Origin of the sequence: Dyadobacter sp. CY261, assembly GCF_021440085.1 — a bacterium.
Lineage (GTDB): Bacteria > Bacteroidota > Bacteroidia > Cytophagales > Spirosomataceae > Dyadobacter.
The window spans coordinates 519,043-575,508 of the sequence record NZ_JAKCPW010000001.1; the positions used below are offsets into that span (position 1 = coordinate 519,043).

57 protein-coding genes and 1 tRNA gene (2 of these 58 cut by a window edge) are annotated in these 56,466 nt (G+C 48.9%); 31 read left to right on the plus strand and 27 right to left on the minus strand.

All coding sequences use genetic code 11. The features are described 5' to 3' along the window. Positions 1-42 carry the 3' portion of a gliding motility protein GldC gene (gene gldC / locus LZD49_RS02135; RefSeq protein WP_234665663.1) on the plus strand. 300 nt of this gene lie to the left of the window's left edge, so 42 of the gene's 342 nt are visible here — the last part of the coding sequence; its start codon lies off the left edge, out of view; its stop codon occupies positions 40-42. Between the two features lie 107 nt (positions 43-149). Here the strand turns inward: gldC and LZD49_RS02140 are convergent, their stop codons facing one another. Genes LZD49_RS02140 through ispG form a run of 3 tightly spaced genes read right to left on the minus strand, consistent with a single transcriptional unit; the run spans position 150 to position 2,713 of the window. Further along, complete coding sequence (locus tag LZD49_RS02140; RefSeq protein ID WP_234665664.1) at positions 150-512, minus strand: MmcQ/YjbR family DNA-binding protein; 363 nt, start codon at positions 510-512, stop codon at positions 150-152. After that, the gene (locus LZD49_RS02145; RefSeq protein WP_234665665.1) at positions 509-688 is read right to left on the minus strand and encodes a DUF6728 family protein; all 180 of its coding nucleotides are present in this window, start codon (positions 686-688) and stop codon (positions 509-511) included. The genes LZD49_RS02140 and LZD49_RS02145 overlap by 4 nt, the downstream gene beginning before the upstream one ends. A 9-nt stretch (positions 689-697) precedes the next feature. Next, the gene (ispG, locus tag LZD49_RS02150; RefSeq protein ID WP_234665666.1) at positions 698-2,713 is read right to left on the minus strand and encodes a (E)-4-hydroxy-3-methylbut-2-enyl-diphosphate synthase; all 2,016 of its coding nucleotides are present in this window, start codon (positions 2,711-2,713) and stop codon (positions 698-700) included. Between the two features lie 310 nt (positions 2,714-3,023). On the opposite strand from ispG, the gene LZD49_RS02155 reads away from it, so the two are divergent. From LZD49_RS02155 to LZD49_RS02180, 6 genes are all read left to right on the plus strand, one after another. Continuing rightward, positions 3,024-3,749: a hypothetical protein gene (locus tag LZD49_RS02155; protein WP_234665667.1), complete on the plus strand. Its 726-nt coding sequence runs from the start codon at positions 3,024-3,026 to the stop codon at positions 3,747-3,749. Positions 3,750-3,768: 19 nt separating this feature from the next. Beyond that, positions 3,769-4,173 carry a hypothetical protein gene (locus LZD49_RS02160; RefSeq protein WP_234665668.1) on the plus strand — a complete coding sequence of 135 codons (405 nt, stop codon included), beginning with the start codon at positions 3,769-3,771 and terminating at the stop codon, positions 4,171-4,173. A 4-nt stretch (positions 4,174-4,177) separates the two neighbouring features. Continuing rightward, on the plus strand, positions 4,178-5,254 hold the full coding sequence (locus LZD49_RS02165) for a T9SS type A sorting domain-containing protein (protein ID WP_234665669.1): 1,077 nt from the start codon (positions 4,178-4,180) through the stop codon (positions 5,252-5,254). A 202-nt stretch (positions 5,255-5,456) separates the two neighbouring features. After that, positions 5,457-6,182: a hypothetical protein gene (locus tag LZD49_RS02170; protein WP_234665670.1), complete on the plus strand. Its 726-nt coding sequence runs from the start codon at positions 5,457-5,459 to the stop codon at positions 6,180-6,182. Positions 6,183-6,209: 27 nt separating this feature from the next. Continuing rightward, entirely contained in the window at positions 6,210-6,578 is a 369-nt protein-coding gene (locus tag LZD49_RS02175; RefSeq protein ID WP_234665671.1) for a hypothetical protein, read from the plus strand. Positions 6,579-6,581: 3 nt separating this feature from the next. Then, complete coding sequence (locus LZD49_RS02180) at positions 6,582-7,661, plus strand: T9SS C-terminal target domain-containing protein (RefSeq protein WP_234665672.1); 1,080 nt, start codon at positions 6,582-6,584, stop codon at positions 7,659-7,661. A gap of 29 nt (positions 7,662-7,690) precedes the next feature. Here the strand turns inward: LZD49_RS02180 and LZD49_RS02185 are convergent, their stop codons facing one another. Both LZD49_RS02185 and LZD49_RS02190 read right to left on the minus strand, forming a co-directional pair. Then, positions 7,691-8,773 carry a galactokinase family protein gene (locus LZD49_RS02185; protein WP_234665673.1) on the minus strand — a complete coding sequence of 361 codons (1,083 nt, stop codon included), beginning with the start codon at positions 8,771-8,773 and terminating at the stop codon, positions 7,691-7,693. Between the two features lie 3 nt (positions 8,774-8,776). Beyond that, positions 8,777-10,000 carry a sugar MFS transporter gene (locus tag LZD49_RS02190; RefSeq protein WP_234665674.1) on the minus strand — a complete coding sequence of 408 codons (1,224 nt, stop codon included), beginning with the start codon at positions 9,998-10,000 and terminating at the stop codon, positions 8,777-8,779. 479 nt (positions 10,001-10,479) lie between these two features. Between LZD49_RS02190 and LZD49_RS02195 the strand changes: the two genes are divergently transcribed. Both LZD49_RS02195 and folE read left to right on the plus strand, forming a co-directional pair. Further along, positions 10,480-10,896 (plus strand): 6-carboxytetrahydropterin synthase, encoded by a 417-nt coding sequence (locus LZD49_RS02195; protein ID WP_234665675.1) that lies wholly within the window; start codon positions 10,480-10,482, stop codon positions 10,894-10,896. After that, positions 10,856-11,545, plus strand: coding sequence for a GTP cyclohydrolase I FolE (gene folE / locus LZD49_RS02200; protein WP_234665676.1), 690 nt, complete (start codon positions 10,856-10,858; stop codon positions 11,543-11,545). The genes LZD49_RS02195 and folE overlap by 41 nt, the downstream gene beginning before the upstream one ends. A gap of 188 nt (positions 11,546-11,733) precedes the next feature. Here the strand turns inward: folE and LZD49_RS02205 are convergent, their stop codons facing one another. After that, complete coding sequence (locus LZD49_RS02205) at positions 11,734-12,657, minus strand: sugar phosphate isomerase/epimerase (RefSeq protein WP_234665677.1); 924 nt, start codon at positions 12,655-12,657, stop codon at positions 11,734-11,736. 26 nt (positions 12,658-12,683) lie between these two features. Beyond that, positions 12,684-13,697: a cation diffusion facilitator family transporter gene (locus LZD49_RS02210; protein WP_234665678.1), complete on the minus strand. Its 1,014-nt coding sequence runs from the start codon at positions 13,695-13,697 to the stop codon at positions 12,684-12,686. Positions 13,698-13,735: 38 nt separating this feature from the next. Here LZD49_RS02210 and LZD49_RS02215 point away from each other — a divergent pair, with 38 nt between their 5' ends. Together LZD49_RS02215 and LZD49_RS02220 are read left to right on the plus strand one after the other, a co-directional pair. Continuing rightward, entirely contained in the window at positions 13,736-14,290 is a 555-nt protein-coding gene (locus tag LZD49_RS02215) for an NUDIX hydrolase (RefSeq protein ID WP_234665679.1), read from the plus strand. Between the two features lies 1 nt (position 14,291). Further along, a complete protein-coding gene (locus tag LZD49_RS02220) occupies positions 14,292-14,906 on the plus strand; it encodes a LysE family translocator (protein ID WP_234665680.1) in 615 nt (204 codons plus the stop codon). Between the two features lie 3 nt (positions 14,907-14,909). On the opposite strand, the gene LZD49_RS02225 is transcribed toward LZD49_RS02220, so the two are convergent. Continuing rightward, positions 14,910-16,478 carry a GH3 auxin-responsive promoter family protein gene (locus LZD49_RS02225; protein ID WP_234665681.1) on the minus strand — a complete coding sequence of 523 codons (1,569 nt, stop codon included), beginning with the start codon at positions 16,476-16,478 and terminating at the stop codon, positions 14,910-14,912. Positions 16,479-16,491: 13 nt separating this feature from the next. Next, positions 16,492-17,259, minus strand: a complete 768-nt coding sequence (gene surE / locus LZD49_RS02230) for a 5'/3'-nucleotidase SurE (RefSeq protein WP_234665682.1) — start codon at positions 17,257-17,259, stop codon at positions 16,492-16,494. A gap of 119 nt (positions 17,260-17,378) precedes the next feature. Here surE and LZD49_RS02235 point away from each other — a divergent pair, with 119 nt between their 5' ends. Beyond that, on the plus strand, positions 17,379-17,873 hold the full coding sequence (locus tag LZD49_RS02235; RefSeq protein WP_234665683.1) for a GNAT family N-acetyltransferase: 495 nt from the start codon (positions 17,379-17,381) through the stop codon (positions 17,871-17,873). A 5-nt stretch (positions 17,874-17,878) separates the two neighbouring features. On the opposite strand, the gene LZD49_RS02240 is transcribed toward LZD49_RS02235, so the two are convergent. Further along, positions 17,879-18,865 carry a rhodanese-related sulfurtransferase gene (locus LZD49_RS02240; protein WP_234665684.1) on the minus strand — a complete coding sequence of 329 codons (987 nt, stop codon included), beginning with the start codon at positions 18,863-18,865 and terminating at the stop codon, positions 17,879-17,881. Positions 18,866-19,075: 210 nt separating this feature from the next. Here LZD49_RS02240 and LZD49_RS02245 point away from each other — a divergent pair, with 210 nt between their 5' ends. Continuing rightward, positions 19,076-19,690 (plus strand): deoxynucleoside kinase, encoded by a 615-nt coding sequence (locus tag LZD49_RS02245; protein ID WP_234665685.1) that lies wholly within the window; start codon positions 19,076-19,078, stop codon positions 19,688-19,690. Between the two features lie 11 nt (positions 19,691-19,701). Here the strand turns inward: LZD49_RS02245 and LZD49_RS02250 are convergent, their stop codons facing one another. The 6 genes from LZD49_RS02250 to LZD49_RS35455 all read right to left on the minus strand — a co-directional run bounded on the left by LZD49_RS02250 (position 19,702) and on the right by LZD49_RS35455 (position 24,742). After that, positions 19,702-20,166: a hypothetical protein gene (locus LZD49_RS02250; protein WP_234665686.1), complete on the minus strand. Its 465-nt coding sequence runs from the start codon at positions 20,164-20,166 to the stop codon at positions 19,702-19,704. Between the two features lie 102 nt (positions 20,167-20,268). After that, positions 20,269-20,574 (minus strand): helix-turn-helix domain-containing protein, encoded by a 306-nt coding sequence (locus tag LZD49_RS02255; protein WP_234665687.1) that lies wholly within the window; start codon positions 20,572-20,574, stop codon positions 20,269-20,271. Positions 20,575-20,795: 221 nt separating this feature from the next. Next, positions 20,796-20,877, minus strand: a tRNA-Leu gene (locus LZD49_RS02260). 298 nt (positions 20,878-21,175) lie between these two features. After that, complete coding sequence (locus tag LZD49_RS02265; RefSeq protein ID WP_234665688.1) at positions 21,176-22,849, minus strand: PLP-dependent transferase; 1,674 nt, start codon at positions 22,847-22,849, stop codon at positions 21,176-21,178. A 186-nt stretch (positions 22,850-23,035) separates the two neighbouring features. Continuing rightward, a complete protein-coding gene (locus tag LZD49_RS02270) occupies positions 23,036-24,373 on the minus strand; it encodes an amidohydrolase/deacetylase family metallohydrolase (protein ID WP_234665689.1) in 1,338 nt (445 codons plus the stop codon). Between the two features lie 246 nt (positions 24,374-24,619). After that, positions 24,620-24,742 (minus strand): hypothetical protein, encoded by a 123-nt coding sequence (locus LZD49_RS35455; RefSeq protein WP_255720897.1) that lies wholly within the window; start codon positions 24,740-24,742, stop codon positions 24,620-24,622. Between the two features lie 418 nt (positions 24,743-25,160). Here LZD49_RS35455 and LZD49_RS02275 point away from each other — a divergent pair, with 418 nt between their 5' ends. Together LZD49_RS02275 and LZD49_RS02280 are read left to right on the plus strand one after the other, a co-directional pair. Next, a complete protein-coding gene (locus tag LZD49_RS02275; RefSeq protein ID WP_234665690.1) occupies positions 25,161-26,900 on the plus strand; it encodes a gliding motility-associated C-terminal domain-containing protein in 1,740 nt (579 codons plus the stop codon). A 27-nt stretch (positions 26,901-26,927) separates the two neighbouring features. After that, positions 26,928-27,482 carry a dihydrofolate reductase family protein gene (locus LZD49_RS02280; RefSeq protein ID WP_234665691.1) on the plus strand — a complete coding sequence of 185 codons (555 nt, stop codon included), beginning with the start codon at positions 26,928-26,930 and terminating at the stop codon, positions 27,480-27,482. An 82-nt stretch (positions 27,483-27,564) separates the two neighbouring features. Here the strand turns inward: LZD49_RS02280 and LZD49_RS02285 are convergent, their stop codons facing one another. After that, entirely contained in the window at positions 27,565-27,771 is a 207-nt protein-coding gene (locus LZD49_RS02285) for a hypothetical protein (RefSeq protein ID WP_234665692.1), read from the minus strand. 87 nt (positions 27,772-27,858) lie between these two features. On the opposite strand from LZD49_RS02285, the gene LZD49_RS02290 reads away from it, so the two are divergent. Next, a complete protein-coding gene (locus tag LZD49_RS02290; protein WP_234665693.1) occupies positions 27,859-28,440 on the plus strand; it encodes a Crp/Fnr family transcriptional regulator in 582 nt (193 codons plus the stop codon). 85 nt (positions 28,441-28,525) lie between these two features. After that, a complete protein-coding gene (locus LZD49_RS02295) occupies positions 28,526-29,488 on the plus strand; it encodes a zinc-binding alcohol dehydrogenase family protein (RefSeq protein WP_234665694.1) in 963 nt (320 codons plus the stop codon). A 2-nt stretch (positions 29,489-29,490) separates the two neighbouring features. On the opposite strand, the gene LZD49_RS02300 is transcribed toward LZD49_RS02295, so the two are convergent. After that, positions 29,491-30,837, minus strand: coding sequence for a WG repeat-containing protein (locus LZD49_RS02300; RefSeq protein WP_234665695.1), 1,347 nt, complete (start codon positions 30,835-30,837; stop codon positions 29,491-29,493). 201 nt (positions 30,838-31,038) lie between these two features. On the opposite strand from LZD49_RS02300, the gene LZD49_RS02305 reads away from it, so the two are divergent. Next, positions 31,039-32,199: a DUF3095 domain-containing protein gene (locus LZD49_RS02305; RefSeq protein ID WP_234665696.1), complete on the plus strand. Its 1,161-nt coding sequence runs from the start codon at positions 31,039-31,041 to the stop codon at positions 32,197-32,199. A gap of 38 nt (positions 32,200-32,237) precedes the next feature. Here LZD49_RS02305 and LZD49_RS02310 read toward each other — a convergent pair whose 3' ends face one another. The 5 genes from LZD49_RS02310 to LZD49_RS02330 form a co-directional block, all read right to left on the minus strand. Further along, positions 32,238-33,191 (minus strand): hypothetical protein, encoded by a 954-nt coding sequence (locus LZD49_RS02310; RefSeq protein WP_234665697.1) that lies wholly within the window; start codon positions 33,189-33,191, stop codon positions 32,238-32,240. Positions 33,192-33,262: 71 nt separating this feature from the next. After that, entirely contained in the window at positions 33,263-33,799 is a 537-nt protein-coding gene (locus LZD49_RS02315; RefSeq protein ID WP_234665698.1) for a cupin domain-containing protein, read from the minus strand. 88 nt (positions 33,800-33,887) lie between these two features. Then, positions 33,888-34,457 carry a Crp/Fnr family transcriptional regulator gene (locus LZD49_RS02320; protein WP_234665699.1) on the minus strand — a complete coding sequence of 190 codons (570 nt, stop codon included), beginning with the start codon at positions 34,455-34,457 and terminating at the stop codon, positions 33,888-33,890. 14 nt (positions 34,458-34,471) lie between these two features. After that, positions 34,472-35,296 (minus strand): DUF393 domain-containing protein, encoded by an 825-nt coding sequence (locus LZD49_RS02325; RefSeq protein WP_234665700.1) that lies wholly within the window; start codon positions 35,294-35,296, stop codon positions 34,472-34,474. Positions 35,297-35,349: 53 nt separating this feature from the next. Further along, positions 35,350-35,856 (minus strand): GbsR/MarR family transcriptional regulator, encoded by a 507-nt coding sequence (locus LZD49_RS02330; protein WP_234665701.1) that lies wholly within the window; start codon positions 35,854-35,856, stop codon positions 35,350-35,352. Between the two features lie 158 nt (positions 35,857-36,014). Here LZD49_RS02330 and LZD49_RS02335 point away from each other — a divergent pair, with 158 nt between their 5' ends. Beyond that, a complete protein-coding gene (locus LZD49_RS02335) occupies positions 36,015-37,190 on the plus strand; it encodes a sorbosone dehydrogenase family protein (RefSeq protein WP_234665702.1) in 1,176 nt (391 codons plus the stop codon). A gap of 42 nt (positions 37,191-37,232) precedes the next feature. On the opposite strand, the gene LZD49_RS02340 is transcribed toward LZD49_RS02335, so the two are convergent. Further along, positions 37,233-39,167, minus strand: coding sequence for a pectinesterase family protein (locus LZD49_RS02340; protein ID WP_234665703.1), 1,935 nt, complete (start codon positions 39,165-39,167; stop codon positions 37,233-37,235). 118 nt (positions 39,168-39,285) lie between these two features. Here LZD49_RS02340 and LZD49_RS02345 point away from each other — a divergent pair, with 118 nt between their 5' ends. The 7 genes from LZD49_RS02345 to LZD49_RS02375 all read left to right on the plus strand — a co-directional run bounded on the left by LZD49_RS02345 (position 39,286) and on the right by LZD49_RS02375 (position 47,440). Next, positions 39,286-39,999: a CAP domain-containing protein gene (locus LZD49_RS02345; protein ID WP_234665704.1), complete on the plus strand. Its 714-nt coding sequence runs from the start codon at positions 39,286-39,288 to the stop codon at positions 39,997-39,999. A gap of 223 nt (positions 40,000-40,222) precedes the next feature. Beyond that, entirely contained in the window at positions 40,223-41,425 is a 1,203-nt protein-coding gene (locus tag LZD49_RS02350; RefSeq protein ID WP_255720899.1) for an acyltransferase, read from the plus strand. Beyond that, positions 41,422-42,567, plus strand: a complete 1,146-nt coding sequence (locus tag LZD49_RS02355; RefSeq protein WP_234665706.1) for a serine hydrolase — start codon at positions 41,422-41,424, stop codon at positions 42,565-42,567. The genes LZD49_RS02350 and LZD49_RS02355 overlap by 4 nt, the downstream gene beginning before the upstream one ends. Further along, positions 42,567-43,130: a Crp/Fnr family transcriptional regulator gene (locus LZD49_RS02360; RefSeq protein WP_234665707.1), complete on the plus strand. Its 564-nt coding sequence runs from the start codon at positions 42,567-42,569 to the stop codon at positions 43,128-43,130. Before LZD49_RS02355 ends, LZD49_RS02360 begins: the two co-directional genes overlap by 1 nt. Positions 43,131-43,217: 87 nt before the next feature. Beyond that, complete coding sequence (locus LZD49_RS02365) at positions 43,218-43,982, plus strand: type 1 glutamine amidotransferase domain-containing protein (protein WP_234665708.1); 765 nt, start codon at positions 43,218-43,220, stop codon at positions 43,980-43,982. Positions 43,983-44,152: 170 nt separating this feature from the next. Continuing rightward, a complete protein-coding gene (locus LZD49_RS02370; protein WP_234665709.1) occupies positions 44,153-45,643 on the plus strand; it encodes a sulfatase-like hydrolase/transferase in 1,491 nt (496 codons plus the stop codon). A gap of 15 nt (positions 45,644-45,658) precedes the next feature. Next, a complete protein-coding gene (locus tag LZD49_RS02375) occupies positions 45,659-47,440 on the plus strand; it encodes a sulfatase-like hydrolase/transferase (RefSeq protein WP_234665710.1) in 1,782 nt (593 codons plus the stop codon). Between the two features lie 56 nt (positions 47,441-47,496). On the opposite strand, the gene LZD49_RS02380 is transcribed toward LZD49_RS02375, so the two are convergent. Then, entirely contained in the window at positions 47,497-48,945 is a 1,449-nt protein-coding gene (locus LZD49_RS02380; protein WP_234665711.1) for a sulfatase, read from the minus strand. A gap of 135 nt (positions 48,946-49,080) precedes the next feature. Between LZD49_RS02380 and LZD49_RS02385 the strand changes: the two genes are divergently transcribed. From LZD49_RS02385 to LZD49_RS02405, 5 genes are all read left to right on the plus strand, one after another. Then, positions 49,081-49,407, plus strand: a complete 327-nt coding sequence (locus LZD49_RS02385; RefSeq protein ID WP_234665712.1) for a helix-turn-helix transcriptional regulator — start codon at positions 49,081-49,083, stop codon at positions 49,405-49,407. Position 49,408: 1 nt separating this feature from the next. Continuing rightward, entirely contained in the window at positions 49,409-49,876 is a 468-nt protein-coding gene (locus LZD49_RS02390; RefSeq protein WP_234665713.1) for an SRPBCC domain-containing protein, read from the plus strand. 6 nt (positions 49,877-49,882) lie between these two features. Further along, entirely contained in the window at positions 49,883-50,266 is a 384-nt protein-coding gene (locus LZD49_RS02395) for a DoxX family protein (RefSeq protein ID WP_234665714.1), read from the plus strand. A 12-nt stretch (positions 50,267-50,278) separates the two neighbouring features. After that, on the plus strand, positions 50,279-50,851 hold the full coding sequence (locus LZD49_RS02400) for a YdeI family protein (protein WP_234665715.1): 573 nt from the start codon (positions 50,279-50,281) through the stop codon (positions 50,849-50,851). 61 nt (positions 50,852-50,912) lie between these two features. Next, positions 50,913-51,476 carry a DUF4256 domain-containing protein gene (locus LZD49_RS02405; RefSeq protein ID WP_234665716.1) on the plus strand — a complete coding sequence of 188 codons (564 nt, stop codon included), beginning with the start codon at positions 50,913-50,915 and terminating at the stop codon, positions 51,474-51,476. A 93-nt stretch (positions 51,477-51,569) separates the two neighbouring features. Here the strand turns inward: LZD49_RS02405 and LZD49_RS02410 are convergent, their stop codons facing one another. Then, on the minus strand, positions 51,570-55,826 hold the full coding sequence (locus tag LZD49_RS02410) for a T9SS type A sorting domain-containing protein (RefSeq protein ID WP_234665717.1): 4,257 nt from the start codon (positions 55,824-55,826) through the stop codon (positions 51,570-51,572). A 26-nt stretch (positions 55,827-55,852) separates the two neighbouring features. Continuing rightward, positions 55,853-56,466: the 3' portion of a T9SS type A sorting domain-containing protein gene (locus tag LZD49_RS02415; protein WP_234665718.1), read on the minus strand. The gene runs 3,676 nt beyond the window's last position; the window shows 614 of its 4,290 coding nt (coding positions 3,677-4,290); the start codon falls outside the window, past its right edge — the gene reads right to left on this strand; its stop codon occupies positions 55,853-55,855.

Consider the following 56,466-nt stretch of genomic DNA (forward strand, 5'->3'; position numbering starts at 1 on the left):
CTGAGCAAGCGGCTAGATGAGGAAATGAAGGCGGCGAAATAATTGTCATCCTGAGCGTAGTCGCAGGAGTGCAGTCGAAGCGCTCCTTCGACTGCGCTCAGGAGGACATTCAGACATTCACTCATTCAGACATTCACTCATTCACCCATTCAGTCATTCACAATTCTCAACTCCTCCTGCACTTTCTTCGGCAAACCTGCCACAATGAGATCATAAGAGTCTTTTACCCAGCTGAACAATTCTTCGCTTGGAATGCTCCCCGTCACATATACCGTGTTCCAATGCTTTTTGTTCATGTGATATCCGGGCTTCACGTCGGGATATTTCTCCCTTAACTCTTCCGCCTTTTCAGGATCGCATTTGGCATTAAAGGAATGCTGAGCCGTATCCAGCGGAGTGAGCAGGAAAACTTTCCCCATCACTTTGAAAACCAGTGTATCCGGCCCGAAAGGAAGTTCTTCCGTTACACCGGGCAATTTCAGGCAATAATCCCGCAGCGTTTCGAGGTTCATCGTGTTAAGGCTCTGACGATCATGACAATGACACAAATCAAAAACATGACGATCGAGATGCGATTGATCCCGTGCATCATGCGCAGGTTGAAGGAATCGGGGTTGTTCGGGTCGCGTTTTTTGAAAACGCGAAAGAAGTAGGAAAACACTTCGCCGAGTTGAAAGTATCTTTTCATTGTATTTGTTTAAACCAAAATTTCACGCTCCTCAGGTTCAATCCACCGGCCATCCTCCCGGATCAGTTCGATCAGTTCCTCCACCGCTTTGGACGAATGTACCGACCGCTTGATCACCTCTTGTCCGCGGTACAGCGCTATTTTATCCTTGCCCATACCTACATACCCATAATCGGCATCGGCCATTTCGCCCGGGCCGTTCACAATGCAGCCCATAATGCCTATTTTAACGCCTTTCAAATGCTCAGTATGCTTGCGGATCATCGCCGTGGTTTCCTGCAAATCGAACAGCGTGCGGCCGCAGGAAGGGCAGGATATATATTCCGTTTTGGACATCCGCGTGCGCGCCGCCTGCAATATGCCGAATGCAATGCTGTTATAGGAAGCGGCTGATTTCAGCTTGTCGGCATGTTGTGCGTCGGCCGCAAATGTCGGCGAAAGTAACGTTCCATCGCCAAAACCATCCACCAGCAAACCGCCAATGTCGGTTGCGGAATATAGCGTCAATTTATCTTCGAGATCCGTTCGATATGCGCGTTGAATAATGACTGGCACTTTGATCTGAAGTTCGGTTAGTTTATAAAAGAACCGGCGCATTTCGGGCATTGCGTGCGCATTATCCGTTTGCAGTACGAGTACAATGTTGTTTTTGCCGGAAAGCTGTTCCAGGAATGCTAAGTCGAACGTGTGTATATTGCCTTTGATAAAATTCAGTTGAGGCGAAATTTCAGTTGCTGCATTCCATTCTGCTACATCAAAAAGCGGGAATTTATTGTGTCTTTCAGCGTGCGTTTGCCATTGCTGTTGATCCAAAATCTCACGCAAGCCATTCGGTAACATAAAAGGTGCCGGTTGTTTTCCGGTATAAATAAAATCAGCACCCTGGTCGTTCATCGCCCATTTATCCGGCACGGGCAGGAAGAAGTGACCGATGCTTTTGAGGTCATCCAGTTGCTGAATAGCGATATTCGAATAGTCGGCAATCACACGCGGTACGTTCAGATGGCCGATGTTGTAGACTTCGCGCGTGTCGCGACGGGTGTATTGAAACGGATTAATGGGACAATGGTCGATCGGCTCGATAGGTGCGTGCTGCGTACGTGACGTGTAGCGTTCGATCAGCGCGCGCGCGACCGGTGCTTCTTTCTCCGGCGCCTCAGTCAGCGAAACACGGACGGTATCGCCCAAGCCATCTTCCAGCAATGTACCGATCCCGACCGCCGATTTGATCCGGCCATCTTCCGCCTCACCAGCCTCGGTCACACCCAAATGTAATGGGTAAGGTTTCAAACCTTCCTCATCCAGCCGTTGCACAAGCAAACGATAAGCTTCCACCATCACCTGTGTGTTGCTGGATTTCATCGACAATGCGATGTTGTAATAGTTGAATTCTTCGCAAATCCGCAGGAATTCCAGCGCCGACTCCACCATACCCAGCGGTGTATCACCGTAACGGCTCAAAATGCGGTCGGAAAGCGAACCGTGGTTCGTTCCAATGCGCATCGCAGTGCCATATTCCTTACAGATTCTGACCAACGGGATGAATTTGTCCCTGATCCTTTCTAGCTCGGCGGCGTAGGAGGCATCGGTGTAATCGATCACTTCAAAACGCTTGCGGTCGGCATAATTACCCGGATTAATGCGTACCTTTTCGACGATGCGCGCAGCCAGTTCGGCTGCATTGGGTGTAAAGTGGATATCGGCGATCAGCGGCACCTGAATGCCCAGCTTCCGTAATCCATTACGGATATTTTCAAGATTTTGAGCTTCCTTCACACTCGGTGCGGTAATGCGCACATACTCGCAGCCCGATTCTACCATCCGGATTACCTCATCGATCGAGCCCTGCGTATCCATCGTATCCACGGTCGTCATGGACTGCACGCGGATCGGGTAATCGGAGCCCATCGGCAGATCCCCGATGTTGATAGTGATCGTCCGACGCCGTTCATAGGCGGTCAGCGAGGGGCAGTATATATTGGTCTTTTGTTCAGAAGGTGTGATCACGGTCATTGAATGGGTCATATCGACAAAGGTCTTAAAACTAAAACACAATTGGAATCCCAATGGTGCATTTTTACCAATTTACGTCTGAGGCTTTGTAACCGACGCTTATTGAAGTGTAAATCCGTTGCATAATTGCCGTTCGTCGCTCTATTCCAGCCGCAGGATCATATCAAGCCGGAATGGTGATGTTTTGTATTTGAAAAGTTAAATATTTGTGACGCCCGCTGCTATCCGGCAACGGCCATCAATAGCTCAATGTTCCGGTTTCCCAATCGCCCAGTCGGGTGAGATGATGCATGTATTTGTCTACCATGTAAACCAGAGCTATATGAAGAAAACCGGTCTATGTTTAATCATCACATTATTTTCATTCGGCGCGCCAGGGCAAACCTTGCGATGGAATTATCCCTGCAAACCAGGCACCGAATGCTGGAATGCACTTACGTCCGTGGAAGAGCGGCAGAACGCCTGCCAGATCACGGGAATTGAACTCAACACTTTGAGTACAGAGGAATTGCTGTTGATCACGATGGAGCATCCGTTTTTTCGGAGTTACATCGCACATGACAGTCCGCTCGAAGGATTGGGCTTTGCATTAGAGGATTTCAATGGATATCTGGAATTCAAACGACGTCCTGACGCCATGAAAGCACTGCGCGAAGTCTATTTCAGGGAAGATTTCAGCAAACTCCAATCCATGCCAGACAGCGCTGAAATGGGGGCATACTCGCTCAAATGGATCGGCTTGGAGCTGATCATGAGTGACGAGGCACTTTTGACTCAGATGTCGTCACACGAGAAAATCGATTTCTTAAAACGTTGGCATCGGCAGTTACTCGTTAAACAGAATTATCGGGATGTGTTTGGAGGCATTTCGGACGCAACCAGCGCTTACATCTTTTACCAGTTGATGCGATCATTAGGTTTCGGAATATTAGAGAGCTATTTCAAACCGGAGAGCATTAAGCCGTTTCAAGACAGATTAGTAATGACGGATATAAGACAGGTTGAAATGCTGCTGGATAAGTTTGCAGAATACGTACGTAATCATTAAGGTGTATTAAACCAGAATCATGAAAACATCTACCCAAACAAACGGACGTCAAACCGTTCCTGTCAACAAGCTGCTGTCAATTCTGATAATAGCGGTCTTATTTTTTGGCGCGTCTTGCACGCAGACTGAAATAAAGGAGAATGAAGCCAGCGAACCTTGTTTCACCAAAGAATCTCTTCAAACTGTTCCGTGGATTAAAGATCAGTTGGCTTGGTTTCAGGTGCCAAAGGAGGGTGCATTACGCGTAGCTGTATATCGTTATCGCGGTCAGGATTTTCTTGCTTTTGAGAATCCATCATTGTCTTCACCCATGTCATATATATTTAACTGTGCTGGAAAGAAAATAGGCGAACTGGATATCAATTACAACGAGTTTTACGATCATGTGGAGTTAACCGCAATATTATTGGAAGGTAAATACTGACCCTATGAAACAGTTTATTGTGTATCTCTCGCTTATCGCGATGATGAATCAAGGTGCGTACGGGCAGGTCAACACGCCAAATGGCGTTGCGGTACCGGTTTCCGCTTTGTTTGTTTATCCCAATGCAGGTTCTACTTCGAATCCGCAACTGCAATCGCTGCAAAACGATATTCAGAATGGATTTTACGGCGCGAGTTGTGTGATTTTGGCAAATTATTCGAGACAGTATAATTGTCATGGCTATGCTTGGCATGTTTCAACCGGAGGTAATCAAATTTGTATAGATCAACCAATGCACAGTGGTGTGACGCCATATATTGCAGGAGTAAATCCAAGCTATTTTCAGACGAATTACAATGGCACGCAAGGCAAGCTTAGAGTTCGATATTCAGGAGATCACTCTGCGGTCACCACATATGAAGCAGGTAAGTATATTTCAAAGTTTGGCCCTGGACCGCTAGTAAAACATAATGCTAATGACGTTATACCTGGTTATGGCACCCCAGCTAGCTACTGGGCCTGCAACTATGCCCCGCCACTGACCAGTGTCTACCTGGATGGCAAGCTAATCTCCGGCAGCTTCCAAACTACAACATGGGGTGCGCACAATATGCAGATCTTCGCGGGGCTGGATCCGGATTCCGGGCCTGTTTTTAGTTCAACGGCAGGTAGTACCATCATTAATAATCAAGGTCTAGGCGTTGTAAACTTCACCTTTTCGGGTCCTTCGAACAATGGCGGTCTTTCGATTGCGTATTGCGGAGCGCCAAGGTATTCGTTCACATTCTTTAAGCTGAATGGTGCTAAAATGCAGGTTTATCCAAATCCTGTTCAAGATGAAGGTGTCATTTCCGTATCCGCTGAGGTTGATATCCGCGCGGTTAATCTGGATAATGCTGCCAATAAAATGGTCAAGTTGAACCTGCTTGACGAGCAGCAGCGGATTGTGGAGAATTATTTACCTGACGCTGAGGGAAATATGACAGCAATCAAGTTGAAAGCGGGTTTAAAAGGGACGTATTTTTTGAAAGCTACTTTCGCAGACGGTACGGTGGAAACAAAACGGGTGCTGGTTGAGTGACGAGGTGACTTCCAGCCTAAGGATCGGCATTCAATATGGTATTTTCAAGCCGGAATGGTGATGTTTTGTATTTGAAAAGTTAAATATTTGCAATGCCCGATGCTACTAAGTGTCGGCAATTCAATAGCTCAATGTTCCGGTTTACCAATCGCCCAGTCGGGTGAGATTCTGCATGATTATCAACCATGTAAACCAGAGCTATATGACGAAAGCCAGTCTTTGTTTAATCATCACTTTACTTTCATTCGGCGCAGCAGGGCAGACCTTGCGGTGGAACTATCCCTGCAAGCCGGGCACCGAATGCTGGAGTGCACTTACGTCCGTGGAAGAGCGGCAGAACGCCTGCCAGATCACGGGAATTGACCTCAACACTTTGAGTACGGAGGAATTGCTGCTGATCACGATGGAGCATCCGTTTTTTCGGAGTTATGTGCTTCACGACAGCCCGATTGACGGGATGGGTTTTTCGCTCGAGGGGTTCAACGGTTATGAAGCATTTGTTGCCCGAAAAGACGCTGTGGAAACGCTTGCCGAGGTTTATACCCGCGAAGATTTTACGAAAGTCAAACAGATGAGAGATTCCGTTCAAATAGGAAATTATACGCTAAAATGGACTGGACTGGAATTGCTGATGACGGATCAGAAACTTCTGAGCAAAATATCGGGAGAAGAGGGCACGATCTATTTGAAGCAAATCCATGACAAACTGCTGGTAAAAACACGTTTGACTGGCTTTTTCGGCGGCACCAGCTTTGCGACATCTGCACTCGTTTTTTATCGTTTGGCCAAGAACCTCGGCTATGAAATCCCACAAGATATCCTGAGCAAAGAAGGCATTGACCTCTTTGAAAAAAAGCTGATTGTGACTAATAGCAGCATTGTTACGTCGCTGCTGGCTCATTTCGATCGGTTCGTAGAAAGGCATTGACAAACTTTTACTAAAACTTAAATAGTCATGAATAGAAGGAAAATTCAGAGGACGCTTGGTATTACAACCTTGTTTGTTTTAAGCGTAATGGCTGCGTGCGTCGAAGATGGCGGCCTTGAAAATATTGATCAGCCTTGTTTTACTAAGGAATCATTGGAGACCGTCCCGTGGATCGTGGACGAACTTAAACTACATCAGGACCCGATGGGACATTATGTTGCTGTTTATATCTACGACGGCCAACAATTTCTGGGCATTTCACATCCAACGGACTGTACGCCCATCGGCCATGTCTTTAATTGCATGGGAGTTCCATTTGACTCATTGGGAATAGATTATAGGGATTTTCAGGATAACAGAAAGCTCGCCGCCGTATTGGCAACTCTCAAATATTAAACTATGAAACAGATTTTTACGATAATACTTGTGTGTTGTTTTTGGAATGGTGTTTCGGAAGCGCAAGTCTTCACACCAAATGGCGTCCAACTTCCTCCGGCCGCGGTGACCGTGTATCCTAATGCTTCACCGAATACCAATGTAGAATTACAAGCAGCACAAATCTCTGTTATGAACGGCTTGTATGGCCCAAGTTGCGAAGTTATCGGAAATTATTCGAGGCAATATAATTGCCATGGTTATGCCTGGCATGTCTCAACCGGTGGTAACCAGGTCGTAATTCTTGCGCCGGATGGTGGTGTTACCCCGTACGTGGGAGGTGGGAATCCTAGCTATGTGCAGGGAAATTACAGTGGATCTCAGGGGAAAATGCGAGTCCGGTATACGGGCGATCATTCGGCGGTGACAACCTACCAGGCAGGTAAATTTATTTCAAAATTTGGCCCGGGACCGTTGGTGAAGCATAATCCCGGCGACGTCCCACCTGGCTACGGACTTCCTTCCACTTACTGGACCTGTAACTACGCACCACCGCTGACAAGCGTTTATCTGGATGGCAAGCTGATCTCCGGCAGCTTTCAAACGACAACCTGGGGTGCGCATAATATGCAAATTTTCTGGGGACTCGACCCGGATACCGGCCCAACTTTCAGCCCCACAGCAGGAAGTACCATCATTAATAATCAGAATTCAGGAGTGGTGAATTTTACATTCAATGGCCCTACTAACAATGGAGGTCTTTCCATCAGTCTCTGTGGAACACCACGGTATTCGTTCACATTCTTTAAGCTAAATGGTGCCAAAATGCAGGTGTATCCAAATCCCGTTCGGGATGAAGGCGTCATTTCCATATCCGCTGAAGTTGGGGGTGATATCCGCGCGGTTAATCTGGATAATGCTGCCAACAAAATGGTCAAGTTGAACCTGCTTGACGAGCGGCAGCGGATTGTGGAGAATTATTTGCCTGACGCTGAGGGAAATATGACAGCAATTAAGTTGAAAGCGGGTTTAAAAGGGACGTATTTATTGAAAGCTACTTTCGCAGACGGTACGGTGGAAACGAAACGGGTGCTGGTTGAGTGACAAGGTGATAAAGCACCCGGATCGATCTATTATCCTTCGATCCGGGTGCCTTCGTCTACTGTAATGATATAACTCTTTCCACCTTCTCGCTCGATGGCTTCGGCCACTTCCTCCGCATGCGTAGGAGCATAGACGAACATGCAACCGCCTCCGCCCGAGCCGTTGATTTTCCCGCCCAATGCACCCGCATTTAGCGCTGCATTCATCATACGTTCGATTTTGGGGGTGGAAGTGCGCTTATGGTCGCGAAGGTTTTCGTAGTGTTTATAGAGCAGGCTTCCGAAATGTTTGTCGAAGTTCTGACTGATGTGGTTTTCCGCGCTGGCGATCAAAAGTGCTTTGCCCTCGACGAGAATGTCCCGGTCTTCGATATTTGCTTTGAGCAGGCCTAGCTGGTCAGTCGACAGAAACGACTTGTAGTCGGTCAATTTTTCGACCGGTGTCGTGAAAATGGAAAACGAAGGATCGCGATCTGTGACGATTTTGATGACCTCTTCCATTCCATAACGGCAACGGGCTATAATGCCCAACGTATCCTTCGGTTCCAGCGAATCGCCGAGAACGAATGTTCCCAGCTTGGGCGTCAACGCCTCCACTTTAATGACGGGCGTCGATTCGAGGTAGATGACATTTCCGATCGCGGTAGAATAGTTGTCCATCATCCCGCCCGGCTCGCCGAATTCGAGCACTTCGGCCGCGTTGGCGATTTCTCCTAGTTCTTTTTTGGAAAAATTGAGCGGATTATCGCTCAGCTTGTCCAGGAAATGTGCCCAGGAAACGATCAGCGCCGAGGAGCTGGATGTTCCCGAATTGATCGGAATATTGCCGTGGATCGTTACCTCGAAGCCTTTTGAGAATGTTAATCCCTTTCTTTTGACAACATTGATCGTGCTCCGGAAATAGTCGCGCTGCTTGACGTATGGGAAAGTTGTATCGAGCGAAAATTCTTCTTTCGAGCCCAGATCGGGGAGGTTTAGGTTTATTTTATTGTCATCACGATGAGCGCCTTCGACGCTAATCCTTCGTGATATGGCCGCCGCGATAACGGGGAGCCCCAGGTAATCCTGGTGTTCCCCGAAAAGGCAAATGCGGCCGGGAGTCGAAATCCTCATGAACTACCAGCTTTTCTTTTTGTGGCCTGCAAAGCCGAAATACAGCATGTAAATGTAAAGTGGAACCAAAATCCAGTAAGCTTTCTGCGTACTTCCGATCGAGTCGGCGATGCTTCCATATATCAAAGGTAGTACGGCGCCACCGGAAATACCCATTACAAGCAGTGCTGAGGCAATTTTTGTGAATTTACCCAAGCCGCTCAGAGCCAAAGGCCACAATGCAGGCCAGATCACCGCGTTGGCAAAACCAAGGATCGCGATACAAATGACGGAGGTGAAACCGGTAGAGTTGATAGCGACAACCGTCACAATCAGACCGAGAATGGCAGAGAATTTGAGATATGCCTGTTGTGATACATATTTGGGAATCAATACGATACCGAGCAAATAGCCAGTCATCATACCATATAGCGTGTAGGTACCGAAAAGCCTTGCTTCTTCCTCGGGAAAGCCCAGCGAAATGCCGTAGCTGATAATCGTATCACCCGCAATCACTTCCGCACCAACGTAGCAGAACAACGCCAGCACCCCGAGAACAAGGTTGGGGAATTGTAAAACGCTGGTTTTTTGAACGATCACCTGATTTGCAACAGAAGGCGCTTCTTCTTCTTCCTCGCTCACTTCTACCAAACCTTTCGACATCCTGATAACAAGTGCCAATACCACCAGCACCGCTGTCAGCACCAGGTATGGCATAGCCACTTTGTCGAGCTCCGACTTCGGATCGCCAGTAGATGCACCTGCAAGAAGCAGTTTACCAAAAATAATCTGGCTGAAAATACCGGCCGATTTGTTGGCGATACCCATGATACTGATCCGTTGCGCGGCACTTTCGCGCGGGCCGAGGATGGTAGCATAAGGATTGGAAGCCGTTTGGAGTACGGTAAGACCGATACCGATCGTGAACAAGCCTACCAGAAACAACGGATAAGAAGCCATTTCCGCTGCCGGGATGAATATCAGAGTTCCTATTGCCATCACGCCGAGAGCGAGCGACATACCATTTTTAAAACCTGTCTTTTTCAGAACCATCGAGCAAGGGATGGCCATGACCGTGTAGGAGATGAAAAAAGCGAAGGTTACCAGGTAAGAACTGGTGTTATCGAGTGAAAATGCTTTTTTGAAGAAGGTGATCAGTGTTCCGTTGACCCATGTGACGAAACCCATCACAAAGAAAAGAATGCCGATAATGAAGAGGGGACCCAGGTAATTGTTCTTTTTGCTCATTTAAGTCGAATTGGATTAGGTTGTCGGGTTATGGTGTTGGTTATATTTGGTTGTTATAATACTCAATATTCATCATTCAGGCCAGAGCCTCATAGATTTGTCTGCGATTTCCGCACATATTGTCTGGAACCTCATGGGAAAGTCATTGCAGATCGAATCTTTTCACAGAACCCAATTTCGGAATCTGATAAAACTCATCAAGTCAGAATGTAGAAGATTATTTGGTCTTCGGGACTTCCGGGTTGCAATTTACACGCAAAAGCCAGATTTTTAAATTTTTTTATTAATTAAAAATGACAGAACGAGTGCTTTGAAGAAACATGAAATAGCATCCTGTTGAACAATTTGCTAGCTTCCAGCGTTTACCCAAAGCAAGAGACTCCTGAGAGCGATTCACAGCAAGCTCGAACCGTTAGGTGTGTTGGACACAAACTTTGTAACGACACCTGAGGCAAATTAAAATTTAAGTGGTTTAAAATATGGTGCAAAAGGTGGCAGTGTTCCGTAAGGAGCACTTTAATGCGGCCCATCGTCTTCACAATCCGGAATGGTCGGAGGAAAGGAACGAGGAGGTTTTTGGGAAATGCAACAATCCCAGCTTTCACGGACATAATTACGAGCTGATTGTGCAAGTTACAGGCCCTCTGGACCCGAAAACAGGCTATGTGATGGATATGAAAGTCCTGAGCGCCATATTGAAGGAATCAGTCATCGACCGGTTTGATCACCGGAACCTGAATCTCGACGTTGAAGAATTCAAAGCCCTTAATCCGACCGCAGAAAACATTGCGATCGTCATTTATTCAATTTTAAGACCCAAAATTGATTCAGGCCTGGACCTGAAGATCAGATTGTATGAAACAGAACGGAATTTTGTCGAGTATCCAGTCCAGTGAAGCTTTGGACATCGAAGAGGTTGGTGACGACCATTTGTTTTCAGGTATAGAAACTCCTCTCCGCAAGGACGCCTTTGCCATGGAAGACGAGCTCAAAATGGAGCTTATCGAGAAGCATTTCCGTCATATCATGGAGATTATGGGTCTGGATATGACAGATGATAGTCTGAAAGGGACACCCAAGCGCGTTGCGAAAATGTATATTAAGGAGGTTTTCAGCGGCCTGGATCCCAAGAACAAGCCTGCGATTGCACTTTTTGATAATAAATATAAGTACAACCAAATGCTCGTAGAAAAAGATATTTCAGTATTCTCCAACTGCGAACATCATTTTGTACCCATTTACGGCAAGGCACACGTCGCTTATATTTCCAGCGGAAAAGTGATTGGTCTGTCGAAACTGAACCGGATTGTGGAGTATTATTCCAAACGTCCGCAAGTGCAGGAGCGACTTACCGTGCAGATTGCCAATGAATTGAAACAAGCATTGCAAACTGAGGATATTGCCGTGGTAATCGACGCACAGCACATGTGCGTCCAGTCACGCGGGATACGCGACTCCGGTAGCTCGACCGTAACGGCGTACTATGGCGGTAAGTTTGAGGAAGAGACCACGAAAAAGGAATTTTTGAGCTATTTGGGAATGTAGTAGGGAGTTAGGAGTAGTCGGAGACCGACGTCACTTGGACGTAGTCACAGACTACGCCTAACACGCTGCAAACTCCATACAACTTTTAAAAACCACATCTAAGATTTTCATCAAAACAGCTGACTATAAACTAACAATGCCTGACAAAAATCTTGTCAGGCGTTGTTAGTTATATCGGATCGAAAATATTAAACAGTCGGCCCCACACGCTCTAACAGTGCCTTTGTAGCCTTAATGCCCTCATATTCCGAAAGTTTGCTTCCTTCATATTCAATACCCGCAATACCTTTGAAACCGCTCGCTTTTACGATTTTCAGGATTTTAGTATAATCAGTCTCAATGCAGTTACCTTTCTCATCGAAATCATAAGTTTTCGCACTCACGCCTTTTGCGAAAGGCAGCAGCTCCTGCGTTCCCTGGTAACGGTCATACGACTCCTCGCAGCCGGTCGCAGAACGTTTGATACAGAAGTTGCCAAAATCAGGAAGAGTACCCACATTTTTCAGGTTCACCTGCTTCATCACACCCGACAACCATTTGCCGTTCGAAGACGAACCACCATGGTTTTCAACGATCACATTGATGCCAGTTTTCGCCGCAAACTCACCCAGCTTACCCAGACCATCTACCGCAGCTTTTGCGATTTCTTCGTCTGAACCTTTTCCGAATGCATTCACACGGATGGTTTTACAACCCAAATATTTCGCCGCTTCCACCCATTTGTAATGGTTTTCAACCGCTTTGTTACGTACCGCAGCGTCCAGCTCGCCCAGGCCACCTTCTCCGTCGATCATGATCAGGTGGTTGCTTACGCCATTGTCTTTTGCTCTTTTCAGTAACTCGGCCAGGTATGTTTTGTCTTCTGCTTTGTCTTTAAAGAACTGGTTTACGTATTCTACGATCGAGATACCGAACTCTTTTTTAGCCAGCTCAGGAAAATCGAGGTTGGTCAGTTTTTTCGCGAAAAGGGCCTTGTGCAGCGACCATTCGGCCAAAGATATGTCAAACCAGAGTTTTTTGGCTGCCGGTTCGGCAAACAGGTCTGAGAATGCAGTGGCAGCAAGCGCAGTAGCACCGGCTTGTTTAAGGAAATCGCGACGGGAAAAGTCCATGATTGGTTAGAATTTAGATTTGATTATTATTCCTGAATATTAATTCTGGCTTCGCGGTACAGCTTCTCGTTTTTGGTAAGCTTGGCTGCGTCCCATTCGATGTCCTGTACGAAAGTATGCTGGCGCACGGGACAATTGTCGATCCTGCAAAAGTAGCAACATTGGTACACGCATGGATCGGCGTGCACGAAAATTTCCGTTTCGCCCGGTTGGGAGCCTTTGAGGATGTTCTCGAAATCGTGGATTGTTTCGTGTACTTTTTGCAGCTCCCAATAGTAAGGTAATGTCAAATGGCAGTCGATATGCAGATCGGAACCGTATTGCTGCACGCGCAGGTTATGCACGTCGATCCATTCATCCTTTTTATTTTCATTCAAAACCTGGATCACCTTTTCCAACAGCGCTTCATCAGTGGCGTCCATCAGCCCGGCTACCGATTTGCTCACGAGATGGGAGCCGCTGTAAGCCAGAAAAACACCGAATAGGAGCGAAGCGACGCTATCAATCCAGGTATAGCCGGTTAACATGATCAATCCAACACTTAAAATCAAAACGACGCTGCTGATGCTGTCGGACATTAAATGTCGCCCATCGGCGACCAGCGCCAGCGAATTGACCCGGCGGCCTTCCGTAAGCAATTTGTAACCAATAGCAGTGTTTACAAAGATCGTAAAAAGAATGAAGCCGGAACCTGCCGCGAGATTCTGGATCGGAGCCGGTTCCATCAGCCTTTTGACCGCTTCCACGACAATGAATATCGATGCGATGATAATTAACGCCCCCTCGAAACCAGCCGAGAAAAACTCGACTTTGCCATGGCCATAAGGATGGTTCCGGTCTTTGGGTTGAGACGAAAGATAGACGCTGTAGAAAGCAAAACCGCTGGCGATTACATTGATAATCGATTCGAGCGCATCGCTGAGAATAGCGTTGGAGGAAGTAAGATAGAATGCAAAAAACTTCAATCCCGTCAACAGGATGCTGGCTACAAAAGACAGCATGATAAGACGTTGTTTAAGCTTATTTTGGTTTATTTGCATTTGAGATTTGTCAATGAGGTGTCAAAAATACTAAGAAAATGCGGGTTATATCCACTGAAAATAATTGGAAAACACTAACGTCTGAAACCGTTTATGAGAATGCCTGGCTGGAACTCAGTCACCGTGACGTGATTAACCCGTCGGGTAACAAAGGCATTTACGGTTTGGTCAAATTCAAAAACCAGGCAATAGGGGTGATCCCGGTGGACAACGACGACAACATTTATCTCGTGGGCCAATTTCGTTACGCCATCGACGAATATTCCTGGGAGATCCCGGAAGGTGGCGGGGTCCTGGGCGTCGATCCGCTCGAAGGCGCCAAACGCGAATTGAAAGAGGAGACCGGCCTTGTCGCAGCCAAATGGACCAAACTTGCCCGCATTCACACATCCAATTCAGCTACCAACGAGGAAGGGTTTCTCTACATTGCCGAAGATCTCATTCAGGACCAGGCCGAGCCGGAAGAAACCGAGGAGTTACAGGTATGGAAATTGCCTTTAAAAGAAGCAGTAGAAATGGTCATGCGGTCCGAAATCACCGATTCGCTTTCGGTAGCTGCCATTTTAATGACTGCCAGACTGAAAGGTATCTGATATGCTGCAAGCATTGTTTTACGGGACGCTGACAGGTGTAGCATTATGCCTTACTTTCGGGACTGTCTTCTTTTCACTAGTCCAAAACAGCGTCGATAATGGGTACCGCACCGGTATTAAAATCGCTCTGGGCGTGTTTGTATGCGACATTATCTTCGTTTTCTTCGCCATTTTCGGAACGGCATTATTGCCTGATATACCAAACTTCCAGAAATGGATGGCTGGCGCGGGTGTTATTTTCCTGATTGCATTAGGTTTAAGCAACATCATTAAAGGCCAACCCCAGATCGCCGAACCGCAGACACGTTTTGGAAACTTTCTGTACTATTTCACGACTGGTTTTTTGCTCAATGGCCTTAATCCGGTGAATTTCATTAGCTGGGTGACCATCGCTTCCTACATTCGCACGAATTTGCATTACAACCTGAACCAGGTGTTACTATTCTTCTCGGCGAGCGTGATTGCAGTATTTTTGGTAGAGAGTGCCATTGCGGTATTTGCACACCGCTTGAAACGTATTTTTACACCCAAAGTGGTGACCCTGTTTAACAAAGTGACAGGCGTGGTTTTTATTCTCATCGCCTGTCAGATTGCTTATACCAATTTTTTAAAATAGGAGTTATCCCTTGATGTACCCCTCGGCCTTTAGGAAACTCTTCCAGTCGCTAATCAGGTCTTTTTTGAAAACACGCGGAAATTTATTTTGTCCGCCGAGCTTTCCTTTGGATTCCATCCAGTCGTAGAATGCCTGGTTGGGCAATACGGTTACAAAAACTTCTTTTAATGCATGCCTGCGCTCAACGGCGTAGTCGTCGTTCAGCTCAGCGAGTTTGGCATCGAGTTTTTCTCTAAGCACTTGTGTATCTACATCGGATTCTTCCACACCCACATACCAATCATGGGCGAATAAGCTGCCGTGCTCGATGCCGCAAACGGTAAATTCTTTCACCGAAATACCCATTTCCCGAGAAACCAGGTCGATGGCCTTATTCATATTATCCACCGAAAGGTGCTCGCCGCAAAGGCTCAGGTAATGCTTGGTGCGGCCGGTGATCACGATTTCACCGCGCGTTTTGTCGACAAATTTTAGCGTGTCACCGATCAAATAACGCCAGGCGCCCGAGCAGGTCGAGAGTAGCAATGCATATTCTTTTCCTTCCTCCACCTGATCGATCATCATCGTTTCGGGATTTTCTAGCATAGTGCCGTCGGCATCGAAATTTTTCGGCGTGAATGGAATAAATTCGAAAAATATGCCATTATCACAAACCAGCTCCATTCCCTCCGCGCCGGGCCGCGTCTGATAGGCGATGAAGCCTTCGGAAGCCAGGTACGTGTTGATGTAATGCATCGGCTTGCCCAGCAGCTTCTCGAAACCTTTACGGTAAGGCTCAAAAGAAACGCCTCCATGCGCAAAGACCTGCAAATTCGGCCATATGTCGTGAATGTTGTCTACTTTATAATGTGCAATGATTTTTTCAAACAGCAACTGAATCCAGGCCGGCACACCCACTACGAAACCAATGTCCCATTCGCTCGCAACGCGGGTAATCTCTTCCAGCTTCAAACCCCAGTCACGCTGGGCTGCAATTTTTTGGCCGGGCTTGTAATAGGGCCGGAACCAACGCGGGATCTGCTGGATTTGTATACCGCTCAAATCACCTGCCAGGCTTCCGGTATCGTGCGGGTTGAGGTTGGTACTGCCGCTGAGCATCAGGAAGCCTTTTTCGTACAGATCCGGCGGGAGGTCTTTGTAATGGCCTAACGAAAGGATCTGACGGATACTCGTCTTCTGAATGGCCTTGGTCATCGCCTTCGTGACCGGAATCTGTTTTGAAGCAGATTCTGAGGTACCGGAGCTCAATGCATAGTATTTGATTGTTCCAGGCCAGCAAACGTCTTTCTCGCCTTCGAGCGATTTGTGCCACCACTCGTTGAATATCTTGTTGTAATCGTAGACTGGTACGGTACGCTTGTAGAGGTCATAGAATGCCCCTTTTTCGCCGAAGAGAATCGAGGAAAGCAGTTCGTCGAAATTATATTTCTCGCCGAACTCGGTATATCTGGCCTTGGCCAGAAGTTTGGCCAGGGTTTTCTTTTGCTGCTGGTGTAAACTTGCCTTGCGGCGGTTGGCAACGATGTTGCTGAAATGAATGCCTTTCTTTAATAAACTGCCTACTAATGCCATAGCTGTTGTTAAATTACAAATCCCAGGTCGATAGCTTTTTCAATGCTTCATACTCTGTCAGATCATATTGACATGGCACCACCGAGATATAGTTATTATCCAGTGCCCAGACATCGGTATCTTCTTTTTCAGTATCGAAATTGATAAACTCCCCGGCCATCCAAAGGTAGCCGCGACCATTAGGGTCGACACGGTAATCAAATTTCTCCTGCCATTTGGCATGTGCCTGACGGCAAACTTTTACTCCTTTGAGTGGTAAATCCGATTTGGCAGGAATGTTTACATTCAATGCAATGCCGTTTGGAATACCGTTCTTTAATGCAGCTTCTGTAATCGATTTGATAAAGGGTATGCCATGACTGAAATCCGCATCCTCCCTGAAATCACAAAGCGAAAAACCGATCGCCGGAATACCTTCTATTGCCGCTTCAATGGCCGCCGACATGGTGCCGGAGTACAATACACTGATAGAACTGTTGCTGCCGTGGTTGATGCCGCTCACGACAAGGTCGGGCTTGCGGTCCTGCAACACATAGTTTTTAGCCAGCTTCACACAGTCGGCGGGAGTCCCCGAGCATTCGTATTCTGTTACATCCTCAAAAATATGGGTGGAATACAGTCGAAGTGGTTCACCGATCGTAATAGCATGTCCCATCCCGGATTGCGGGCTGTTGGGCGCGACCACGATTACCTCGCCTAATGTTTGCATGATTTCAACGAGTGTCCGGATTCCTTTTGACGTTATTCCGTCGTCATTTGTAACTAAAATGAGGGGTTTCATATATTTCTACTTATCGGGTGCCTTTACGCTTTCCTGCCGTCGTTCTGCCGATGAAGTAACAAGGTTTTTATGTGAATAAATATTTACTTGCGCTTTTCAAGCTGCCAAATTTAAGCAATATGCCTTCATTCGCAACAATGCATGCCTCCGTTGAGGATATACCAACTATTATTACAATCCAGGAAAATACATGGGAACCCACTTACCGTGACATCCTTAGCAAGGAACAGATCGATTATATGTTCGAAAAAATATATTCGTCTGGCTCCCTGACAGAACAAATGCAAGACGGCCAGCATTTCCTGATCCTGACGAGCGATGGCGTGCCCGTCGGGTTTTCCGCCGTATCTGAGGAAAAGCCCGGAAAGTTTAAATTACATAAAATATATGTCCTCCCCGCGACGCAAGGCACAGGCGCGGGTAAATACCTTTTGCACGAGACTGAAAATTATGTGAAGTCGGTGGGAGGAACAGAGCTTTTGCTGAACGTGAACCGCTACAACAAGGCCAGGAGTTTCTACGAAAAAATGGGTTTCCAGGTAGTAGACGAACAGGATATTCCCATTGGGCCTTACTGGATGAACGATTACATCCTCGAAAAAATATTGAACTGAACCGGCTAAGCCGATTCAGTTTTCAATGCCAATTTCATTTTCCTGATATTCTTTTTCTGGCTTTTCAATCCCTGGCTCGGGTGGTAATTGTTGCTGTTGACGACATAGTAGCCGGTACCGTCATAAGTGCGTTTGCCGGGATGCGCCTTGCATTCAGCTGAACAGGTTCCTTCCATTTCCCATCCGCAGTTCTCGCAAATGGGAACGTGATTGTTGCATTCGGCGTTGGCGCAATTCACCATACGGTCGCAAGGTTCTTCGCAAATATGGCATTTGGAGATCACCGTCGGGTTTACACTATTGACATCGACGGTAATGCGGTTGTCGAATACATAGCATTTACCATCGAAATCCTCGCCGCCTTCTTCCAGTCCGTAGCGTATAATGCCGCCATGCAATTGATAAACATCCGTAAAGCCCTGATCCAGCAGGTAAGCGCTGGCTTTCTCGCATTTAATGCCGCCGGTGCAATAGGTAACCACCTTTTTGTCTTTCAAATGAGAGATCTCATGCACGTGGTCGGGCAACTCGCGCAGGTTATGCATATCGAATGTGATCGCACCCTTGAACTTGCCAACCTCATGTTCGTAATCCGAACGCATGTCTACCAGCACCACATCCGGGTCTTTCAGCATGGCCTTGAAATCCGCCGGTTCAAGGTGTTTGCCGGTACGCACGAGCGGGTTTACGGGTAGGTCCGAGTTCACGATCTCATCCTTCACGCGGACATGCAGCTTCTGAAATGCAACGCTGTCGTGCTCTTCCACTTTAAATTGAACACCTGCAAAGCGGGCGTCGGAACGCACGTAATTCATATAGGCCTCGCATTGCTCAGGCGTACCCGAAACCGTGCCGTTCAGGCCTTCCGGGGCGATGATGATGCGGCCCAGGAGGTTATTTTCAACGCAAAAGAGATGATGCTCATCGCGATAGCTGTCGGGATCGGCGATGGGTGTGTAATAATAATATAGGATAACCCTGTAAGGCTTCATTGATCATCAATTAATTAAATCCGAAGAGAAAAGGACAATGTAATGCGCCGGGCGCCGGAACGCTGCTCCTTTCACCAAATCAGCGGCAAATATACGAATAATGCAAGTTTTAAGAAAATGCCAAAAATCAGTTTTGCAACTGACCGCTTATTCGTTGAAATACATATTTTTGTAAGCACTCGTTCCTCAACTCAACCATCCTGATTCCTTATGCACATCGCTATCATCGGTAACATCGGCGCCGGCAAAACCACACTAACCCAAATGCTGGGTGACTATTTCAAATGGGAAGTCATGTATGAGGCCGTGGAAGGAAATCCCTATCTGGCTGATTTTTACCAGGATATGGAACGATGGGCGTTCAATTTGCAAGTATACTTCCTCAACAGCCGTTTCGCACAGGTCCAGACGATCCGGGAAACGACCTATTCTACCATTGTTCAGGACCGTACCATTTACGAGGATGCCTATATTTTTGCAAGAAACCTTTACGAGTCAGGCGTGCTCGTCGAGCGCGATTACAAAACGTACCTGCTGCTATTCGAATCCATTATCCGCACGGTATCGCAGCCCGACATTCTGATTTACCTCAAAGCCGATATTCCCAAGCTGGTTTCACAGATCAGAAAACGCGGACGTGACTTTGAAGCCGACATTTCAACAGACTATCTTACTAGCCTCAATAATTACTACGAAGATTTTGTCCGCAATTATGAGGACGGCAAGATTTTGGAAATAGACGTGAACAACATGGATTTCGCCTCCAATCCCGAGGACTTTAATCACATCGTGTCCCTGCTTAACAAGGAATTGTTTTATGTGTAAGGGTGGGTGACTTAGTGCATGCAGGCGATCGCCTTGTTCAGCAGCGCATTTTTCTGGGCATCAACACTGAACACTTTGGTGTCCTCGGTCAGCAGAACTTCAATTTTTGTTGTGGTTTTCATTTTGTCGAGCTCCTTCCGCGTTACTGGTGAAGCCAGGATGAAGATCCGTTGCCAATTACTACGGTCGTTGGCCGTGGAGTAAAGCGAAAACTTGCCCTGCGGCGTCCAAAAGCGTATTTCTGTGAACATTTCGGAATAGAACACCAGCCCGATGCGTTCGTTATGATAGCTCAAAACCATCTCCTCGCCTGTACGCGAAAGCGTCAGATACTCCTTTTTGTCCGCGAGCTGGATTTTGTGATAATGTACTTTCTTGTGATTGGACGGGCTGATTGTTTCCTTGCATTGGGCCATACACTCACCCTTGCCAGCTACCAGCAAACCGACCACACCAAGCAGGAAAGTAAACTTCATGCAGGGGGTGTAATTCAAAACTTTCTTGATTTTCGGGGTTATTCAAACGTTTGTAAAGATAGTCGCCTCATTTGTAGAATGCAACAGGATAATGGGAAATGCCTACTTAACCCTTCTTTCCTGCGCCAGTTGCTTGTAAACTTCCCCGAGCTCATCTTTCAGTTCCCTGATTCTGGCTTCCAGCTTCTCGACTTCGCTTTTATGGACGAGATCTTTCATGTACATAACCGTTTGCGGTTCACCTTCATAGCCAAAAAGCCAGTTGGGATGAATGCCCAGCTCCTTGATAAGAATTCCCAAGGCGTCGGAGGTGAATTTTTGATCTCCTGAAAGGACCTTTGATATTTTGGATGGGGATAGGCGCACAATCTCAGCTAGTTCGCTGGTATTCAAGTGGTGTGCTTTCATGAGTGCCGCGATTCTTGCAATTTCTATCATTGCCATTAGTTCGGTTGTGACACGCCATCCCAATCGGCCTTTTGAGAACCAAATGCAATGCTATGTTTACAAAGTGTCGAGGTTAAGCGCTTTATGTAAATATAGCAAAAGTCGGACCATTTCGGGAGAGAGGTTGGTGGGATCAGGCACAAAAAAATGCGTCTGGTGTACCAAACGCACTTTATACAATGTGACCAGAAGGAGAGTCGAACTCCTATACCCGAAGGCACTACCCCCTCAAAGTAGCGTGTCTACCAATTCCACCACCTGGCCGTCAATCGTGATGCAAAAGTAGTATTTAAATGATACGGTGCAAGAGCTACACCCCTATTTTTTTGCGGAAAAATCAACGCTATTATTAAAAAATCTTCACTTTTGTGCGTTTTGGTCGTAGTTTCACGGCTCCGAATGCGGGTTACCGCGCGGAAGATCAGACTGTTCAGCCGTGTCGATGACGGGCTTCACGATATTAAAATTTTTAGATTTAGTAATTAGCATAAAAGCCATGGCATGATCCATGGCTTTTTATGTTAATTACCGATTATGTCAAATCCATTGTGTCAAAACTGTCCTAAGTCGAGAGCGGGCGTCCGGCGGGGATGTTGATCCGCTGGCGGTTGTTCGGGAAGGTGGCGCGTTTGGCGGTGAATTTTGCATTCACGTATTCCACCATGTCGATTTCGCCGGTAATGGTGTTGGCAGCGAGCTTTCCGTAAAATGTCATCACTACATTATCACCCGGCACGCTGTAACGGCTCTGGAAACGTACTTCATCGCCGTCGATGTTGCCAAACAGTTCGCGCGTTGCAAACTCGCCCTTGTGCGTTCCGTAAAGGTAGTTGCCGTCCTGGCGCTCGATAATGAAGGAATGCTTGCTGGTGCTGGTGTAAAAATCGATGCTCACATCCCAGCGGCCGGCGATTTCGGCGGCAGGCGCTTTCATCACTGCTTCGGCCTTAGGCGCGCTGCGCTTGCGTGTAAGGACTTCAAAAATGCGGTCTGCCACGATTTTGTCGTTGCCAGGTCCCATCATATAAGCAGCCACCGTAATGGAGGTGGTAGGAGGGCCTGATTGTGCCTCCTGTCCTCTCCGGAAGCCGGTCCCTACCGCCACGCGTGGCTTGGTAGTTTGCAGTTCATCGGCTACTTCCTGTCCGGTAATGTTGAGTTTGGTAGGGTCCCAGGTAATCGTCAGGGTCGGTGTTGCATTGTCGAGCGCACCTTCTTTCGGTTCCCTGATTTCCAGTTTTGCGCTTGGTACGCTATTCAATTTTTTGGAGATCGTGTCGAGCCAAGAAACCCACATTTTCATTTCCGCTTTATGGTCGCGGGTTGCCCAGGCTTCTACGGCGGCGAGCATTCCCACCATTTCTTCACGGCCTACCTTGTTGTTACGGCAAGGCCCGTGGTGCGGTGCGCTGGCCTGCCATGCCGACATCAGGACGTCCTTGCTGCCCAGCATGAGGCCAGCACATTGCGGCCCGCGAATTACTTTACCACCACTGTAAGCCACCACAGATGCACCGGCCTGAAGGTGGATATTGGGGATCGTCAAACGCTCCGCGGCGGCGTCCACCAACACGGGTACACCAGCGGGTTTGGCGATATCTGCTACGGCTTTTACAGTCCACGGCTCATCGCCCGGCATCATATAGATCATCGCTGTGCGGGGAGTGATCGCCTTTTTCAGTTCTTCGATCGTTTCGACGGTAATAATCTTTACGCCCACATTGCGGATCGCGTGGTCATACACGTTGCGGGAAGATCTTGGGATGATAACCTCGGTTTTCTCGAAACCTTCCAGGTTGGGAATGCGGATCAGTTTTTCGGGGTTACCACCCGCGACAATGCCCGCTGTAACCTCATTCATACCGGCTGCACAGCCCGATGACACCATGCCCCATTCAGATCCGGTGATCTCGGACAAGCGCTGACCTACGCCGAATGCAAGTTCGTCGATCTGTACATTGTACTGGCAGGCATATTCCATCGCCTGACGAACTTCCGGCAATTCAATGGATGCCCCGATAATCGTAAATGTTCCCCGGCAGTTTATAATCGGCTCAACACCGATCGACTGATAGATTTGCGGTCCCGCTTTTAATGGTCCGGGTGCGGACACGGCGGCTGCGGCTTTCTGGAACCATTTGGGTTTGCTGCTCTCGGCGAATGCCGCCGATGTGCTTAAAACGCCCCCTGCAAGCGGAATCATAGAAAGGTCTTTGAGAAGTTCTCTGCGTTTCATTGGTGTTTAGGAATTGGATGTTTGGGTGATAAAAGGGTATTGCCGGGAAAGGCTGTATTTAGAAAAATGGTATTTTGGTTCATGCTTTGTCGCCCTGAGCGCAGTCGAATGGCGACAAAGCAACAGACACTTCATAAAGATGCAAAAATGCCTTTGCAATACTCCTTTTTTATTAAATGTCATTCGCTATCTTGGCGGGCCGCCTTGTCCTTGCTGTCCCTGGCCGCCACCCTGGCGTTCGGGACGGGGCAAATTAATGGGATCCACACGTGCGTTGAGCGTGTACACAATACTGCCCGCACGGATGGTTGCTTCGGTTTCGATCCGTTTTTTGCCGGTAATCTTGCCGTCGCGGGCGTAATAGCCGAAGTTCCCATCGCGTAGGTTGAGAATGGCAATGTCAGCCGGAGACCCTACTGAAAGGTTACCCAGCTCTTCACGGTGGATTTCCTGTGCAGGGTTCCAGGTGCTGGCTTTGATCACGCTTTTGAAATCCATACCCATGGCGAGAAACATCGACATGATGTTGTTCATATCCTTCATCGCATTGTTCATGCTGCTGGTATGCAAGTCGGTGCTGATGGAGTTTGGGTAAAAACCCTGTTTGATGGCAGGCTGGCCTTGGGAGAGCAGGAAGCTTGATCCACCAAAACCGACGTCGAAGATCACGCCGCGCTTTTGGGCTTCGATGGTATACGGTTTCACTTTGTTGGTCGAAACATCGACGATGGATTCCCGACCTCGGCCGCTATTGTTACTGTTACCACCAAAACAATGGGTGTAGATATCGCCCTTCCGGAATTTTTTAAGGTATAATTCCTCCAATGGCAAAACGGGATTCGCACTGCCGAAATCAACCATAATAGGAATATTGGCGAGTGTCCCCGCCTCCAGTGCGCGGTCAGTGGGAGTCCAGTCGTGGCCCACGTAATGCGCCAGCTTTACGCCGACGATGTCATTGGGATACTTTTTGGCCATTTCTGCCGTGGCTTTGGCATCCATTTCTTCAAGACTGTTCTCGAATTTGCCGCCGGCCATGCCCTCTCCAACGATGTTCAGCATTGCAAGAACACGCGTTTTGGAGAGGTCGATGGTCTGCTTTTTGAAAGTTTCGAAAGTTTTCCAGCCTGAGCTACCCGCATCTACCACGGTAGTCACGCCCGAACGAAAGGTGAAGCCATCCGCTTGCAGGCCGTTGGGGCCGTTTCGGTAAGTCCCTTTCAGGTCGGTACCCCAAAAGAAATGCACGTGGATGTCGATAATGCCGGGCGTCACATACAGGCCTTTGGCATCCACCACCTGGGCCGCAAGTGACGGGTCGATATTTTTAGCAACCAGCGCGATCTTACCGTCTTCGCCGCCCGGTGTGCCTTCTACGGCCACGTCCATTACGGCGTCGATGTTGTTTTTGGGATCGATCACGTGCCCTCCTTTGATGACAATGCTGTACTTCTTGGTCTGCGACCAAGCCGGATTGAACAACAGACCCAACAACAGGCAAGCTGCAAAGCTGAAAACTCTCATAATTGGTAAAGGGTTTAGGATAGTTAAATGCTTATTTACAATGCTTTTGTCATCAGGGTTGTATATGATGAGGACAGCCATTTGAATGCCGAACCCTCATCATATTGCCACAATTATTTTTTGTCCCACCATACGCGTCCGAGCAAGGCATCGCTTTGAACCACATTAAGTTGTTATAACCCACCGCTCCAAACTTACCGTCGAACAGCACATTCAGCGACAAATTCTTGTAATGGAAAGTATTGGTTAACCGATGATAGTGTGCGGCGGGTTGCCGACGCCGAATGCGATTTCTTCGGCTTTGGGATAATGGCTGATCGAATTGTAAACCGGTATGCCGTCGGGCAGGGTTGTGGGTTTGATCACCATTACGGTGCTACACGCCAGACCCGGGCCGCCTACCGATGGGTAGAATTTTGCCGTCGACCTGCATGTATTCGATCGAAGGACCGACTTTGGCGCCGTACGACAACCGCCCCGAAGCCTGCGCTTCCGCTACCGTTTCGGTAGCGGATAGACGACGCGGAATTGAGCCACAACTTGCTCCCGTCGGGCAAAACGAGGTGATATTGCTCTCCTCGCGGCGTAGATTATTCTTTTGTCTTAATTATGTCACACCTGATTTTAATATCGATGGAATTATAATGCTGTAAATTTTTAATATTCCGAATAAAGTAACAGAAAACCTACTTTTTTCGGAATTTCATGTATGCGTAAAAAGAACGGGTTTCTACGCAACGACCACGCTCCATCCGGCGTAAAACGTTCCAAAGAACCTCAGACCCTTATGAAGCATTTTCTACGTTTAATCATCATATTTTGCCTGTGCCTTAGAGCGTCCTACGCGCAGGTAGATTGCGCCAATATCGGTTTCGAACAAGGTAATGCCAATGGGTGGATCATGACCTACGGCACAGTCACCGACGCAAATCAGGAGACGGTTTTTCAAAACGAGCTGAGCGGCACGCACAACAACGAGCACTACATCACGGGCATTTCCGATGGCAATGATCCGAAGATACCGTCGATCCCGATGGTGGCACCAGGCAGCACGCGCTCCATGCGGATCGGGAATGTGAACGAGGGAGGGCATTTCAGCCGTATTCATACCAACTACACTGTCACAGCCGATAACACGCTATTTCAATACAAGTTTGCGGTGATTTTACAAAACACGGGCGCCGATGGCCGAGCCAATCACGAGCCTTTCCAGAAACCTGGTTTCAATATTCTCATATTCGACAGCAAGGGCGAGGAGCTGCCTTGCAGCAGTTACGACATTCAGCTCGAAGGCACTAATACCGTGGAGGGCTTCCAGGCGGTAGGCGACATTCAATATCGGAATTGGACGGTAGGGGCCATCGATCTGCGGAATTTTATCGGTAAAACCATCACCATTGTGGTCACGGCGCATGGCTGTACGCGCATGAGGCATTTCGGCTACGCCTATTTCGATGCAGAATGTCTTAAATCGGAGATCAGACAGGTTTCCGACTGCCCCGACGAGGACGGTTACCTGACGTTTGCGGCACCCGAAGGATTTGGGAAGTATACCTGGAACAATGGCGAAACCTCGCAGCAGATCCGCGTGAAAGCGAATGTGGGTGATCAATTCCACGTCGATATGGTGCCACGGGGAAGTCTGGACGAGTCGTGCGCGCTGGGCCTGGATTTTACGGTGAGTTTTAAAAAGAAGACTGCCACGATCGCGAATGCGATTTGCGACGGGAATGTATTTGCGTTGGGAGACACTTTGCTGAGAACGAGCGGGGTTTATGTCAGGAACGTGAGCAAAAGTAGTGTGTGCGATAGCACCGTCACGCTGACATTGACTGTCAACCCGGTGGGAAAGTTCACCCAAAACCTGCGGATTTGTGAAGGCGAACGGGTTGCGGTGGGCGACAGTACCTACACGCAACCCGGAACTTATATTCAAAATATCCCACAGGCAACCGGTTGTGATAGCGTAGTGACCACCGTCCTCGAAGTTGTGCGCATCGAGCTGTCGGTGACGCCTACGCTTTCGATCACGCAGGGTGATAGTGTGCATGTGGAGCCTATGGTTGAGCCTGCGGGTAGCTACGCCTATCATTGGGACCAGTCAGGGTTATCTTGTTCCGATTGCCCCGATCCCTGGGCGTCGCCACAGCAATCGACATTATATCAGCTCGAAGTTTCCGATCCCGACCAAATTTGCACGCGGCAGGCTCGGGTGCAGGTGTACGTAAAACCGTGCGGCATTGAAATCCCGGATGCGTTTTCACCTAATAATGACCAGTTGAACGAGGTTTTCTATGTGTATGGCAACTCGTGCGTGAAGCAAGTCCGGGAAATGTTCATTTATAACCGCTGGGGAGAAGTCATTTACCGGAAATCTAATTTTGCAGCATCGGACCCTCGCGCCGGCTGGGATGGGACTTACCACGGAGAAAGGACTTCGCCGGGTATTTATCCTTACAAAATCAGGGTAGAATTGAATAATGGTTCGTTTTTGAGTTACAAAGGCGTCGTTAATTTACTTCGTTGACAACCTTCATCTCAAAAGCAATGTATAATGGGAAAGCTTATTGCCTACAATTTTATCACACTCAACGGCTATTACAAAGGTCCGGATAACGACATTAGTTGGCACCGGCATGGCGAAGAAGAGAGCGGATTTGCATCCGAGAACATGGAAGCCAAAGCTACCTTGCTTTTTGGCAGGGTTACCTACGAAATGATGGCCAGTTTCTGGCCGACGCCGATGGCGCTTGAACAAATGCCCGACGTGGCCAAAGGCATGAATGAATCCGAGAAGATCGTTTTCTCCAGTACATTGGAAAGTGTGGATTGGGAAAATACCACGATCATCCAAAGCGATCTCGTGGAAGCCGTCCGGGAGCTCAAATCCGATCCCGACCGGGTGATGACCATTCTTGGCAGCGGCAGCATTATCGCCCAACTCGCCGAAGCCGGCCTCATCGATGAATATCAATACATGATCGATCCCGTCGCACTAGGAAGCGGCACGCCATCCTTCCAGGGCCTGACCCGCAAACTCGACCTGAAACTGACCGACAGCCGCATATTCAAAAGCGGGGTGGTGCTGCTGACTTACGAGCCTTTGTGAAGATGTCTGGATGATAACTGCCGGCCGTTGTGGTAAGGGACAGCTTTGATGAGCCTGATATTATTGTATTCAGGAATGGTCACTACATTCTCTTTCGGGATAATGCCCCTTTGAATCCAGGCAGCAACGGTTTGCGTATTTGGGATATTGAATCTCTTGCAATACTCAGTATCGTGACCCATTGATCCATCGGATATTGGATGCCCTTGTATTCACAATAGCCTTTCAGCGCTTCCCGACTATCAGCTAGAAGCTTTTCAAGTGCGGATTGATTTGTTTCTGTGGTCATGTTAATGAGTGTTTAGCAACTGCTTTAAGTATTTATCACCCGAATGCGGCGGTTGTCGTAAATAGGGCAGATTAAGATTTGTTATAGATGTTTAACAGCTATAGAGCCGTTTTGAACCTTCCCGAAAGCAAGTGGGAGGAATTTCAATGTTATTACAACCGGCTGGAAGTGCCAGCCCGCACAATTCTGTTGCAGGAGGGGGAGATTTCGAAACGTGCGTATCTGATCGAAAAGGGATGTGTGCGGGTTTGGTTCAATAACGATGGTATGGACACTACATTCCAGTTCTTTTTCGAGAACGAAAGCGTGTCCTCCGTCGAGAGCTTCCGGCGGCAGATACCAAGCCCGGTGACAGTCGAAACCGTGGAACCGTGTGTGTTGCATTGGATCCACAAAGACGATCTTGATCAGGTTTTTGGTGATATTTACAGCGATCCGGCCAACAGCGCGGCCCTTTCAGAAATGTTGTTCGAGCGGCAGCTGCATTATATGAAGCATTGCATTTCATTCATCAAACATTCACCTGCTGACCGGTATGTGCAGCTCTTGAGGGAAAGTCCGCACATCATTCAGCGCGTTCCTCAGCATTATATAGCATCTTACCTCGGTATTACACCGGTTTCGCTCAGCAGAATCCGCAAAAAGCTGATGCGCGAGGGAAAAATATAGCTTTCTGGATTTCTTATCTTTTGTTAACGTCCGGGGCGCCCGTGGTTGTCGAATTTTGGCATGACAAAACAAAACGACAACAGCTATGAAAGCAGCGATTTTAAATCAATTTGGCGCTTCTCCGGTTTATGGCGACTTTCCGGAACCGGCGCCGTCAAAAGGGCAGCAACTCATCCGGGTGAAGGCCGCATCCGTTAAAAATATCGACAAAGGCGTTGCCAGCGGCGCGCACTATTCCAGCCATGGGCAGTTGCCGGTTGTGATGGGTGTCGACGGGGTGGGCATGCTCGAAAATGGACAACGGGTATATGCCGGGGGTGGTTCGGGGATGATGGCCGAGTTTGCGACGATCCCGGCACGTTACGTGGCCGTTCCTGACGCAATCGATGATGTGACTGCCGCGGCACTGCCCAATCCGGCATTATCGGCGTGGTTTTCGCTGGTCAGCCGAGCGGGGATCCAGCCGGGGGATACGGTGTATGTCAATGGTGCTACCGGGGTGACCGGCAAAGTGGCTATTCAACTCGCGAGGCATTTGGGCGCGGGGCGGATTATCGCAGCCGGACGTAACGAGCACATTCTGAAATCGGTGCTCGAACTAGGTGCTGACGAAGTTGTGGTACTCAAAGAAGAGGAAGACAAACTTGCGAAACGCATTGCCGACCTGCACGAGGCGAGTCCCTTCGATATCGTGATCGACTATACCTGGGGAAAACCGGCTGAAATGCTCCTGAACGCGCTTGCGGGTAACGACCTGCATGCGGAAGCGCACCGCACGCGTTACGTAACGGTGGGAGAAATGGCGGGGCCAACGATCCAGCTGCCGTCGGCTTTTTTGAGGAGCTCGGCCATTGAACTTTACGGTGTCGGCGGAGGCAGCATTTCCAAGGAAGTTATGCAGCGCGTACCCGGGGAAATATTACCGATGTTATTTTCACTGGCAGCCGAAGGAAAGCTCAGAATTGACACAATTGTAATGCCGTTACAGGACGTTGCCAAAGCTTGGACACTCCAAACGCCCGGGAAACGGATCGTTCTCGTGCCTTGAAGCTATTTTTTGACCCTTCCCGCCAGGCGCCCTTTCAGCATTCGCTGGTAAAGCAAACTATTGAGCCAAATGAAGACCAGGAAGCCGATGATGATGAATACCGCATTCAGCTTGTAGGAAAAGCCGACTAATTGCTCCTTGCCATCCAACGAGAGTTCGAAACGGAGCCAGGAGCGCTCTACGGTCGTAGTTGCCTGGTCGAACGGAAGGGCTTCGTCGTAGATGATGTCGGTGATGAAACGGCCGGTGGTGTCCATATAACCATACTTGTCGTCTATGCGGATCATCGATATGCCGTGATTGTAGTAGGAAGCGAAATCATATTTCAATGGCGTGCGCACTTTGCCCGATTTATCGATATGCCCGAACTTCCCATTGATCGCAACCGCAGAACGGTTTTCGGCAGTGAAGCCGGTAGCTTCGTCGTACAAATGCTGAATGCGCAGCTTACCGGTTTTATCGATACAGCCCCATTTGCCATTCTTTTTAACCCAAAATAAGCCATTAGTAGGCTTGCGGGTGTCGGTGTATTCAAAAGGGACAAGCAGGTCGCCGGTGAACGGACTGATGTAGCCGTACTTGTCGCCATATTGCACGCGTTCCATTCCCTGGCCCGAGTATTTGTATTTCGGGTCGATATCGTCCAACGCCACCGGCACTTTCAGCACCATGTTTTTATCAATAATGCCGAATTTGCCCTGATATTTAAAGTGGTAAATAAATTTTGAGGCTTTAATTTCCTTTTCTATAAACCGGCTGAAATTGAAGTTCAGTGTAAAGAAATCCATAGGTCTTTTTATCCACCATAGCACATCTTCTTTGGTATCCTGGTTGCAAAGGAAATCGATGTCGGAGTCTTTAATAAGATAATCCTTCGAATAGTGCTCGATAGGGATTTTATAAATCTCCTTTCCGGTCACGTCGATGTAGGAAAGCCCATAATGCTCGCCTGCGGGGTAAATAACCCAGGTTTTGCCGTTACGATACCGGTCGGTAGAGATGTATTTAGGCTCGATCACGACTTTGCCGCGCTTGTCGATAAATCCGTGCAGGCCATGTCCCTCCGGGCTCAGTTCCGTGGGCACAAACTCCGCTAGCCCTTCGGCGAAGTCGCCGATATCCCGATAGGCGGGGGTAAGTTTTCGGCCGTTTTTGTCGGTAACGAAGGTTTCGTAGGAGCGGCAGGGAATATTGACTTTCTTGACAACGTAGACGTCGTCATATTCCCGGTAATCGTTGTATTCTTTCAACCAAGGCTTGTTGGGAGCTGGCTTGGTTTGGGCCATCGCCCAGGCTGATAGCAACAGTAGGAACAGGAGTGTAAGGTTACGAAAAGTCGGTCGAAGCATTCAAGACTAAGGTTTTGGGTTTGTCTGGGTCACCGCGAAGTGGCGCGCAGTGCGGCAGGCATTCATTTCTAACTTGCAAAAAACAAAAACTTGCCAGCATTACCGATTTCCGGGCAAGTAATATTTAAGAAAATTGGCTTAAATTCCGTGCCGGAACGCCTATTCCGTCACCGGTTTCAAACTCGAACTTGCAAGAGAACCATGTCGCTGGCCCCGAACGAACAGTTTTATTCGCGTTTGCCCGCCAACCATATTTCGCTGGGTGAACTGCTTACCGAGGAGCATCTCTTTTATAATGTCCCTGAATCGTGGCATGTAGTGATCACCGATATCAGGAACTCTACCAATGCCGTGAAGGGTGGATTGCACCAGACTGTGAACCTTATTGCGACGGGCAGCATTGTGAGCATTTTAAATATTGCATTCAAATCCGGAGTCGTGGTGCCGTTCTTTTTTGGCGGGGATGGCGCAACTTTCATCGTTCCGCCGACGATCATCGACGCGGCAATGGTGGCGCTGGCCGTATTTCGGAAAAATACCAAGGAAAGCTTTGGACTGGACCTCCGGATCGGGAAGGTCGCGGTGAGCGAAGTTTATGACCAGGGTTATGAACTGAAACTGAGCAAACTGAAATTGTCGGGAATTTTTACGATTCCTGTCGTGCTAGGTGACGGACTTCACTATGCCGAAAAGGTGATCAAAAATGAGCACTACCACTTCGATTATGAGCCCAAACCGGAAGACGTGCTGGATTTCAGCGGAATGCAATGCCGATGGGACAAGATCGGCCCGCCCGAAAATAATCAGGAAGTAGTCACACTGCTGGTGTGTGTACCGGCCGGAAAAAAGCAGTCCGCATTGTTTGCCCGGGTGATAGAACAGATTGATGCGATCTATGGGCCTTACGTCCGTCGCCAGCCTATTTCCGTCCCCCGATTGATCTGGAAGACCACTTTCAAGAAGATGGAAATGGAAATGCAGGTCAAGAAGGGTCGTACGAGCATCCTGGGCATGGCTGCATCGTGGATTGCGTGGTTTTCCGGTTACGTATATTTTCGCACGTCACAGGGCAGGAGTTACCTCAACAGCATGGTCGAAATGTCGGACACGCTGGTCATCGACGGGAAAATTAACACTGTTATCACAGGCACGCCGCGGCAGCGCGAGCAGCTTCAACAGGCCCTTGACGAGCTGGAAGCGGCCGCGCAAATACTGTACGGACTGCACGTTAGCAACGAATCGGTTATGTCGTGCTATGTCCGTGACCTCAAGGAAGGGCATATTCATTTCGTCGACGGAGCCGAGGGTGGCTATACCCAGGCGGCCGGCATGTTGAAACGGAAGTTGCGGGGCGGTGTTTGAATGTTGTTGGTTATATATAGTTGTTTATCGGAAGAGGTTCATTTGGTTGGTTTTGGCAATGTGGCTCCTTTGGTCAGGTCCCATTGCTGGTGGTAGGTTTTGCCTGAGCGGGCTGTTACCCAGATCAACCCGAGTTCCTGGCCGGGGTTGTTGAGCTCCGAAAGAAGCATTTGCCCCCATTCTTTGATCGGGTCTTCCAACTTCCACCAGCCCAGCGTGTTGCTGCCGTTCATACCGTCCTCATCGGCCGGGTAGCCGATCTGAAACGCGCAGGCAGTAGGAGCGAAGCGGTTGGCCCAGGCCGCAAAGCCTTTATTCAGTTCGTCGATCGTGGCTTCTGAAGCGTAATCGACAAAAATAAGATCGCCTTTGCCGCGGTAGGTGGGCGGCATAAAATCGGGGCTGTAATGCCTGATGAACATGCGGTATGCCGGGTTGTGCGATTTGATTTTCTCGTCCCAGATTCTGGCCGCCTCGTCACTGGCCTTTTCGTAATATTCCAGATCGATACCTATTCCGACCACCGAACGATGGTGTTTGAACTTGCCAAGCAACTTGTCTATTTCAGCGGGGACACTCGTTCCGGCTTTTTTCGAAGGGAAAATTTCTAAAAATACCTGCACACCCAGTTTATCCATATAACCCAGATATGCCTCATGCTCCTCATCGGTAAGACCCTTATGCGACGGGATCAAACCCGACATATCACTCACAGCCCAGGTCGACCATGGTTGCGAGCCGGGAAACCGGTTATTGACGTTGAAAATTACCTGCGCAAGTTGCTCCTTCGGCAAATTGATGAACTTCCCGATCTTGATATCTAGCGCCGTAATGCCATCGCCGGCACTGATGCGGGAAGGCTGCCATGCGCCAGTCCATTTGAAAGTGGTTTTGAAAGGTATTACAGGACGTTTTTCAACGCGGAATGCGCATATAACACATATTCCGAGTGCCATTGCCGCAGTGGCAATGGTGTATTTTGAGGTTTTCATAAATAGGGTTTAGGTGAGTGATTGTTTAAATGTAACTAATTTAAGTTGATTAGGTACTGTTGAAGAATCACTCATCCGTTGCCTTCATGATGACCAGGAGCTCCAACCGGTAGCATATTGTCCGCATTCACCGGGAAACTGTCATACTTTTGGTACAATTTGAGATACTTTGCGGCATCGATCACCGGGTCGGTCAATATGGATTGGAGACCACGGAAGAAGCCTTCTCTTTGCTGGCCGGGGTTGAAGATCAGATTAATGATGACTTCGTCGGCAGACTGATTGGAAAATCCGTGCGGCGTCATACGTGGCACGTACACCACGGCTCCCTCGTATGCCTGAATGGGCCCGTCGGCCAGATCTATCGTGAGCGTACCCCGGCGGACAATGAAAGTTTCGTCCATAAACCGGTGGTAATGTAGCTTCGCGCCGATGGTAGAAGGGGCCAGTTTTATTTCATATATACCCAGCTGGTCATTGGATAGGTCGCTGGTCACTTTGAAGGTAATGCTGTTGCCTCCCATGGCCAATAGTTCTCCCTCATTAGGAGCGAACATAATGGCTTTGTTTTCAAGTTGATCGGTCAGGAAATCGGTTTCGTTTTTCATAGCATTTGTCATTGTTTTGATTGGGATATGACAAATGTCGGTCGGGCGCTTGAGGAAAACATTTACAAATGTTGAGACCGTAAAAAATTCACATATCCGCGCGGATGCGACTGAGCTGCGTGGGTGTGATGCCGAGGTACGATGCGATTTCGTGCTGTTTGAGCCGAGGTTCCAGATTGGGATACTCTTTCAAGAAATTGAGATAGCGCTTTTTGGCATTGTCGTGACGAAAGGAGATTTCCAGTGGCTCCTTTTCGATGATCCAGTGCAGTTCCATATAGCGGATATAGAAAGCCGCCAGATCGCGATGCTTTTCGGTAAGGGCTTTGAAATCGTAAAAGTTGTATTCCAGAGTCTCCGTATGTTCAAGCGCCCTAATCGCGAATATGCTCGGTGAATGCGTCAGTAGGGCGGGAACTGAACCGGCGAAATGGTTCTCAGGAAAGAATTTTTTGATGACCATGTCGCCATCCGGTGAGGCATAATATTGGGAGAACAGGCCTTTTACAATGAATGCAATGTTCCGGGGCGTCTGTCCTTCACGGAGGAAATAATCCCCCCTGGCATAGAAATGCGGGCGGAGGAGTTGGGCCAAATCAGCCATTGTTTCTTCCGACAGCATACCATAAGCGCTTAATTTTGCGCGAAGTTGTTCCATCCATCCGTAATTCATCAGATCCCTTTTAACAAAATGGCCAACACAATTAACCGATAGAAAACCCAGCTGGCAGACATCAGATAGCCGAGCCCCAGCAGCTTACATCTGCGCAAATGTTCGAGGAGCATCAGGAAGACGACCGGCATAACGCATAAGCCGTATGTCATAAAACTGAGTTTAAGCCAAACGCCAATTATCAGGAGTGCATAAAGGACAAGCGCGCCGGCGAGTGAGACTGTCATCATGTTTCCGAGGTAATCCCATGCCACGCGACGTCGGTAAGCGAAAATGACGGCACCCTGAAACAGGATTTGTCCGCCGCAGATCAAATACTCCCGCCAAGCCTCGCCGGAAGGAATATAGCCATTCAATAATTTGGTGTAAGCGGTGAGAATGTAGGCGGTGAGTGCCCACGTAAATAGCAGCCAGGCCAGCCGGTACTGAATTTTGAAAGTCGGTTGAAAGCCAAAAGAATCCACCGAAACAGGCGCCGGAACGATCACGCGGCGATTATAAGAAATAAATGCATATGCCTTCCGTGCCAACCATAGCATGGGTTTCCAGCGGAAAAGGAAACCCAATGCTGGCGATGCATTCGCACATACTTTGAGCAGGCTTTCAATGCCGTAGCTCACCTCTCCGGTTGCCCGGTTGATGAGCGCAATTTCATTGACGGCACGCTGCCAATCCAGGTTAGGACAGGCTGCACCGGTAAATTGTTGGTATGATTCGCGCCCATCGGCACCTAGCATGCCGCTTCGCACAAAGGCTCCGGTGTACAGGTTGCACATCGGGCATTCCGCATCGTATAGAATGACATGGTTATGAAGTGTTTTCATAATATGATATATTTTGAATTTTCAGAAAAAATCGAAAGTTTAATTCAAAAATATTACTTGAATAATTTCAGAATGCCGCCCCAAAACCAACTCTCTTCCGCGGTAAGCATCGTTTCGATTGTCTTATCGACATTTTTTGCAAGCTTGTTAATGTCGTTCACCGATTTGTTGAACGTGCTGAATGCAGGGTCGTTGGGATCACCAGTCACTTTCGAAAGTTCATCCAGGATTTTTACGACGGGCTCCAGCTCGCGTTTGCGGCGTTCTTTGGCTACCTGCCTGGCAATGTTCCACACATCCTTGTCGGCGAAGAAGTATTCTTTTCGCTCACCAGGCTTGTGCTGCTTTTCGATCAATCCCCAGCCGATGAGGTCGCGGAGGGTCATGTTGGCGTTGCCACGTGAAATGCTTAAATTTTCCATGATTTCCTCGGTAGTAAGCGGGTCGGGCGAAATCAGCAGCAAGGCATGTACTTGCGCCATGGTGCGGTTAATGCCCCATTCCGAGCCCAGTTTACCCCAGGATTCAATAAATTTCCGTTTTGCTTCTTCAAGTTCCATGCCCAAAGGTAATGATGGAATTAAACTTTCAAAACTTTTTGAAAGTTTAATTATCGACAACTGGACTTTTTGGTGTGGAGTAAATCGGAAAAGCATTTGCCTTGTAAAACCGATGAGCTGCCTTAGGGTGGTCTGTCGTTAACCAAATCCGACAAGCCATGAAAAAGTTCTTCAAGAGCAGTCTTGCAGGCGTTGCTTTACTGATCATTTGCAATGCGTCGAAACCCTTCGAACACTGGCCTCGTGCGGAGCCGGTGAAAGTGGTGGAAGCCTTTCCCAGGCTGCATTTTGATTATCCGGTTGATTTCACCCATGCCAACGACGGCACCAATCGCTTGTTTGTGGTCGAACAGGAGGGGACAATCCGTATTTTTGAAAATGTAGCTTCGGCTGCCTCATCGAAGGAATTTCTCAATATCAAAAAGCTCGTCAGCTATGGCGGGGAGGCTGGTTTACTAGGCCTGGCTTTTCATCCCGATTATAAAAACAATGGTTATTTTTTCCTGAATTACACGACAAAGGTTTCAGGAAAGCTGGAAACTGCTATTGTTCGCTACAAGGTGTCTGAGAATGATCCCAATCGTGCGGATCCTGCCAGTGCAACAGTGCTTTTTACATTTGACCAACCTTTTGACAATCACAATGGCGGGGCGGTCAAATTCGGGAAGGACGGCTATCTCTACGTTTCAACCGGTGACGGTGGAAGCTGGGGTGACCCGAGCAATAACGGGCAAAACAAAAGTGCCTGGCTGGGCAAAATTTTGCGGGTGGATGTGAACAGCAAGACGAAAGGAAATTACGGCATTCCAGCCGATAATCCGTTCGCGGGAAACAAGGAAGGTTTCAGGGAAGAAATTTTTGCCTACGGCCTGCGTAATCCGTGGCGTATCAGTTTCGACGACCCAACCAATACCCTTTGGGCCGGGGATGTGGGCCAAAACAAGCGGGAGGAGATCAATATCATCGTCAAAGGTGGCAATTACGGCTGGCGGTTAAAAGAGAGCATTGATTGTTACAACCCCAAACGCGATTGCGAAACCGCCGGGCTGATCGATCCGGTACTCGATCTCCCGCAGGCCAATGGCGAGCATTCCATCACGGGTGGTTTTGTATACCGCGGAAAGGCGGTGCCGGCATTAGAAGGCAAATATGTTTTCGGCGATTATGTGAGCGGTCGGCTTTTTGCGCTGGAAACCAAGAATGGGAAGGCCGTGCAAAACAGCATTATCGCAGAAGGCGTGGGGCAAATATCCGCCTTCGGAACGGATGCCTCGGATGAGCTTTATATCTGCAATTATACCACGGGAAAGATCATGAAACTGGCTAAACCATAATGCATTAGTCGATAACGGAATTGCCCGTCACGGCTGATCTTGTTATTTGGCCGCGGTAGCGGATGTTTGGGTCAAGACCTTTTTCAAGAAACGCGAAACGGTTGCCAGGGTAGGTTCAAACCAGGGGTCGAAGAACATGAAAGTATGCGGTGCGTCGGGAAATGTATGCACTTCGCTGTATGTACCGAATGCATTCAGTTTTTTGATAAAATCTTCCCGTCCGGCATGCATCCGATCCACTGAGCTGTTGATGAACAGATAGGGAGGCGTTTGGGCGCTCACGTGTGTAAGCGGTGATGCCTCGTTCCAAAGATCGGGGCGTTCCGATTTGGGATAGCCAAACCAGTAAGTGGCAGCCGAAATCGATTTGGAATCGTTACCCTCGCCCGATTCCGGATGGATGAATGCGAGTATTCCGTCGATGTCGATCACGGCTTTTACGCTGCTTGACACCTCTTTTTGACCCGTTATGCCTTCAAATTTTGGGATGCCGTTGGTAGCGCCGATCAATGCGGCAAGTTCGCCACCGGCTGAGAATCCGAGAATGGCGATGCGGGCGGTATCGATGTCGTACGCACTACTCTGGGTCCTCATCCAGCGCAATGCAGCTTTCAGGTCGTGAACAGCGGCCGGGTAGAGGGCGTGGGTGGATAGGCTGTAATCGGCGGTAATGCAAACATATCCCTTGGCTGCGAGCTTGCGTGCGAGTGTGTTGTTATGCGTGCGGTCACCCGAGCGCCAGCCCCCGCCGTGCACCATCAGTACAGCGGGGTAGCGCGTCCTGCTTTTTCTCTTTGGTTTGTAAACGTCCAGTATCAGAGGCCTCCCCGTAGGCGTAACGCGGTATGTAACATTCCGGATCAGCTGCACCGGGCCGGGCATTGTGGAATCGGCGATCTGGATATTGGGATGCTGTCCGACCTCGTGCCGATACGAACCTTTGACGGAAAAACTGGTGTCGGCAACACCGGATGGCTGCAAACGCAGCTGTTGGCCTGGTACCCAGCCCGACAGGATATTGGACAGTGTATATTTTTCCCTATCCTGCGAAGTGAGCTGTTTCGACCATCCCACCCGCGCTGCCGCATTTGCGCCTGCACCGGTACTGTTGTATTCAGCATAGAATGCGGTCTTTTCCTTGTCGGGAAACATATTGTCGCCTTTCCACGGATCCCAACCATCCTTCACAATATGCCCGCCCATTTCGGTGTCGATGAAGACAGTTTTGGCAAAAGGCCGCCACGGCCGGCCGAGATATACTTCAGTCGCCTCGGCGGTGGCTGTCAGTTTGCAATTGAGAAAGACGTAACCATAATCCTGCTCTTTGGTCGTGGATGCTGCGGTAATGTAGGAATTGGCAAGGCTCTCGATCGTGCAGTTCAAGAAAAGGGCCGTAGCCTCGCCGAAAATGAAGTCTGTGGTGCCGTTAATGAAGCAGTCTTTGAAGAAGTTTCTGCCGTCCTTAGAGGTGTATAATGTATCCTGGTTGCCTAAAATGCGACAGTTGTAAACTTCAATCCTATCGCCTTCGGTTGCCAGTGCCACTGCCTGGCCGACTTTCCCGGCCCTATTTTCGATGGTGAGATTTTGAAGCGTACAATCATTGGCCTGCACGAGCACCGTATAGGAAGTGTAGGTGCTGAATTTTGCATTGCCAGTAAAATCTTGATTCGGGAAATCCTTGCCGGAATAATCACGGTGGGTAATGATGGTCCGCTCAGGGCTCTCGCCGGTCAGCGTGATGTTCTTTTTCCAGGCGGGTATCACGAGTTTTTCATGATAGGTGCCATTTTTCACGCTTATCGTAGCACGGATCTGTGAATGGTCACGTACGGCGTTGACGGCCTCCTGGATGCTTTTAAAATCGCCGCTTCCATCCTGGGCCACGATAAAGTGTTGTTCAATTGCCTGAACCTGTGCCTGGGCATAAAAATGAATTAGTAACCAGCCAAGCAGCAGACCGATTTTTTTTGACATAAAGTTCAACGGGTTTGCTTTTTAAACACAGTCAGGAAATGGGTAGGGGCACCGCAAAAAAATGTGATATATCTATCAGTGACAAATTTTCGAATGCGTTATTTTATGCTTATTTTTCATGTGTATTGTTATAAATGATGCGGAGTCGTTTAGCAACGCCATGGAAACCCTGATCGTTTTTGTTATCTATTGGTATTCGCAATTATGCCTGGACCTTCACAAAAAGCAGTATTATAGCTTGGAGGAGAGCCGTTTTTTCGCATTGCCGAAGTCGGAGCAATTAATCCCGCTGAATAATCCGGACACGCTTTTTCTCGATGCAGCCGTCTTTCATGCGAGTAATGAGGTGCGGAGGAAATACGGATTGCCCGCGTTCCGGTATGACCCCGGTTTGTATCTGGCATCGTCGGGGCATGCTACTTCAATGGTGTACCGTACGTTTTTCAACCACACTAACCCTTACAGTCCGTATGAGCGCACGGCGCAACGGCGTGTGGAACTGTACACGAAGCGTTTCATACGGATCGGAGAAAATATCGGTAAATATCAGACCCTTGTAAGCGGTGATTATATGGTGGCCCGCTGGAAACGTCAGGAGAACGAATTTGAGTTCTTAAATGAAAGCGATCGCCGACCTTGCGTACCTTTTACGTATGCCGCATATGCGAGGTTTGTAGTGGAGCAATGGATGGCGTCGCCACCGCATAGAAGTAACCTGATGAACCCTGCGTACGTCTATCTCGGATGCGCCGCCAGGTTATCACCCGAACCCTTCAAACATAAAAAAGTGCCCTACGCAAGCCTCGTCCAGAACTTTGGCGGAGAACAGTGACGACTGCCGCAACAGTTTTTGCGAATTGGGTGTCTCTCTAATAAAATGCACCGATCGACAAATTAATTATGCACTAAGTGGCGGAACCCCGTGATCAACTCCGTTATAGGTTTTAGTTTTCTCGGCATCAATCCCTTTTTTGTTTATTACTTTTAATGAGTTTTTTAATTTTTGTTGACTACTGTCAAACGTTTCGAGATAAACTTAAACATCCTTCTAGTAGATGATTGGAAATTTTACAAAAGCCAGGAATAAAGCTCCCGGGAAGATTGACCGTATTTTTGGATTGGACTTGATGCGGGCCTGTTCAATCCTGATGGTTTTCCTTTCTCATTCCACGCCATTGAACCCCTTTTCCGATTACTTCCCATTTGGCTGGCTAGGAATGGGTGTAGAAGCTTTTTTCGTCCTGAGCGGTTTCCTCATCGGCCGGATCATTTTGCGTACGGTATTGCAGCCGGGGATTAATTGGGAAGCCGTAAAAATCTTTTGGGTGAACCGCTGGCTGCGCACGCTGCCGGCTTATTGGGTAGCACTCGCAGCTTACTACTACTTTTATTCGGATATGCGCAACATTATTTTCTATGTCTTTTTTGCGCAAAATCTTCTCACGCCCGCCCAGGGCTTTTTTCCGCATTCGTGGAGCCTCGCCGTGGAAGAGTGGTTTTATCTCACTTTCCCGATTGCCTTGTTGGCTATCGCAGCAATATTGGGCAGCAAGGCGAGCCGCTACCGCATCTACCTGACGACCGTCGTGGTCTTCCTGGTCGTTGGTCTGATTACCAAGTCCGTCTATCATTGGATGTACCAGCACGACCTGTTTACGCATTTACTGAGTAAAAAACTGCTGATGCCCAGTTGGAAAATGTTCGTTCCGCCTTCGGGCGAATGGGACGGTATGCGCAAGATGGTGATGTTCCGCATCGACGCCATTGCATACGGATGTTTTGTAGCTTACATTCTGGAAAGGTACGATCTGTCACACAAGGTTCGCGTTTGGCTCTTGGCTCTGGGTGGAATGCTCCTGTTATTGTGTTTCCAGATTGTAGAACATACGATTGCCGGAGGTAAGATAAATTATTTTGTAGACGTGCTGTTACTTCCTCTCTTTTGCCTCACCTTTGCGCTGATGTTGCCATATGCGATTTCCTGCCCGCGCCCGGGGGACTGGCTGGTGAGAATTGTGACAAGTATTAGCCAGACCTCCTATTCGTTCTACCTGATGCATTTCCTGGTATTAGAATTGTTCATCAAATGGTATGAAGCAAACCCGGCCACCGTTTCCGGCCTGCAGGGAGCAATATTTTTGGGGATATATATTTTTATTTATTTAATAGCTTATTTCATGTACAAATTCGTAGAATTGCCGTTTATGAATTACAGAAAAAAACTATTTCCTAATTCTGTGCACGTTAGCAGATCATGAGACAATTGTTTACCACGCTGTTTGTTCTTACTACGGTTTTTTCTTGCGGACAAAAAAATACGCCTCAGCCATTGCCCGACGATCCTAACGACGGAGTCGATACCGGGTGTACCACTTGTATAGGCAAAGCTACGGAACTGGACTCTACACCTATTCCCATTGCGGACCGCGATATCAGGAGTATATTTTTTAAAGACGGTCAGGCTGGAAATTTGCCAGATGTTTCGCCTTTGAAGTATTGGAACCGGCTCGAATTCTATAAATTCCTGAGATCGCATGCGAAGGATTATGATAACGACCTGATGGTATACATCGGTCGCCGGGATACAACAGAATACTGTTTCAGGCAGGGCCAATACAATGCGGATACCAAGTTGCCGATCATGTCGGCATCCAAAGCCGTGACGGCTTCCGTGATCATGAGCATTATCGAATCGGGTAAGCTGAAACTCGACGATAAGGTGAGTAAGTACGTACCTTCCTTCAATAATGAGAAAAAGGACATTACCCTCCGGCAACTCATGTCGCACACCTCGGGTATTGTGGTAGAATCCCGTTTCGATAGTCGCAGCGACCTGACGCTCGCACAGAATGTCGACAGTATCGCGCTTCGTACCGCACTGCTTTTTACTCCCGGCAAGCAGGCGCTTTATGGAAGTGTGGCCTTTGCCGTCGCCTCCCGCATGGCCGAGGTGGTCGAAAAGAAACCCTGGGCACAGATCTTCCAGGAACGGATCGGCTCCAAAGTGGGTATGAAGGACGTCGTATACAGCCCCAACCATCCGGCCAATCCCGAGACAGGTTATGGGATCGTTTGTTCGATGAACGAATACCTGCGTTTTCTGACGATGATTTATAACAAAGGAACTTACAACGGCGTACGCGTGCTGAAAGAGGAGTCGATCGCCCTCATGGAGCAGGATAACACCAATAAGGTAGATCCGACTTACGGGCTGGGGCTTTTCAGATATGAAATCCAGAACGGCGTCGCCACGGAGGTTGCATGCCTGAGCGCAAAAGGTATTCATGCATGGATCAACCGATCTAAAAATTACTATGGTCTGATATTCACCCAGGCAGGTTTCGAGAAAACGATATTGACCAACCTGGCTTTCCGCGATTTGGTAAGGCAGAAACTGTGATGGTCGCGAGCCTCGAAGCGCATTTTGCCAGGCTGATTTCACTCACGCCGGCAGAACTTGAATATGTCAGCTCCCATTTCACGCTCCGCAAATTCCGGAAACATCAATTTCTTGTCCAGCAGGGTTCGCGGGTGATCAACGACTTTTTTGTTGTCAAAGGCTTGCTGAAATCATCCTTCGTCAATGATCAGGGGAAGGAGCACATTTTGCAACTGGCGATGGAAGACTGGTGGGTTTCCGACTATCAGGCTTATTTCAACCAAACCGACGCTACACTCGATATTACCTGCATTGAGGATGTGGAGGTGCTCTGCCTGCCGTTGGCCAGCCGTGAGCGACTTTGCAGCGAACTCCATCAGATCGAACATTTTTTCAGAAAAAAATCTAATGCAGGCTACATTGCCCTTCAAAGGCGTATCCTTTCGTTTATGAACCAAAGCGCAGCCGAACGCTACAATGAGCTGCTGCAAATGTATCCCGCGCTGGCGCAACGCGTACCCAAAACCGTACTGGCATCCTACCTGGGCGTATCGCGCGAAACGCTCAGTCGCCTGTCTTCCTAGTGTGACATACATCACACCAAATTGGTGATGTAGTTCCTGTCGCTTCCGGTGTCACCGCTGCAATTTTGCATGGTCAAAACAATTCAAATGAACATGGCAAATGCATTGGTAAAACTGGCATTCGCAGCCGCTGTGATAGGTTCATACAGCGAGGCGAACGCTCAAAATGGACAAAAAATGGAAAAGAAAATTCTCTTCGTGGTGACCAGCCACGACACGAAAGGCAATACCGGACAGCCTACCGGCTATTATCTCGGTGAAGTGTCACATCCCTGGGACGTGCTCACGGAAGCTGGGTATGAGATCGATTTTGTAAGCCCAAAAGGAGGGAAGGCGCCCGTGGACGGTTTCGACCTCACTGACCCTGTCAACAAGAAGTTCTGGGAAGATGCGTCGGCCCGCGGGAAAGTGGAAAATACTATGACGCCGGACGCTGTAAACCCGGACGAGTATCGCGCGATCTTCTACGCAGGTGGCCACGGCGCCATGTGGGATTTGGCCGATAACGAAAAACTGGCGGCCATAGCAACCAAGATTTACGAAAAGAACGGCGTTGTAGGCGCTGTTTGCCACGGCCCGGCCGGTTTAGTGAATATTAAGCTCTCCGATGGCAGTTATTTGGTGAATGGCAAGAAAGTAAATGCGTTTACCAATGAGGAAGAGGCTGCGGTGGAAATGGAAAAGGTGGTACCATTTGCCCTCGAATCCAAACTGATCGAACGCGGTGTGAGATTTGAGAAGTCGGCACCCTGGCATACCCATGTTGTAAGCGACGAGCGGCTGGTTACCGGTCAAAACCCGCAATCGGCCAAAGCCGTGGGTGAGGCTATGCTTGAAATTTTGGGTAAATAAATTCTTACTTGAAAAAGAAACCGGCATTCAGGATTGTGACAGATCGGAATGCCGGTTTTTGTTTTAATGCCGCCAACGTTGCGATTTTCTTGTGAAATCTATTAATACTGTGGGATAGGTATGTAAATTGGCTGTCCCGCTTTTTCGTAAAATATTTAACAAGATCCGCTTTGAGAAGTTTTACAGGTCTGCGTTGGTTGTGGCTTATTACGCTGGCTGCGCCGTTGTTTATCCAATATATACCTGAAAAGCAGGCCCCCGAAAAACCTGCCGCAAAACCCAATATCCTTTTCATTTTCGCCGACGATCAGCGCGCCGATGCGCTTGGAATAGCAGGGAATGCGGTAGTGAAAACACCGAATATTGACCAGTTGGCAAGGTCGGGAACGCGGTTCGCGAACTGCTATGTCATGGGCGGGCACCATGGCGCCATTTGTGCACCCAGCCGGGCGATGCTTATGAGTGGCAGGAGCCTTTTCCATGTGTATGACGTGCTGGACGGCGTCCGCACCATGCCGCAGCACTTTGCCGAAAAGGGTTATGAAACCTTCGGAACTGGCAAGTGGCACAACGGGGCACAGGCATTCGAGGCTTCATTTCAAAAGGGTAAGGCAGTCATGTTGGGTGGCATGAGCGATCATTTTCAGGTGCCTGTACGGGATTTGGAGGCAAATGGGAAATTAGGCAAACCAGAGACAAAAGGCTTTTCAACTGATATTTTTACAGAAGCAGCCCTTTCCTATCTCGATGAATATGCCAAAGGCAAAAAGTCGAACCCTTTCTTCTGTTACATTGCCTACACCGCGCCCCACGACCCGCGCTCACCGAGGGAGGATTACATCGGCAAATATCCAGAAAAGGACATTCCACTCCCTGCGAACTTTAAGCCGGTGCACCCGTTCGACTACGGCGAGGCGCAGGTAAGGGACGAAAACCTGGCGCCATGGCCCCGCACGCCGGAAATTATCAAAGCAACATTATCGGACTACTATGGCCTGATCAGCCATTTGGATGCACGTGTGGGCGACCTCATTCAGTCGCTGAAATCAAAGGGGCTTTATGAAAATACGATCATTGTTTATGCGGCGGATAACGGACTGGCCGTGGGGAGCCATGGTTTGCTGGGAAAGCAGAGCCTGTATGAGCACAGTATGAAAGTACCATTTATCATTACCGGTCCGGGTATTCCCAAAAGTAAGGTGTCTGATGCGCTCGTATATCTCTACGATATCTTTCCGACATTGACGTCGGTCGCAGGCCTGCCCAAACCCGACGCCGTGGATGGCAAAAGCCTTGCCGAAGTGCTCAACGGAAAGGCGAATGGCGTGCGGGAGAGCAGTTTTACCGCATATCGGAACCTGATCCGGGCCGTTCGCGACCAGGAATGGAAGCTGATCCGCTATCCGAACCGCGACTATACCCAGCTTTTTAACCTGAAAAAGGACCCGTTTGAGCTGGAAAATCTCGCAGGCAAGCCAGCATACCAACAGAAGGAAGAAAGCTTGAAAAAGCTTTTGATCCAGTGGCAGGAGCAAACCGGCGATACGGTGGCCTACACGGCCAAAACGATCCTTCCGATGAAATATGAGCCCGAAAAGTTTGAAAGGACGATGGATAAGAACCAACCGAAATATACGCAGGATCGGTATTATAAGAAGTGACCTTACATGAGCAGCATGAAAAATTCGAGATATACGGTGGCGGTATTGTTTGTGGTGTTATTCAAAGCAATGCTGTTCCATGAAAGCGCCAATGCACAAACCCGGCCTAATATCGTTCTCATACTGGCCGACGACCAAGGCTGGGGTGATTTGAGCATTAACGGCAACACAAATGTCCGGACGCCCCATATCGATAAAATCGGGAAGGAGGGAGCAAGATTCGACAGGTTCTATGTGTCGCCCTTGTGTGCGCCGACCCGTGCGGGACTGCTTACCGGTCGTTACCATTATCGCGCGGGCGTTTGGGGTGTCTCCAATTCGAGGGAGTTTATGAACCTCAACGAGGCGACCCTGGCAGATTTACTCAAAAAGGCGGGTTATGCGACAGGCTGTTTTGGCAAATGGCACAATGGTAGTCAATATCCCTACCATCCCAACGGACGCGGGTTTGATGAGTTCTACGGAATGCTGAGCGGGCATTATGCCAATTACTTCAATACAACCGTCGACTATAATGGTGAGCCGGTGAAAAGTAAAGGATATATTACCGATGACCTGACGGACAAGGCCATCGATTTTATTGAAAAGAGTCGGAAGGCAAACAAGCCATTTCTCTGCTATTTGCCTTACAATACCCCACATTCCCCCTTCCAGGTCCCCGATGAAAATTACAACCGCGTAAAAGCGAGAGGGATCCGGCAGTTAAGCCATAACAAAGGCGAAGAAGATGAAGAGACGACTATCAGCGCACTGGCTATGTCCGAAAACATCGACGACAATGTTGGCCGTGTTCTGAAAAAGCTCGACGAACTGCAATTAACCAGCAACACGATCGTCATTTACCTAAGTGACAACGGCCCAAATTCGTGGCGTTGGAATGGTGATATGAAGGGGCGGAAGGGTGTTAATGGCGAAGGCGGCGTCCGCGTGCCGTTCCTGATCCGCTGGCCTGGCATGATTCCCGCAGGCAAGCTCGTAAAAGGCAATGCCGCATACATCGACTTGCTTCCTACATTGACCGAGCTGGCAGGCGTTTCAACACCCAAAGGAGGCAAGCCACTGGACGGTATTAGCCTTAAACCAGCACTACTAGGTGCCACCTCTGAAGTGCCGGAGCGGCTGTTATTTTTATCCATTAACAAAAATAACAGTGTAAGAAAAGGGCACTTTCTTTATCAGAACAATGCTTTATACGACCTTGCTGCGGATTCTACCCAGCAAACAAACATCGCGTCGAAACATCCGGCTGTGACCGACAGCCTTCGCACGGCATTTGACAAGTGGTACGCCGAAGTCTATAAAAACATTGATTCAGCACGTTCTATTCCAGTTGGTTATCGCCAATTTCCCAAAACCGTACTCCCGTCTCAGGATGCGATTTTGCACCCTTCGTCCAACGGCACACTTTCATACAGCGCCTCCGCTCCCAATTCGTCCTGGATTGCCAATTGGGCGGATACGGTGTCCTACGCGAGCTGGCATGTCGATGTGCATACACCAGGAAAATACCAGGTGAATGTGCGCTACACAAGTCCGGAATCAGGTGACACCTTCATAATTACGCTCGGTAAGAGCCATATTTCAGGAACAATTTCCGAGGCTTTTGATCCACCGTTGATACCCAGCCCAGACCGCGTGAAAAGAACGGCAGAATCTTATGAGAAGGAATTCAGGACGATGAAGGTGGGAGAATTGCAATTGTCAAAGGGCAAGGGCGAGCTGAAATTGATTGCCAGGAAGCTCATGGCCGATAAGTTTGCCGATATTGGGGCAGTGGAGCTGGTACTTTTGAAGTAGCCTTTATTACTTTTATTTTGCTGACATTCGAGTATTTTAAAGCAACCTTAGCAACCCTAAAACGGCCCCTTCAGATTAATCCTGTCGGCGTTTTTCGCCGCCCCCGGCATTTCGCCGCGCTTGTTGATGGCGGGTAATGCTTTGCCGGTTTCGCGGTCGTACCAATCGGGGGTGAGGTTTTCTGGGACGGTGTCGCCGGTTTCAGTTTGCCATTGCGCGAGGACTTTTCTGAGGGTCTGGATTTGACTGGCGTAAGTCTGGTCGCTCATGAGGTTGGTGACTTGCGAAGGGTCTTTGAAATTGTCGAAAAATTCTTCTGATGGCCTTGGCGTCTTGAATGCATCTTCTTGTAACGGGGTAAGCTTGCCGGTCCTTCTGGCCGTTTTTAATGCTTTGGCGGACGGGCTTTGATTGGCATCGATAGGGCCACCATTGTCCAGTTGAGGTCTTTTATTAATGATATACAGAAAGTCCTTGGTACGTACCGCACGCTCGTAAGCTTCGTAGTCGTGCCAGTTGTGTTCTGCAAAAATGTATTTCCTGAATTCTTTTGAAGGGTCTTTGAATAGCGCAGCGAAACTTCTTCCCTGAAACGTCGGGCCGGCATCGACACCCGCGACCGCGAGTAACGTCGGTGCAATGTCAATAGCGCTGATGAGGCTCTGGCATGTTTGTCCGGCCCCGATCCCGGCCGGCCATTTGACAAGGAACGGCGTCTTAATGCCTGCGTCGGTCAGCCGTGTTTTGCTGCCCGGGAACGGCCGCCCATTATCGGCGGTAAAGATGATCAGCGTATTTTCGGAAAGGCCCTGTGCGGCGAGCTCCTTTTCGAGCAGGCCCACATAATGGTCGAGGCGGGCGATTTCGTTGTAATAGGCCACCAGGTCTTGCCGGGTTTCGGACATATCCACGAGTGTAGGAGGTACATCCACGTCGCGGGCCGGATCGTGCTGTGGGCCATTGGTGGTTGCCGACCACGGCCGGTGCGCATCATAAGGTGAGAGCCAAAAAAAGAATGGTTTGTCTTTTGGTCTGGTTTTCAATAGGTTAATCCACTGTTCTTCGCCACCTTCTCCATTTAGCTTCTGGCTCACAAGCAATGTATCGTAGGCACGTTTCGTAACCGGCCCTTCATGCCATTTTCCCGCCAGTGCAGTGAAGTAACCTTTCTGACGCAGCATTTCGGGAAAGAATTTCAAATGCGACGGGAGGGGTGAATGCAGCTCTGCGGCACCGGTGTTGTGTGGATAACGCCCAGTGAGAATGCTCGTCCGGCTGGGGCTGCAAGAGCTGGCTGTCAGGAACATATTGGTGAATTTAATGCCCTCGAGCGCAAGCTTGTTCAGGTTGGGGGTCTTCACTTTTCCGTTTCCATATGCGCCGATATCGTCCCAGCTGATGTCGTCGCCGATGATGAATATGATGTTGACCGGCTGTGCCGCGCGCACGTTGGCCATGACGGCGAACAGGAATAAAGAAATCAGAAGGAAGAAGCGCCGCTCCATATTTTATAAAGATTTATCCTAAAAAGTCCAATACGCTCACAAAAAGCCATTTATCTGTTAATATTTCAAAAAAAGTCGGGAAAAATTTGCGTAGTTAAATGACTACATATAAATTAGTAGTCAAATAACTACGCAATGAACCTGAGACGAGATGTATTCCAAGCCATAGCAGACCCGACCCGACGGGCCATACTGCTTTTACTGGCATCGCAATCCCTGACAGCGGGCGCGATCGCCTCGAACTTCGATACGGCCAGGCCGACGGTTTCCAAACATTTGCAGATACTCACAGAATGTGAATTGCTGCAACAGGAACAGACCGGCCGGGAGATTTATTATCACTTAAACCCCGGCAAAATGAAAGAGATCGCCGATTTTATCGAACCATTCCGGCAAATGTGGGATGACCGGTTCAACAAACTGGAAGCTATTATGAAGAACTATCAATCCAAAAAAAGCTGATATGGAACGGAAAACGAAAATCAATGCCGAAAACGGAAAACAGGACCTGGTGATCACGAGGGAATTCGAATTGCCGCTGGAATTGCTCTTCAAAGCCTATGTAGAGCCTGAGATCGTAGAACAATGGATGGGTACCAAGGTGCTGAAACTCGAAAGTAAACCGCATGGAAGCTGGCAATTCGAGACATCCGATCCGCAGGGCAATGTGGTGTTCCGGGCTAATGGCGTGATCCACGAGTTCGTACCCGAGCAAAAGATCACCCGGACTTTCGAAATGGAGAATACGCCTTTTCCGGTCCAACTGGAATTTCTCGTATTTGAAAAACTCACGGATGACACGAGTAAACTCACGATGCAGATCGTGTACAAATCACCGGCCGACCGGGACGAAATGCTGAAACTGCCCTTCGCCCAGGGTATCAATATGGCGCACAACCGCTTACAGGAAGTTGTAAACAAATTGAAATAGATGGTTATGGAAAAGAGAAACAGGATCATTTACTGGATTTTTACCGCCTGGCTGGCGCTCGGGATGGCTTCGACTGGTATTGTTCAGCTCATGAAAATGAAAGAGGAAGTGGATATGTTCGCACATCTCGGCTATCCCGAATATTTATTGACCATGATCGGCGTCTGGAAAATTCTGGGCGTGGTAGCAGTACTTATCCCTAAATTTCCGCTTCTAAAAGAGTGGACCTACGCTGGTTTCTTCTTCTGCATGTCGGGTGCGATCGTGTCGCATATGGCGTTGGGAGATCCGATCGGGCAGGTGGCACCTCCATTACTGTTGCTGGTTCTGACGGTCATTTCCTGGTATTTCAGGCCTGCCGGCAGGCGGCTCATTCCGGTTCAGATTTAAAAAGAGTGCTTTATGAACACAAAGGTCGATGCATATGTGGCCCAATCAGGCAAATGGCGTGAGGTTATCGAACAACTTAGATCGATCGCACTGGATTGCGGGTTGGCCGAGGAGTTTAAGTGGGGCAAGCCTTGCTATGCGTTCGAAGGCACCAACATTGTGGTCATTCAGGGTTTTAAAGCCTATTGCGCGCTGTTGTTCATGAAAGGCTATCTGCTTACCGACCCTGAGAATGTGCTTGTCAAGACCGGGGAAAATACAAAGGTCGGGCGGCAGATCCGCTTTGAAACGCCAGAGGACGTTATCGGGCTGGGACCTGTCCTGAAGGCTTATATTCGGGAGGCTATTGCAGCCGAGCAATCAGGTTTGAAGGTGGAGATCGACAAAATGCCTTCTATACCACCGGAATTCCTGGAAAAACTGGATGAGATACCGGCGCTCGAAAAGGCATTCAGTGCATTGACACCCGGTCGGCAAAGAGCCTATCTCATTCATTTTTCAGCCCCGAAACAATCCACAACACGGGAAGGAAGGATCGAAAAACATATACCGCATATCATGAACGGCAAAGGTTTGAACGACTAGCGTTTTCGCAGAAGGTCCACATTATCAAGACATTTTATTAACATCATTCAGAAGAAATCACATGAGCGATAAAAAAGAACTGTCCGCCGAGGGTCGCGATCAGCTGCTCGGGACGCTGAAAACCCGTTTTGAGAAAAACAAAAGCCGCCATGAAGGCATTAAATGGGCCGATGTGCTGGCCCGATTAGAATCGAAAAGCGGGAAACTATGGTCGCTCGATCAAATGGAGCAGACCGAAGGCGAGCCGGACGTAATCGGGTTCGACCCAAAAACCGGTGAATTCATCTTCTGCGACTGCTCGCCTGAAAGTCCAAAAGGCCGCCGGAGCCTTTGCTATGACCGTGACGCCTGGAATTTCCGCAAAGAGAACAAGCCCGAAAATACCGCTCTGGACATTGCCGCCGAGATCGGGATCGAGATTTTGAACGAGGAAGAATACCGGCATTTACAAACGCTCGGGAAGTTCGACCTGAAAACATCGAGCTGGGTCGAGACGCCCGCGGACATCCGGAAACTAGGCGGGGCGGTGTTCTGCGACCGTCGCTATGATACCGTTTTCTATTATCACAATGGCGCGGAATCCTACTACGCCGCTCGTGGCTTCCGTGGGACGCTGAGGGTTTAGCATTAATTTTAATACAAAAACAGCCCGCGACAATCACTTGCGCGGGCTGTTTTTGTAAAAACGGATAGGTATTTATATAATGATAATGTTGCCCTATTCCTTAATGATCCGAAACACCTGCGATTTTCCTTTGTGTTCCATTTTCAGAAGGTATATCCCGGATGGATATTGCCTCATGTTAATCGTTTCCTCAATTTCGGCGCTGTTTTTCGTCCAGATACGCCTGCCATCGACTTGCAGCAATGTAAGCTCTTTTCTGGACGTGTCCGCAAACCGCACCGTCACCTGCTCGGCCGTCGGGTTCGGGCCGACCGAGATGAGGTTTTCTAAACTTCCGCTTTCTTCGTTGCCCAGCACCACTTCGACCCTGAGCGTGGTAGGCTCGATGAGCGTCCCATTGCCGCATGCGTTGGTAACCGACAGCAATTTGAAATAGGCAGAAGGCTCTTTGCTGGTAATCAGGATGGTGTCCGGTGAAATATCCGCATACCGGCTTAGCGAGCCAAGGTCGCTTCCATACGTGTATCGCCACGGCCCGGTTCCGCCAAGAAGCACTACGACATGCGCTTTGCCGCTTTCATCAAGTAGTGCGCTGCTGCTTGCGAACGATGCATTGGCTTTATCGCCAATCGGCATGATCTGTTGATAATCACTGGAAGCCGTGTAAGGGTCGGTAGCGGTTACCCTGATCCTGTAAAACATGGTGGTCGAGAGGCCAGCCGGGATAACGACTTTCAGCGGCGATTCTTTCGCGTTGCCGCCGAGGGATTTTGCCAGTTTGCCCTGGTCGTCAAAGAACTGTACTGAGAATTGATTGCCAGCTGAAAAGGTGCCGGATGTCACGAAATAGACCAGTATGGTATCGTTTTCGCAAACCGTACCATATTTGTTCAGTTCCGAGACCCTTACCTTGCGATCCGAGGGGGCATTAACATTCACAATGGCGCTACCAGAATATTTTACGGTTCCGCAACTGCTTCCCGCTGATGTGATGGTATAGGTGGTGGTCTTGGCAGGAAACACCATCACGTGGTAAATGTCTGTCGGACTGAGTAGTGCAAAATTCAGGGTAGTGCCGTCTGACAGCGTCACATTCAGCGATTGATTGCCCTCGCTTTTCGGGCGGATATGGATGTAGGTAAAGTCGCCGGGATTGATGGTCGTGTTACCACTTAACTCGATATCGGAAGCTTTGTTGATGGCGATCTGCTGCGAGAGCGAAATGTCGGAACCCGTAATGTAGCAGGTGAGGTCGTAACCACCGCCCGGTAATGCGGCAGGTATCGGCAGGGCAATAGTCCCCTTGGTCGCGGTAGTCGGTGGAAGTTCAAATCGCGTGCCTATTGCATTGGTCAGGTAAAAGCCAATTTTTTCTCCGGAGGAAATATCCCCGCCAATATGGTAAGTAACGCGAATGGCCGACCCACTGCAAACACTCGTTCTTTCGGGTTTGAAATTGACGATCTTCGGATTCACTTTCACCGTAACGTTGCCGGAAACCTGGCCAAATCCGCAGGAATTACTTACCGATTGTAACCTGAAATCGGCCGCTTTCGACAGCATATACCATTGTGTGAAATTCGCGTCCGATACGGCTATTTCTCCCTGCTCTGCCAGCGTCATCTTCCAGGGGCCGCCGCCGGTGAGCTGATAATTGATGATCACCGATTCGCCGTAGCTGACTTCGCCGGTTTGATTATCTGCGAGCGATACGGTCGCGGTCGGTTTTCTATTGACTTTGAAACTCTTGGTACGCGACTGATTGCCCGCATCGGAGGAAACCTGGATCGAATAGCTGCCTTCCATCGACTCAGGGATTACATATTTGAAATCAGCGCCTGTCGTATTCGACGCGACGGTCCGGAAAGGTTCCGCGTCCTTTGCGATCCTTAAAGAGTAGGTGGTACCCGCCGGAGCGGTGCCGTTTTCGACTTTGAACGACACGGCTATTTCTTCTCCGGCGCAATAAGTGTGGTTATCCGGGAAATAACCCATCGACAGCTTGTAAGCTTGCCAGTACAGGTACTCGGTGATATTCACGTCCACACTGCCGCAGACGTTACCTACTGATTTCAATGTGAACGGGGTCACTTTGGACCTGCTCATCGGCGGGTTGAAAGCGTCATATTGTAGTTTTTGCTCAAAATGATAGTTTTTGGTGCCGTCTGTGAACTCGGCGAAATAGGGCGTGGAGCCTATGAGTTGCATCCCGATTCTCGGCACCTGATCGATATCAAAAATAATGGGACTATCCGGTTTCGAGCGGCCCATATCTTCCGGGTACAACAGCGCCGGCTGACGATCGACCACGAGCCAGTTTCCAGCGCTGCCTATTACTTCCGGATTGGTGGATTTGACTTGCAAATAGGTGTAGCTATTCTTTTCAAATGCGGAGGCGGCCACCTTGAAGCGACCAGGTTTCCCAATTTTGATCCAATTCTCACCCGAGTGGGCGCGTGTGTTCAACATGAATTCATTCCCTGCGCCGAATGTGCCCAAAACTTCGAAGGAAACTTCCACACTATCCGTTTCGCAGTAATATTTCCGGGCCGGCGGGGCCACCACGATCACCGGTGCCTGGCTGGTATAGGGATTCACGGTAAAATTCATTTTGGCCAGGTCGCTGCTGGAATAGCAGCTGTTTTCTACGGTTTTGGGCCCGTAGGCACCGGATGCGGGAATGAAAATTCTTTGGGCCATTTCCGAATATTCCGCATAGCTTTTGTCACCCTTATCGTCGGTCATGCCAAACGGTGCGCCGCCGTAAACGATTAGCTTGTATTCATGATATTGCGGGTAGGGCAGTGTCCGCGAAAGGTAGGATTCATACCCGACCCTGGGTACCCCGCGCACAACCAGCGCATTCCAGTCCGCGGATGTGTAGGAAGGATTGGTGGTTTTGACACGGATTTTGGCAATGCTGAAATAGCCCTCGGTAGTCCAGGAGGCCGGTGAATGCGGAATGAAGAATTCGAGGGAATCACCTACCAGCTTCGCTTCGAACTGATAGGTAGTATTGTTCGCCGTAGTCCCTTCCACTATCAATTTCGTATTTGCATTCAACGCGACATTGCTCGCAAATGGCAGTCGGACGGTTTGGTTTTCGCATACCGGCCATTTTTTGTATTGAGACGCATTGATCACGATCCCGTCCGGAACATTTGCTACCACTGTTTGCTTGGGAAGGTCTGTTGTAACGCCACAGGCTGTTTTCAGCGAGCGGATCGCAAAGGTTTCAGTTTTTAGCGGATTAAGTGTGAGGCTAAGATTTTGATCCAGTGTATAAGAGCCTCCGTTGCTAAGCTCCACGGTGTGCGGTGCTGGCCCCGAAATCGCAAACTGCATCCAGAAACTTTCACCGATCTTCACGGTGGCGCTTTCACTGGAGAATGAGGCTGTTGGTTTCTCGTAAATGGTGAAGTAAGTGGAATAGGGGCTCACAAGTTTGGGCGCATCCACAACAATGGCGACCAGCACGGGCATGGAATAGGTCACAACATCATCCGGGAGTTTAGCAACGAGTATGCCTTCGGCTTTCTTTCTGGCGGGTATTTCAAAGGTGCGTTTTTCGTTCGGATCCGAATAGCTGCCTTTCAGAAAACGTAGCTTGAATGTGGCCGATTCGGGGATAGTTCCACCGGCGACCGCATAAGTCAGTTCCATTTCACTGCCTTCACAGAGTGCCGTATTGATTATTTTGCCTGGGACAATGGTTACCGGATTGATCGTCACCGAAACTTTTCCCGAAAATGGCACGGGCACTCCGCAAGTATTGATCGCCTTTACAATGAACAGCTCCCCGGACTTGGAAGCTGTAAGCGGGAGTATCGACGGGTAGTCGGATCGGATAACTTCATGAACCGAGCTATCGTTGAGGGTGATCGTCACGGTGTTATTCGCCGTGACGTTGGCAAAAAGCCCAAGGCCCGCTCCGGTGTTCAGCGTGTCGCCGACACTTACGCTGCGGGCCAGCGAAACCTGTCCGCGGTTGTAAAACGTTTTCGAGTAAACGGAGGATTGTATGGCCGGGCTGGTCGAAACGATCCTGAAATAGAGCCTGTTTTCCACGGCAGATTTATCATCATCAATCCTGAAAATCAGCGATCCTTCCCGGAATGTGGCCTCATAGCGGGCTGTGGGCCTGTTGTCGCTCTGGTTGAGCAGTTCGATAAAGAATTTGTTATCCGCATTGAATTTGCCGGAAATCTCGATCGGGATCCTCATCTCAGTAAATGAGCAAAGCGGAACTTCATTCTCGTTGGTAATCCAGATACTCGGTTGCTGTCCCTGGCCGAATGCGTAGTTGGCGAAAAGGCAAAATTGCACCGCAAATATTTTTAAAAACTTCATTTAAACAGGTTGCTGAATAGGGGTTATCAATATTTAATGACGCGATGGGTGGTTATAATGTCCTTTTTCCTTACCTGCAAAAAGTACAGACCCGCAGGTAGTTTGGAGAGATCAATGGATGCGTTTTGACCATTGGATTTACCTATATACACCTGATTTCCTGCTGCATTCAGGACTTCCAACTGGCGTGCGGAGGCGCTTTCAAACCGGACGGTTAGCACGCTCCCGGTCGGGTTGGGCCCAAATGTGATCAGCTCGCCCAGGGTAGTGGGCTCAGTAGCAGTGATGAGCTCGATCTTGAACGAAGCCGGATCACCGATTTTTCCCGGGCCGCATACATTGTTGAGCTGCAATATCCTGTACTCGGCAACCGGCGAGCTGCCATTGATGCGGATCGTGTCGGTGTAGCTCGCGGCGGACCGGTATTGTGAGAAGTTGCCGTCGCCAAAGCGGTAACTGAACGGGCTGCTTCCTTCCAGGCCGATCACCGCTTCGATAGGCTGACCGGCTTTGTAATAAACATCAGGGGTCAGCACCCGTGCAGTTGCATGTTCCCCGATTCTCAGACGTTCGGAATAGGTGCTTCCGCTGACCTGCGGATCTTTCGCAACAATTCTCAGTCTGTAAAAATCCGACTTTT

What these genes read in the sequence shown, in the direction of transcription:
- LZD49_RS02140 (WP_234665664.1), bottom strand. Translation starts at nt 512, where the DNA reads ATGAACCTCGAAACGCTGCGGGATTATTGCCTGAAATTGCCCGGTGTA.
- LZD49_RS02145 (WP_234665665.1), bottom strand. Translation starts at nt 688, where the DNA reads ATGAAAAGATACTTTCAACTCGGCGAAGTGTTTTCCTACTTCTTTCGC.
- ispG (WP_234665666.1), bottom strand. Translation starts at nt 2,713, where the DNA reads ATGACCCATTCAATGACCGTGATCACACCTTCTGAACAAAAGACCAAT.
- LZD49_RS02155 (WP_234665667.1), top strand. Translation starts at nt 3,024, where the DNA reads ATGAAGAAAACCGGTCTATGTTTAATCATCACATTATTTTCATTCGGC.
- LZD49_RS02160 (WP_234665668.1), top strand. Translation starts at nt 3,769, where the DNA reads ATGAAAACATCTACCCAAACAAACGGACGTCAAACCGTTCCTGTCAAC.
- LZD49_RS02165 (WP_234665669.1), top strand. Translation starts at nt 4,178, where the DNA reads ATGAAACAGTTTATTGTGTATCTCTCGCTTATCGCGATGATGAATCAA.
- LZD49_RS02170 (WP_234665670.1), top strand. Translation starts at nt 5,457, where the DNA reads ATGACGAAAGCCAGTCTTTGTTTAATCATCACTTTACTTTCATTCGGC.
- LZD49_RS02175 (WP_234665671.1), top strand. Translation starts at nt 6,210, where the DNA reads ATGAATAGAAGGAAAATTCAGAGGACGCTTGGTATTACAACCTTGTTT.
- LZD49_RS02180 (WP_234665672.1), top strand. Translation starts at nt 6,582, where the DNA reads ATGAAACAGATTTTTACGATAATACTTGTGTGTTGTTTTTGGAATGGT.
- LZD49_RS02185 (WP_234665673.1), bottom strand. Translation starts at nt 8,773, where the DNA reads ATGAGGATTTCGACTCCCGGCCGCATTTGCCTTTTCGGGGAACACCAG.
- LZD49_RS02190 (WP_234665674.1), bottom strand. Translation starts at nt 10,000, where the DNA reads ATGAGCAAAAAGAACAATTACCTGGGTCCCCTCTTCATTATCGGCATT.
- LZD49_RS02195 (WP_234665675.1), top strand. Translation starts at nt 10,480, where the DNA reads ATGGTGCAAAAGGTGGCAGTGTTCCGTAAGGAGCACTTTAATGCGGCC.
- folE (WP_234665676.1), top strand. Translation starts at nt 10,856, where the DNA reads ATGAAACAGAACGGAATTTTGTCGAGTATCCAGTCCAGTGAAGCTTTG.
- LZD49_RS02205 (WP_234665677.1), bottom strand. Translation starts at nt 12,657, where the DNA reads ATGGACTTTTCCCGTCGCGATTTCCTTAAACAAGCCGGTGCTACTGCG.
- LZD49_RS02210 (WP_234665678.1), bottom strand. Translation starts at nt 13,697, where the DNA reads ATGCAAATAAACCAAAATAAGCTTAAACAACGTCTTATCATGCTGTCT.
- LZD49_RS02215 (WP_234665679.1), top strand. Translation starts at nt 13,736, where the DNA reads ATGCGGGTTATATCCACTGAAAATAATTGGAAAACACTAACGTCTGAA.
- LZD49_RS02220 (WP_234665680.1), top strand. Translation starts at nt 14,292, where the DNA reads ATGCTGCAAGCATTGTTTTACGGGACGCTGACAGGTGTAGCATTATGC.
- LZD49_RS02225 (WP_234665681.1), bottom strand. Translation starts at nt 16,478, where the DNA reads ATGGCATTAGTAGGCAGTTTATTAAAGAAAGGCATTCATTTCAGCAAC.
- surE (WP_234665682.1), bottom strand. Translation starts at nt 17,259, where the DNA reads ATGAAACCCCTCATTTTAGTTACAAATGACGACGGAATAACGTCAAAA.
- LZD49_RS02235 (WP_234665683.1), top strand. Translation starts at nt 17,379, where the DNA reads ATGCCTTCATTCGCAACAATGCATGCCTCCGTTGAGGATATACCAACT.
- LZD49_RS02240 (WP_234665684.1), bottom strand. Translation starts at nt 18,865, where the DNA reads ATGAAGCCTTACAGGGTTATCCTATATTATTATTACACACCCATCGCC.
- LZD49_RS02245 (WP_234665685.1), top strand. Translation starts at nt 19,076, where the DNA reads ATGCACATCGCTATCATCGGTAACATCGGCGCCGGCAAAACCACACTA.
- LZD49_RS02250 (WP_234665686.1), bottom strand. Translation starts at nt 20,166, where the DNA reads ATGAAGTTTACTTTCCTGCTTGGTGTGGTCGGTTTGCTGGTAGCTGGC.
- LZD49_RS02255 (WP_234665687.1), bottom strand. Translation starts at nt 20,574, where the DNA reads ATGAAAGCACACCACTTGAATACCAGCGAACTAGCTGAGATTGTGCGC.
- LZD49_RS02265 (WP_234665688.1), bottom strand. Translation starts at nt 22,849, where the DNA reads ATGAAACGCAGAGAACTTCTCAAAGACCTTTCTATGATTCCGCTTGCA.
- LZD49_RS02270 (WP_234665689.1), bottom strand. Translation starts at nt 24,373, where the DNA reads ATGAGAGTTTTCAGCTTTGCAGCTTGCCTGTTGTTGGGTCTGTTGTTC.
- LZD49_RS35455 (WP_255720897.1), bottom strand. Translation starts at nt 24,742, where the DNA reads ATGGTGATCAAACCCACAACCCTGCCCGACGGCATACCGGTTTACAAT.
- LZD49_RS02275 (WP_234665690.1), top strand. Translation starts at nt 25,161, where the DNA reads ATGAAGCATTTTCTACGTTTAATCATCATATTTTGCCTGTGCCTTAGA.
- LZD49_RS02280 (WP_234665691.1), top strand. Translation starts at nt 26,928, where the DNA reads ATGGGAAAGCTTATTGCCTACAATTTTATCACACTCAACGGCTATTAC.
- LZD49_RS02285 (WP_234665692.1), bottom strand. Translation starts at nt 27,771, where the DNA reads ATGACCACAGAAACAAATCAATCCGCACTTGAAAAGCTTCTAGCTGAT.
- LZD49_RS02290 (WP_234665693.1), top strand. Translation starts at nt 27,859, where the DNA reads ATGTTTAACAGCTATAGAGCCGTTTTGAACCTTCCCGAAAGCAAGTGG.
- LZD49_RS02295 (WP_234665694.1), top strand. Translation starts at nt 28,526, where the DNA reads ATGAAAGCAGCGATTTTAAATCAATTTGGCGCTTCTCCGGTTTATGGC.
- LZD49_RS02300 (WP_234665695.1), bottom strand. Translation starts at nt 30,837, where the DNA reads ATGCTTCGACCGACTTTTCGTAACCTTACACTCCTGTTCCTACTGTTG.
- LZD49_RS02305 (WP_234665696.1), top strand. Translation starts at nt 31,039, where the DNA reads ATGTCGCTGGCCCCGAACGAACAGTTTTATTCGCGTTTGCCCGCCAAC.
- LZD49_RS02310 (WP_234665697.1), bottom strand. Translation starts at nt 33,191, where the DNA reads ATGAAAACCTCAAAATACACCATTGCCACTGCGGCAATGGCACTCGGA.
- LZD49_RS02315 (WP_234665698.1), bottom strand. Translation starts at nt 33,799, where the DNA reads ATGAAAAACGAAACCGATTTCCTGACCGATCAACTTGAAAACAAAGCC.
- LZD49_RS02320 (WP_234665699.1), bottom strand. Translation starts at nt 34,457, where the DNA reads ATGGAACAACTTCGCGCAAAATTAAGCGCTTATGGTATGCTGTCGGAA.
- LZD49_RS02325 (WP_234665700.1), bottom strand. Translation starts at nt 35,296, where the DNA reads ATGAAAACACTTCATAACCATGTCATTCTATACGATGCGGAATGCCCG.
- LZD49_RS02330 (WP_234665701.1), bottom strand. Translation starts at nt 35,856, where the DNA reads ATGGAACTTGAAGAAGCAAAACGGAAATTTATTGAATCCTGGGGTAAA.
- LZD49_RS02335 (WP_234665702.1), top strand. Translation starts at nt 36,015, where the DNA reads ATGAAAAAGTTCTTCAAGAGCAGTCTTGCAGGCGTTGCTTTACTGATC.
- LZD49_RS02340 (WP_234665703.1), bottom strand. Translation starts at nt 39,167, where the DNA reads ATGTCAAAAAAAATCGGTCTGCTGCTTGGCTGGTTACTAATTCATTTT.
- LZD49_RS02345 (WP_234665704.1), top strand. Translation starts at nt 39,286, where the DNA reads ATGTGTATTGTTATAAATGATGCGGAGTCGTTTAGCAACGCCATGGAA.
- LZD49_RS02350 (WP_255720899.1), top strand. Translation starts at nt 40,223, where the DNA reads ATGATTGGAAATTTTACAAAAGCCAGGAATAAAGCTCCCGGGAAGATT.
- LZD49_RS02355 (WP_234665706.1), top strand. Translation starts at nt 41,422, where the DNA reads ATGAGACAATTGTTTACCACGCTGTTTGTTCTTACTACGGTTTTTTCT.
- LZD49_RS02360 (WP_234665707.1), top strand. Translation starts at nt 42,567, where the DNA reads ATGGTCGCGAGCCTCGAAGCGCATTTTGCCAGGCTGATTTCACTCACG.
- LZD49_RS02365 (WP_234665708.1), top strand. Translation starts at nt 43,218, where the DNA reads ATGAACATGGCAAATGCATTGGTAAAACTGGCATTCGCAGCCGCTGTG.
- LZD49_RS02375 (WP_234665710.1), top strand. Translation starts at nt 45,659, where the DNA reads ATGAAAAATTCGAGATATACGGTGGCGGTATTGTTTGTGGTGTTATTC.
- LZD49_RS02380 (WP_234665711.1), bottom strand. Translation starts at nt 48,945, where the DNA reads ATGGAGCGGCGCTTCTTCCTTCTGATTTCTTTATTCCTGTTCGCCGTC.
- LZD49_RS02385 (WP_234665712.1), top strand. Translation starts at nt 49,081, where the DNA reads ATGAACCTGAGACGAGATGTATTCCAAGCCATAGCAGACCCGACCCGA.
- LZD49_RS02390 (WP_234665713.1), top strand. Translation starts at nt 49,409, where the DNA reads ATGGAACGGAAAACGAAAATCAATGCCGAAAACGGAAAACAGGACCTG.
- LZD49_RS02395 (WP_234665714.1), top strand. Translation starts at nt 49,883, where the DNA reads ATGGAAAAGAGAAACAGGATCATTTACTGGATTTTTACCGCCTGGCTG.
- LZD49_RS02400 (WP_234665715.1), top strand. Translation starts at nt 50,279, where the DNA reads ATGAACACAAAGGTCGATGCATATGTGGCCCAATCAGGCAAATGGCGT.
- LZD49_RS02405 (WP_234665716.1), top strand. Translation starts at nt 50,913, where the DNA reads ATGAGCGATAAAAAAGAACTGTCCGCCGAGGGTCGCGATCAGCTGCTC.
- LZD49_RS02410 (WP_234665717.1), bottom strand. Translation starts at nt 55,826, where the DNA reads ATGAAGTTTTTAAAAATATTTGCGGTGCAATTTTGCCTTTTCGCCAAC.